This window comes from Streptomyces sp. NPDC041784, assembly GCF_055591025.1.
In genome coordinates this window covers 215292-268734 of the sequence record NZ_JBVJAB010000010.1, presented here as the reverse complement: position 1 = coordinate 268734, position 53443 = coordinate 215292, and the positions used below count along the sequence as shown (strand labels likewise).

Genomic DNA, 53443 nt, shown 5'->3' with positions numbered 1-53443 from the left:
GGCCGTGCGCGCGACCGCCGCCGAGGCCGGCCTGGAGCGCACCGTCGTGGAGCTGGTCAATCTGCGCGTCTCGCAGCTCAACGACTGCGCGTTCTGCCTCGACGTGCACACCAAGGCCGCCCTGCGCGCGGGCGAGACCACCCGGCGGCTCGGAGTGCTGGCGGCCTGGCGGGACACCGACCTCTTCACCCCGCTGGAGCGCGCGGCCCTGGCGCTGGCGGAGGCCACCACCGCCCCCTCCGACGCGGCCGCGCAGGAAGCCGCCTACGCCACCGCCCGGGAGGCCGCTCTCACCGACGACCAGATCTCGGCCGTGATCTGGGTGGCGATCACCATCAACGCCTTCAACCGCGTCTCCGTACTGAGCAAGCACCCCGTGCACTAGGGCGGCGGGGTCCGCGGTCGGGCCCTCAGCCCAGCGCCCCCAGCGCCGGTTCCATCGCCCGGTGGAACGTGGGGTACGTGTAGATCATGTGCCGCAGCCGCTCCACCGGGACCTCCGCGTGGACGGCCACGTTCAGCCCGTACAGCAGCTCCCCGCCGGCCGGGCCCGCCGAGGTCGCGCCGACCAGGACGCCCCGGTCGGCGTCCTCGACCAGTTTGAGGAAGCCCTCGCCGCCCGGCCCGTGGATCCAGCCCCGGGTCGAGGCGGACAACGGCAGCACCGCCGTACGGATGCGCAGGCCCTGTTCGCGGGCCTGGCGCTCGGTGAGGCCCACGGCCGCGATCTCGGGGTCGGTGAAGGTCACGCGGGGCAGCGCACGGTAGTCGGCCTCAGGACCCGGCTCCCCGAGGATGTCGCGGACGGCGATCTGCGCCTGGTACATGGAGACGTGCGTGAACGCCCCCCGCCCGGTGATGTCACCCACCGCCCACAGTCCGTCCGCCGCCCGCTGGTGGCCGTCCGTCGGCACCGAGCGGCCCGCGGGGTCCAGGCCGACCGTGTCCAGGCCGAGGCCGCCGAGATCGGCGTACCGGCCGGTGGCGACCAGCAGCCGCTCCGCCCGCAGCACCTCGCCGCTGTCGACGGCGACGGTGAACTCCACACCGTCGTGGGTGACATGACGGGCGCGGACGCCCGTCAGGACCGCCACCCCGTCCGCGAGCAGCGCGCGTTCCGCCAGTTCGCCCGCCTCCGGCTCCTCCTGCGCCAGCAGCCGTTCCCCGCCCTCCACCAGGGTGACCCGGGAGGTGAACCGGGCGAAGACCTGGGCCACTTCGACGCCCACCGCGCCCCCGCCGAGGACGATCAGCGACGCCGGCGGCTCCTTGGCGGCCATCGCGTCCCGGTTCGTCCAGTACGGCGTCCCGGCGAGGCCCTCCACCGGCGGGATCCGGGGTCGGCCACCGGTGGCGAGGACGACACCCCGGCGCGCCTCGAGGACCCGGTCGCCGACCGCCACCCGGCGCGGTCCGGCGAGCCGTCCACGGCCTCGGACCAGCCGGCCGCCCTTGCCCTCCAGGCGCTCCACGGCCACCTGGTCGTTCCAGTCGTCGGTGGCCTCGCGGCGGATGCGGTCGGCAACCCTGGTCCAGTCCGGCGTCACGGCCGTACCGCCCGCGAGAGCGGGCGCCCGCCGCGCCTCGGCCAGCAGGTTCGCGGCCCGGATCATCATCTTGCTGGGCACACAGCCCCAGTACGGGCACTCCCCGCCGACGAGTTCCGCCTCCACGCCCACCACGTCCAGACCGGCCTCGGCCAGTGTGCCCGCGACATGCTCGCCCCCCGGTCCCAGGCCGACGACGACCACGTCCACCTGTTCGTCCATGCCCGTGCCTCTCTCGTACCGCGTTCGCGCGCCCGGCCGTCCGACCGGCCGCCGGACACCGACGCTAGGTCCGCGAGCGGCTCCGCCCGTGTCCGTGAGCGCACGGACCCCGGCCCCACAGCGCACGACACGCCGCCGGACCACTCGCCCGTCCCCCACGATTGCCCGCCCCCGGCCCCGGTAAGAATCGCCCAGCCCGCCCCGCGACACCCCGGAGGTCCGCCCATGCCCCACCCCCTCGCCGCCGAGAACCCCGAGAACCCCGAGGACTTCGAGAACCCCGACAGCCCGGACTGCCCCGACGCGCCCGAGTCCGTCAACGCCACCGCCTGGCAGGCCTACGCGGCCCATCACCTGCGACGCGGCACGGTCCTGGCGGAGGCGGAGCGGATCGACTGGGGGTTCCCGGGCGCGGGGCCGGACGAGGCGTTCCTCGGGGAGCTGAAAGGGCGGCGCGTCCTGGACCTCGGCTGCGGTACGGCCCGGCACGCCGCCCGCCTCGTGCGGACGCACGGCGCCACCGTGGACGCCGTCGACTCCGCGCCGGCCCAGATCGAGCGCGCCCGCGCCCGGTACGGCACGCTGCCCGGGCTGCGGCTCGTCCACGCTGACGCCGTCGAACACCTGCGCGCCTCCGAGCCGTACGACGTGATCTGTGCCGTGAACGCGGTTCCGTACGTCGATCCCCGCCGGCTGCTGCCCGCCCTGGCGACCGGCCTGGTCCCGGGCGGGATGCTGTGCTTCTCCGTGCTGCACACCAACTCCCGCGGGGACGGGCCCACGTCCGACACGCGCGCCCGCCCCGAGACCCTCCGGTTCGCGGGCGGCGGCGGGACGACGGTCCGGATGTGGGTGCTCACCCCCGAGAGGTGGACGGAACTCCTCACCGACCACGGCCTGCGCGTCGAGCACATCGAGACGGTGACCGCACCCGACCCCGCCAACCGGGCGTCCTACCGCGTCTTCCGGGTCCGGCGCCCGGCGCGCGTCTCCGCCCGCCCGCGCACCGCGCTCCCGCCCGTCGCCCACGCCGCGCTCGGTGTCGGCGCGATCCTGCACGGCCCGCGGGGGTTGCTCCTGGGCCGGCACCGCCGGGGAACCTGGGAACTGCCCGGCGGCACGGTGGAGCCCGGCGAGTCGCTGGAGGAGACGGTCGTACGGGAACTGCGCGAGGAGACCGGGCTGTACGCCGATCTCTCGGACGTACGGCTGCTGGGCACGCTCCTCGACCGGGCCGAGGGGGTGGTCCGGGTGACCGTCGGCGCCGTGGTCAGCCGGTGGCGGGGCGAACCGGCCGAGCAGCCGGGCGAGAGCGTCGGCGACTGGCGCTGGTACGCCCTGGACCGGCTGCCGCCGTCGCTGTTCGTGTGCAGCGCCCAGTCCCTGACGGCCTGGCGCCCGGACCTGCCGATCGACCATGCCCCGGCCCACTTCACGCCGTACGCGACCGCCGAGCCGTCGCCCGGTCCCGGCGCCCGCCGGTGAGCGAGGGGCACACGTGTCCGGACGGCGGACGAAGACACCCGTGTTCGTGATGTTCCGTCACTCGTCCGCGTGGAGTTCCCGGCCGGACCGGTGGCGGACGTTCCCTCGGGCCATGAGAAAGTTGCGGCCGAAATTGATCAGGGGGGTCCGTGACACTGCATCAGAACCGGTCCGGGGCGCGCAGAACGTCGCTGACGCTGCTGACGGCGCTCGGGACGCTCGCCGCCGGAGCCCTCGCGGGAGCCACGCCGGCGGGCGCCGCGGGCTGGACCACCGTGGCGGCGGGGGTGACGTACCGGCAGTACGACCTGCCGGCGGCCGGCGGGGTGGCGCACGCGCACGTGCTGAGCGTCGACCTCGCCAACACGCGGGTGCGGCTCGGGCTGTTGTACCCGGGGGCGGTCGCGGCCGACGCCACCGTCTCCTCGCTGGCCGACGGTCAGAAGGCCGTCGCCGGCATCAACGCCGACTTCTTCAACATCTCGGAGGCCCAGCACCCCGGCGTCGCGGCGACCGGGGCGAGCGTGGGTCCGGCGATCGCGAACGGGAAGGTGCTCAAGGGCGCCGTCCCGGACAGCCAGCGGTTCGGGCCCGCGCTGCCGCCGGGCACGAACACCAGGGCCGTGGTCGGCGTGGACACCGCCGGGCGGGCCCGGGTGGACAGTCTGTCGCTCAGCGGCACGGTGAACGTTTTCGGGCGGCGGCTGACGCTGGGCGGGCTCAACCAGTACGCGCTGCCGGAGAACTCCATCGGCGCGTTCACCTCGGACTGGGGCCGCGTCTCGCGCAAGCGGGCCACCTGCGGCTCGGACACCAGCCGGGCCGCCCCGTGCAGCACCAGCACCTACGAGGTGACGCTCACGAGGGGCCGGGTCGTGTCGACGTCGGCCACGCCCGGCAGCGGCGCCATCGCCGCGGGCACCACGGTCCTCGTCGGCCGGGAGGCGGGCGCGGCGCGCCTGAAGCAGCTCAAGGTGGGTGAGCGGGTGTCGGTGCGGTACGGGCTGTACTCCGCGTCGACGGCGGCGTACCGCTTCGCGGTCGGCGGCTACCCGGTCCTGGTGGGCGGCAAGGCGCTGTCCGGGCTGGACACGCGGATCTCGGCGGTGCGGACGGCCGTGGGCATCGGCAGCGGCGGCAAGCGCGTGTTCCTGTTCGCGCTGGACGGCGCGGCCGCGTACCGCAAGGGCCTGACGGTCGCCGAGGTGGCCGCCGCGCTCAGGAGTCTCGGCGCCACCGAGGGCTTCAACCTGGACGGCGGCGGCTCGACGACCCTGGTGGCCCGTCCGTCGGGCGCCACCCGGGTGACGGTCCGCAACCACCCGTCCGGCGGCATCGAGCGTGCCGTGCCGAACGGCATCGGGGTCTTCACGCAGTGACCGCCCCCCGGGGTCACCGGCCCGTGCCGGTGACAGCGCGGCCTCACGGTCGCAGGCTGCCGACGATGTCGGCGGTCGCCGTGAGACCACTGTGGATGGTGGGGGCCATGCTGGTGCCGGCCAGGAAGAAGCCGAGCAGCAGACAGACCAGTGCGTGCGAGATCTTCAGTCCGCCGTTGCGCAGGAAGATCACCGCCAGGATCAGCAGCAACAGCACCACGGAAATGGAAACGGCCATCGTCAACCTCCTCCGCCACGTCCGCTTTCGCGGCGTTCGGCCGCAAGTGTGGCGTAACAGAGGGTTCGTCCGTGCGGCTGACCTGTCCGCCGAACGAGTGGTGTCTACGCCGACCTGTGAGCGTCGAGGAAGGCCTCCAGGCCGGCCAGGTCGTCGGTGTTGAGGTGGTCGACGCCGGCCGCCAGGAGTTCCGCCCAGAGGGCGTCGCGGGCGGGACCGGGGAGATCCGGGGTGGCCCAGAACCGCACCTTCTGCCCGCGCTCATGGGCCGTGGTGACGATCGTGCGCAGCTTCTGCCGCTCCGCGTCGGGGAAGGCACCCACGCCGAGCCAGGTGAAGTTGAGTGTCCAGTTGTCGCTGATCAGCGAGGCGAAGGAGGCCTCGGAGGTGCCGAGGTCGGCGAGCCGCCCGTCGTAGAAGGCCCGGCGGACGGTCTGCGCCTGCATGGGCGTACGGGCCGCGCGGTCGCCGGAGATGACGGCGGTGACCGCTCCGGGGTGCACCCGGCCGTGCGCGTACGTCGTGAACAGGCCCTTGTGGCGGCGCAGTTGACGGTCGAGTTCGAGGTAGGTGGAGGAGCCCTCGGTCTTGATGTCGATGAGCAGTTGCAGGGGCTGCCGGTACCGCCGGTACACCGAGCCGCGGTTCGCCTTCACGCGGGCGGCGAGCGGGGCGAGGTAGAGGGACTCCAGGGTGCGGGTGGGGTCGAGCTGATCCACCGAGTGGGCGACGAGGAGTTCGCCGTCGACGAGGAAGATGTCGGCCTCGACACTGCCGAAGCGGTGGTCGAGGGCGTCGAAGAGGGGGCGGGGGTGCTCGTAGTCGTTGTGGGCGTGGGCGCGCCACAACGGGCGGGGGCTGCGCTTCTGTCCGTCGGCGAACGCGCTGCCGGCGGGCGGTGCGAGCACGGCGGCGAGCGTGGCGCCGAAGGCGGTGAGGGCTCTGCGACGGGTGATGAGGGCCATGTTCTGCCTCCCTGTGGGGCGGGTCGGACCACAGGGAGTATGAGGCTGTCCACCCTCCAAAGAACCTGTACATGCCAGGAGTTGGCCGGACCGCCGTCGCTTGTTCACTCCTTCCGCGCGGGCGCACGAAAAGGCCCGCCCCAGGTGGGGCGGGCTTCACCGGATGACGGTCAGGGGGCTCGCAGGTCGACCAGTTCGGCCAGTGCCTCGCGGTGGGCGCCGGCCGTGCCGTAGGCGATCGAGTCGGCCTTGGCCCGCTTGAGACAGAGGTGCACCGGGTGCTCCCAGGTCATGCCGAGGCCGCCGTGCAGTTGCAGGGCCTCCTCGGCGGCCCGGACGGCGACGGACGCCGCGTAGGCCTGGGCGACGGCGACCGCCACCTCGACGTCGTCGTCGGTGGCGAGCGCGTCGGCCGCGGCTCGGGCGGCGGCCCGGAGGCTGACGACCTCCAGCCACAGCTGGGCCAGCCGGTGCTTGAGCGCCTGGAAGCCGCCGACCGGACGGTTGAACTGCTTGCGGTCCTTCAGATAGCGGACCGTCTCCGTCAACGCCCAGTCCGCGAGCCCGAGTTGCTCGGAGGCGAGCAGTCCGGCACCGGAGCGCAGGGCGCGGCGCACGGCGGGTTCGGCGTCGCCGAGCCGGCGGCCGGGGGCGCCGGTGAGCGTGACGGTCGCGAGGGGGCGGGTCAGGTCGAGGGACACCTGCGGGGTGACCGTCACCGTGTCGGCGGCCACCGCGTACAGGCCGCCGTCGTCCGCGGGCACCAGCAGCAGGTCGGCGACGGCCGCGTCCGCGATGCCGGTCAACTCCCCGTGCAGGGTTCCGTTGTCGAGTCGTACGGCATCAAAGGCGGCGCCTGGGGCAGTGTGCAGCCCGACGGCGAGCGCGCCGACCGTCGTCGCCGAGGCCAGCTGGGAGAGCAGGTCGTCGGCCCCGCACTCCAGCAGCGCCTCGGTGGCCACGACCGCGCTCGTCAGATACGGCACGGGCGCCACCGCCCGCCCCAGTTCCTCCAGGACGACGGCGGCCTCCCGGTGCGAGGCGCCCTGTCCGCCCAGTTCCTCGGGCACCAGCAGCCCCGCGAGGCCCATGCCGTCGGTGAGCGCCTTCCAGGCCGCGATGTCGTGCGGGGCGTCCGACTCGGTGCGCGCGATGACACTGGGCGCGTCACAGTGGTCGGCCAGCAGATCCCGTACGGCGGACCGGAGCGCCTCTTCCTCCTCCGAGTACAGCAGGTCGGTCATCGGGCGAGGTCCTTCCAGGCGACGTCCTTGTCGGTGCGCGGCTCGGCGGGCAGGCCCAGGACGCGCTCGGCGACGATGTTCAGCAGGACCTCGCTGGTCCCGCCCTCGATGCTGTTGCCCTTGGAGCGGAGGTAGCGGTAGCCGGCGTCACGGCCGGTGAAGTCCACCAGGTCCGGGCGGCGCATGGTCCAGTCGTCGTACAACAGGCCCTCCTCGCCGCGGAGTTCGACCTCCAGGCCGCTGATCTCCTGGTTGAGGCGGGCGAAGGAGAGCTTCATGCCGGAGCCCTCGTAGCCGGGCTGGCCGGCGACGAGCTGCTGGCGCAGGCGCTCGGCGGTGAGGCGGGCGACCTCGGCCTCGACCCACAGCTTCAGCAGCCGCTGGTGCAGATCGTGGGTGCGCAGTTCGGGGCGCTCGCGCCAGGTCCGGGAGACCGGGCCGATCATGCCGCCCTCGCGGGGCAGCCGCATGCCGCCGATGGAGACGCGCTCGTTCATGAGGGTGGTCTGCGCGACCCGCCAGCCGTCGCCGACCGCGCCGAGGCGGCGGGAGTCGGGGATGCGGACGTCGGTGAGGAAGACCTCGTTGAACTCGGCCTCGCCGGTGATCTGGCGCAGCGGCCGCACCTCGACGCCCGGGTCGGTCATGTCGCAGATGAAGTAGGTGATGCCGGCGTGCTTGGGCACGTCCGGGTCGGTGCGGGCGATGAGGATGGCCCAGCGGGCGACATGGGCGCTGGACGTCCACACCTTCTGCCCGTTGATCACCCAGTCTCCGTCGCCCTCCCGGACGGCCCGGGTGCCGAGTGCGGCGAGGTCGGAGCCGGCGCCCGGCTCGCTGAACAGCTGGCACCAGACCTCCTCCCCCACCCACAGGGGCCGCAGATAGCGCTGCTTCTGCTCCTCGGTGCCGTACTTCAGGATCGTCGGCGCGGCCATGCCGAGGCCGATGCCGATCCGGCGCGGGTCGTTGTCGGGGGCGCCTGCGGCCTCCAGCTCGGCGTCCACGACGACCTGGAGGGAGCGCGGCGCGCCGAGTCCGCCGAGGCCCTCCGGGTAGTGCACCCAGGCCAGGCCGGCGTCGTAGCGGGCCTTCAGGAAGTCGAGGCGGTCGGTGGTGGCGGGCGGGTGGGCGGCCAGCAACTCCGCTGTGCGGCGCCCGAGTTCGGCGGCGTCGATCGTCATACGGCGGCTCCGTTCTCCTGCGACGGGTTCTCCGGCGACGGGTTGTCCAGTGCCGGCAGGACGGCGATCCGGCCGGTGGTGACGCCGTCGGCGACCCGCTGCACGGCCGCGGCCGCCCCGGCGAGCGGCACGCGCTCGCTGACCACCGGCCGGATCGCGCCGCGTGCGGCCAGTTCGGTGAGCTGCTCGTGGCAGTGCAGGACCAGCTTCGGGTTCTTGGTGTTGTACAGGCCCCAGTGGAGGCCGAGGATCGAGTAGTTCTTCACCAGGGCGTGGTTCAGCCCGGGGCTGGGGATGGTCCCGCTGGCGAAGCCGACGACCACGATCCGGCCCTCGAAGGCGACGACCTTCGTGGACTGGGTGTAGGCGTCGCCGCCCACAGGGTCGTAGATCACGTCCGCGCCCCGGCCGCCGGTGGCCTCCTTCACGGCGCCGACGACGTCCTCGGCCCGGCGGTCGATCACCACGTCACAGCCCGCCTCCCGGGCCACGGCGGCCTTGTCGGCGCCGCCCACGACACCGATGACCCGGGCCCCGGCGGCCTTGCCGAGCTGCACGGCCGCGGTGCCGACCCCTCCCGCGGCGGCGTGGACGAGCAGCGTCTCGCCGGCTTCGAGCCCGGCCCGCCGGTGCAGTCCGAACCAGCCCGTCTGGTAGCCGATGTGCAGGGCGGCGGCCTCGGCGTCGTCCAGCGCCTCGGGCGCGGGCAGCAGTGCGGCGGCGTCCGCGACGGCGTACTCGGCGAAACCGCCGTACGGCAGGACCGGGTTGGCGATCACCCGGCGGCCGTCCTCGGTCTCACCGCAGATCTCCACGCCCGGGGTGAACGGCAGCGGCGGCCGGACCTGGTAGTGGCCCCGGCACATCAGCGCGTCCGGGAAGTTGACGTTCGCGGCGCGCACTCTGAGCAGGACCTGGCCGTCGCCGGGCGTGGGCCGCTCCACCTCCTCGAGCCGCATCACCTCGCTCGGCTCGCCGTTCTCGTGCACCTGCCATGCCTGCATGCGGAGCCTCCACGGGACTGCGTCGTCCGCCCGGCGTTCCTGCCGGGTCGATCGCATACTAAGCGGTCGCTTGCCGATCAGGGAACAACCGAGGGAACTGTCGGGTGCGTCACGGCCGAGACGGACGCGCGCGAACGTGCATCCGCTCGCCCTGCGGTCCGAAGAGACTCAGGAACTCCGCCGGCCCCTCCCCCGTCGACCCGAACCAGTGCGGCACACGCGTGTCGAACTCGGCCGCCTCCCCCGCCGTCATCACCACGTCGTGCTCACCGAGCACCACCCGCAGCCGCCCGGACATCACATACAGCCACTCGTAGCCCTCGTGGGTGCGCGGCTCCGGCTCCTCCTCGCGCTGCGGCACCAGCACCTTGAACGCCTGGAGCCCGCCCGGCTGCCGGGTCAGCGGCCAGAAGGTGCGCCCGTGGCGCACGAGCGGCTTGGAGCGCACCCGCGGATCCCCCACCGGCGGGGCCCCGACCAGCTCGTCCAACGGCACCTGGTGGGCCTGCGCGATCGGCAGCAGCAGCTCCAGGCTGGGCTTGCGCAGGCCTGACTCCAGCCGGGACAGCGTGCTGACGGAGATGCCGGTCGTCTCGGACAGCGCCGCCAGGGTCACCTCCCGCTCCTTCCGGATCCGGCGCAGCCGGGGACCCACTTCCGCGAGAACGTCGTCGGCACTCATACCCCTTATTGCAGGATCGGCAAAGATGTTTGTCAATCCCGCGGCATCCGGGCCACCTTCTGGGTGGAGGTGGTCACCATGACCGAGAAGCACACCGAGCGTTACGAAGTGATCGTGATCGGCGGCGGGGCGGCGGGCCTGTCGGCGGCCCTGGTCCTGGGCCGGGCCCGGCGCCGCACCCTGGTGGTCGACGCGGGCGAGCCGCGCAACGCGCCCGCCGCCCATATGCACGGCTATCTGACCCGGGACGGCATGCCCCCCGCCGAGTTCCTGGCCACCGGCCGCGAGGAGATCGCCCGGTACGGAGTGGAGCTGGTCCGGGACCGGGCGGTCGAGGTCGGCAAGGACGGGGACTTCGCCGTCGTCCTCGCCGGGGGCACCCCCTCTGGGGGAGGGCGGACCGTGTACGCCCGGCAGCTGGTCGTCGCCACCGGGCTGAGGGACGAGCTGCCCCCGGTCCCGGGCCTCGCCGAGCGCTTCGGCCGGGACGTGCTGCACTGCCCGTACTGCCATGGCTGGGAGGTCCGTGACCAGGCCTTCGGGGTGCTCGCGACCAGTCCGCTGAGCGTGCACCAGGCGCTGATCGTGACCCAGTGGTCGAAGGACGTGACCCTGTTCCTGCACACGGTCGCCGAGGAGGAGCTGGCCGACGAGGACCTGCGCCGGCTGGCAGCGGCGGGCGTGCGGGTGGTCCCCGGTGAGGTGGCCGGACTGACCGTCGAGGACGACCGGCTGACCGGGGTCCGGCTGGGCGACCGGTCGGAGCACAGGTGTGAGGCGCTGTTCGTCGCGCCGCGCGCGGTGCCGCGGACCGATCTGGTGGCGCGGCTGGGCGCGGAGATGACCGAGACCCCCTTCGGCACCTATCCCGTGGTCGACGGCCGGGGCCAGACCACGGTCCCCGGCCTCTGGGCGGCCGGCAACGCCTCCGGCTTCGCCGAGCAGGTCGTCAACGCGGCCAGCCGGGGCTACCGGGCCGGGGCCGCGATCAACGGGGAGCTGCTGATGGCGGACCTCGACGCGGCGGTGGCGGCCGTACAGGAGTAGCCGCCGCACGGAGGCAGGCACCGTGCGGGTGTAGACGCGGCCCCGTCGTTGCACCATGGCTGCATGCTGCTGTCCCGGCTCGCCGATGTGTCCCGGGAGGTCGCGGCCACCTCGGCGCGCTCCCGCAAGATCGCCCTGCTCGCCGAGTTGTTCGGGGAGGCGGAGGCGGACGAGGCGCCGATCGTCATCCCGTACCTGGCCGGGCGGCTCCCCCAGGGCCGGCTCGGCGTCGGCTGGAAGACGCTGAGCCGCCCGGTCGAGCCGGCCGCCGCGCCGACGCTGACCGTGCGCGCGGTGGACGCCCTGCTCACCGAGCTGGGCCGGGTCTCCGGCCCAGGCTCCCAGGCCGAACGCGCCCGTCTGGTCGGGGAGTTGATGGGCGCGGCGACCGCCGAGGAGCAACGCTTCCTGCTCGGTCTGCTCACCGGCGAGGTCCGCCAGGGCGCCTTGGACGCGGTGGCCGTCGAGGGTCTCGCCCAGGCCACCGGGGCGCCCCCGGCGGACGTACGGCGGGCGGTGATGCTCGCGGGCTCGCTGCGCACGGTGGCGCGGGCCCTGCTCGCGGACGGACCGCCGGCCCTGAAGGCGTTCCGGCTCACCGTCGGCCGCCCGGTCCTGCCGATGCTCGCGCACACCGCGTCCTCCGTCACCGAGGCCGTCGGCAAGCTCGGCGCCTGCGCGGTGGAGGAGAAGCTGGACGGCATCCGGGTGCAGGTGCACCGCGACGGCGACGACGTCCGCCTCTACACCCGCACGCTCGACGACATCACCGACCGGCTGCCCGAAGTGACGTCGGCGGCACATCAGTTGACGGTCCGTCGGTTCGTCCTGGACGGCGAGGTCATCGCCCTCGACGAGGACGGCCGCCCCCGTTCGTTCCAGGAGACGGCCGGCCGGGTCGGCTCCCGGGTGGACGTGGCGGCGGCCGCCGAGGCGGTCCCGGTCTCCCCCGTCTTCTTCGACGTGCTGTCGGTGGACGACCGCGACCTGCTCGACCTCCCGTTCGCCGAGCGCCACGCGGAACTGGCCCGGCTGGTACCGGAGCCGATGCGGGTGCGCCGGACGGTCGTCACCGGACCGCAGGACGCGCCGGCGGCGGAGGAGTTCCTGAAGGAGACCCTGCTGCGGGGCCACGAAGGGGTCGTGGTCAAGTCCCTGGACGCCCCGTACAGCGCGGGCCGGCGCGGCGCGTCCTGGCTGAAGGTCAAGCCCGTGCACACCCTCGACCTGGTGGTCCTGGCCGCCGAGTGGGGCCACGGCCGGCGCACCGGCAAGCTCTCCAATCTGCATCTGGGCGCCCGCACGGCCGACGGCGGCTTCGCCATGCTCGGCAAGACCTTCAAGGGCATGACCGACGCCCTGCTCACCTGGCAGACCGAGCGCCTCCAGGGCCTCGCCGAACGCGACGACGGCTGGGTCGTCACCGTCCGCCCCGAACTCGTCGTCGAGATCGCCTACGACGGCCTCCAGCGCTCCACCCGCTACCCGGCCGGCGTCACCCTCCGCTTCGCCCGCGTGGTCCGCTACCGCGAGGACAAGCGGCCGGAGGAGGCCGACACCGTGGAGACCCTGCTGGCCGCCCACCCGGAGGTGCGCCCGTGACCCAGAGGAGGAGCGCGGGCCTGCTGCTGTTCCGGCGCACCGCCGCCGGCACGGAGGTGCTGCTGGGCCACATGGGCGGCCCCTACTTCGCGAAGAAGGACGCCGGCGCCTGGTCCGTCCCCAAGGGCGAGTACGAACCGGACGAGCCCGCCTGGGTGGCCGCGCGCCGCGAGTTCCGGGAGGAGCTGGGGCTGACCCCGCCCGACGGCGAGGCGATCGCGCTGGGCGAGGTCCGGCAGACGAACGGCAAGATCGTCACCGTATGGGCGATCGAGGCGGATCTCGATCCGGCGGCTGTCGTACCCGGCACGTTCACCATGGAGTGGCCGCCCCGGTCCGGGCGGCGGCAGGAGTTCCCGGAGCTGGATCGGGTCGCCTGGTTCGGTACGGACCGGGCCCGTGAGGTGATCGTCACGGCCCAGGCCACGTTCCTCGACCGCCTGGCGGAGCACTCGCCCTGACGCGCACGCGTTGCGGTGTCCGGTGTGGCGCGGGAAGGTCGAAGCACAGCCAGCTCTGCGGGAGGTCGGTCATGCCCATCGCGACGGTGAACCCGGCGAACGGCGAGACGCTTCGGACGTACGAGGCCATGGGCGACGAGGAGCTGGAGCGCCGGCTCCAGCTCGCGGAGGCCACGTTCCGGACGTACCGGGCGATGCGCTTCGTCGACCGGGGGCGCCTCATGCTCCAGGCCGCGAACCTCCTGGACGAGGACCAGCAGGACATCGCCCGGATCATGACCACCGAGATGGGCAAGCCGGTGAAGCAGGCGCGCGCGGAGGCCGCGAAATGCGCCAAGGCGATGCGCTGGTACGCCGAACACGCGGAGGAACTGCTCGCCGACGAGGAACCGGCCGCCGCCGATGTGAAGGACTCCGGCGCCTCGCGCGTCCTGGTCCGCTACCGGCCGCTCGGTCCGGTCCTCGCGGTGATGCCGTGGAACTTCCCGCTGTGGCAGGTGATCCGGTTCGCCGCGCCGGCGCTGATGGCGGGCAACGTGGGCCTGCTCAAGCACGCCTCGAACGTCCCGCAGACCGCCCTGTACCTGGAGGACCTGTTCCACCGGGCCGGGTTCACCGAGGGCTGCTTCCAGACCCTGCTCATCGGGTCGGGTGCGGTGGACGCCATCCTGCGCGACGACCGCGTCAAGGCGGCGACCCTGACCGGCAGCGAGCCGGCCGGGCGGGCGGTCGCCTCCACCTCCGGGGAGATGGTCAAGAAGACGGTGCTGGAACTGGGCGGCAGCGACCCGTACGTCGTCATGCCGTCGGCGGACCTCGACCGGGCCGCGCAGGTCGCGGTGACCGCCCGTGTGCAGAACAACGGGCAGTCCTGCATCGCCGCCAAACGGTTCATCGTTCACACGGACGTGTACGACGCGTTCACCGAACGGTTCGTGGCGGGCATGACGGCGCTGAAGGTCGGCGACCCGCTGGAGGAGGACACGGACATCGGGCCGCTGGCGAGCGAGCAGGGGCGGACGGACCTGGAGGAGCTGGTGGACGACGCGCGGCGCAGTGGGGCGGCGGTGCTGTGCGGCGGCCATCGGCTCCGCCGGCCCGAGCTGCCCGGCTGGTACTACCCGCCGACTGTCATCTCCGGCATCACCCGCGAGATGCGCATCCACCGGGAGGAGGCCTTCGGGCCCGTGGCCACGCTGTATCGGGCGGCCGATCTCGATGAGGCCGTGCTCATCGCCAACGACTCCCCGTTCGGCCTGAGTTCGAACGTATGGACGCGCGACGAGGCGGAGGTGGACCGTTTCGTCCGGGATCTCGAGGCCGGTGGCGTGTACGTCAACGGGATGACCGCGTCGCATCCGGCGTTCCCGTTCGGCGGGGTGAAGCGGTCCGGATACGGGCGTGAGCTGTCCGGGCACGGAATCCGCGAGTTCTGCAACATCACCACGGTTTGGCACGGTGCGTGAGCGCCGCGCGGCTACGATCCCGGGTGTGAACCGCGAAGTGACTCTGCCTCTGATCGTCGATGACCGCGGGACCTTGCAGGTGTCTGCCGCCGATGTGAGCAAGCTGCTCCGCACGCTGGGCGGTCGGTGGCTGCATCTCGTCGAGGCGGGCGCGGACGGACTCGACGAGGACACGGTGGCCGCGCTGACCATCGAACTGGCCAAGCTGGCCGACCGCATCGACGTGGCGTGCATCGCCCACAGCAGCGGGGGCACGTCGTAGCTCGTGCCCCCACCGCCGTACGGCGCTACCGGATCGGCATCCCCGACAGCGTGCGCGCGATCACCAGCCGCTGGATCTCGCTCGTCCCCTCGAAGATCGTGTAGATCGCCGCGTCCCGGTGCATCCGCTCCACCGGGTACTCCCGCGTGTACCCGTTCCCGCCGAGGATCTGGATCGCCTGCGCGGTGACCGTCTTCGCCGTCTCGCTGGCGTAGAGCTTGGACATCGAGCCCTCGGCCGCGGTGAACGGCTTGCCGTTGACCGCCATCCAGGACGCCCGCCAGACCAGCAGCCGCGCCGCGTCGATCTGCGTCCGCATGTCCGCGAGCTGGAAGGCGACACCCTGGTTGTCGATGATCGGCCGCCCGAACTGCTCACGCGTCTTGGCGTAGTCGAGGGCGACCTCGTAGGCGGCGCGGGCCGTACCGACGGCCATCGCGCCCACCGCCGGCCGGGACGCCTCGAACGTGGCCATCGCCGCGTTCTTCACCCTCCCCCACTCTCGGCTTCGCTCGAGCGGGGGGACCCCCATGCCGCCCGTCCTCGCCCGCTCCCGGGCCCGGGCGAGGCGCTCGTCCAGCTTCTCCTTGCCGCCGAGCAGGCAGGAACCGGGCACGCGCACCTGGTCGAGGATGACCTCGGCGGTGTGCGAGGCGCGGATGCCGTGCTTCTTGAACTTCTGTCCCTGGGAGAGGCCCGGGGTGCCCGGCGGGACGATGAAGGAGGCGTGGCCCTTGGAGCCCAGCTCCGCGTCGACGACGGCCACGACGACATGGACGTTGGCGATGCCGCCGTTGGTCGCCCAGGTCTTCGTACCGTTGATCACCCACTCGTCCTTGGCCTCGTCGTACACGGCACGCGTGCGCAGGGAGGCCACGTCGGAGCCGGCGTCCGGCTCGGAGGAGCAGAACGCGGCGACCTTGACCTCGTTGGCGTCGCCGTACATCTGGGGGATCCAGGTGCCGATCTGTTCCTCGGTTCCGTTGGCGAGGACGCCCACGGCGGCGAGGCCCGTGCCCACGATCGACAGGGCGATGCCCGCGTCGCCCCAGAACAGCTCCTCCATGGCCATCGGAATACCGAGGCCGGTGGGGTCGAAGTACTGCTGGGCGTAGAAATCGAGGGAGTAGATGCCGACTTTCGCGGCCTCCTGGATGACCGGCCAGGGAGTCTCCTCACGCTCGTCCCATTCGGCGGCCGCAGGACGGATGACATCGGCGGCGAATCCGTGCAGCCAGTCCCGGACCTCCTTCTGTTCGTCGTTGAGCTCCATGGTGAACTCGGCCATGTTCCCTCCAGCGGCGGGCGTGCGTGTTACTAGCGGTAACATCAGTCTGTTACTCGCGGGTAAGAAATGTCAACTCCTGACGACAGCTCGGCAGCCCGTTCGATGTCAGGCTGCTGTCAGGTGTTAGTTTGCGCAGGCGTCACCGAATCACCACGGGTGGGGAGAGCACATGGACACCACACAGCGGACCGAACAGCAGAGGTCGGCCGACCGCCGACGGCGCGAGCTGCTGGAGGCCGCGGACCGGGTGGTGCTGCGCGACGGCCCACAGGCCTCCATGAACGCGATCGCGGCCGAGGCCGGCATCACGAAGCCGATCCTCTACCGCCACTTCGGTGACAAGGGCGGACTGTACGCCGCCCTCGCCAAGCGGCACACGGACGCGCTCCTGGACTCGCTGCGGGCCGCGCTGGACGCTCCCGCCGAGCGTCGGGAGCGGGTCGAGGCGACCCTCGACACCTACCTCGCGGCGATCGAGGCCCGGCCGCAGGTGTACCGGTTCCTGATGCACCCGTCCGAGGGCGGGCAGGGGACGGACCAGGGGTTCGACGTCGGCAAGCACTCGGCGCCGCTGCTCCGCAGGATGGGTGAGGAGCTGGCCCAGGTCATCGAGGACCGGCTGGACCTCGGGCCCGGGAGCCAGCAGCTGGCCCGGGTGTGGGGGCACGGGATCGTCGGCATGATGCACGCGGCCGGGGACTGGTGGCTGGGTGAGCGGCCCTGCTCCCGGGCCGAGCTGGTCCGCAGTCTCGCGGACCTGCTGTGGGGACGGCTCGCGGCGGCGGGGGACAAGGTCGGGGGACCGGGGTTCTGAGGGTCGCCCCCTAGGAACCCGCGCTCTCCCGGCTCCAGGAGGCCCGCGTCACCTGGCGCAGCAGCCGGCGTCTGCGCCAGCCCTCCACCCGGTCCGCGTACACCGTCCCCTCCAGATGGTCGCACTCGTGTTGCAAGCATCTGGCAAAGAATCCCGTGCCGTGGATCCTCACCCGGTCGCCCGTCATCGTGCGGCCCTCGACCACCGCGTGGTCGTAGCGCTCCGTCCCCGCCTCCAGGCCCGGCAGGGACAGGCAGCCCTCCGGGCCGCGCAGGACGATGCCGTCCGCCTCCACCAGGCGGGGGTTCACGACATGGCCGACATGGCGGACGTCCTCGTCGTCGGGGCAGTCGTAGACGAAGACCCGCAGCGGCTCGCCGACCTGGTTGGCGGCGAGGCCGACGCCCTGGGCGGCGTACATCGTGGCGAACATGTCCTCGACGAGCCGGGCGAGTCCGGGGCCGAAGTCGGTGACCTCGCGGCAGGGTTCCCGAAGGACGGGGTCACCGAGCAGAGTGAGGGGCCGGACGTGCCCGTGGGCGCCCGGGATGGAGCCTTGTCGCATGGCGGCAAGGGTACGGTCCTTTCTGACACGCGCATGCCGGACGGGCGTGAGGTGGTGGGCGCGATTCGGGAGTGCGAATGGATCTCGATAGGCTGACCACCAACCACGGTGCCGTACGGCAGAGGCGCGGCGCGTACGCAAGGAGGATCGAGAACTGATGGCAGGCAACTCGGACCCGCTCACGCCGCGGGCCAAGATCGCCGTGACCGCGGGCAAGGCGGTCGCTGCGGCATCCCGCGCGGCCGGACGCGGCAGCGGCTCGGTGATCGGTGGCCGGGTGGCACTCAAACTCGACCCCGACCTCCTCGCCCGGCTCGCCCAGAACCTGGACGTGATCCTGGTCTCGGCGACCAACGGCAAGACCACGACGACCCGGCTCATCGCCGAGGCGCTGCGGGCCGCCGGTCCGGTCGTGTCGAACGCCCTCGGCGCCAACATGCCGGCCGGCATCACCTCGGCGCTCGCGGGCGGCTCGGAGGCCAAGTACGGCGTCATCGAGGTCGACGAGAAGTACCTCGCGGGCGTGGCCCGGGACACCGACCCCAAGTGCATCGCCCTGCTCAACCTCTCCCGCGACCAGCTGGACCGCGCCGCCGAGACCCGGATGCTCGCGGAGAACTGGCGTGAGGGGCTGGCCGGGTCCAAGGCGGTCGTCGTCGCCAACGCCGACGACCCGCTGGTGGTGTGGGCCGCGTCCTCCTCCGCCAACGTGGTGTGGGTCGCCGCCGGTCAGATGTGGAAGGACGACGCCTGGTCGTGCCCGTCCTGCGGCGGTGTCATGCAGCGGCCCGGCGACGACTGGTTCTGTGGCGAGTGCGGGTTCCGCCGGCCGCAGCCCAGCTGGGCGCTGTCCGGGGACCACGTGCTCGACCCGCACGGGTCCGCCTGGCCCATCCACCTCCAGCTGCCCGGGCGGGCCAACAAGGCCAACGCCGCCTCCTCCGCCGCCGTCGCCGCCGTGTTCGGCGTGCCGCCGCAGGTCGCGCTGGAGCGCATGTACCAGGTGCAGGCCGTCGCAGGGCGCTACGACGTCGTCCAGTTCCAGGGCCGTGACCTCCGGCTGCTGCTCGCCAAGAACCCCGCGGGCTGGCTCGAGACGTTCAGCCTGATCGATCCTGCGCCGGCCCCGGTGATCCTCTCGGTGAACGCGCGCGGCGCCGACGGCACCGACACCTCCTGGCTGTGGGACGTCGACTACACCCGGCTGTCCGGCCACCCGATCTTCGTCATCGGTGACCGCAAGCTGGACCTCGCGGTCCGCCTCGAGGTGGCGAACCAGCACTTCCAGGTGTGCGAGAGCGTCGACCAGGCCGTGCAGCTGTGCCCGCCGGGCCGGATCGAGGTCATCGCGAACTACACCGCGTTCCAGGACCTGCGCCGCCGCGTCGGCAACTGACCACGAAGGACGACCACTTCATGAGCGACAACCAGCTTCGGATCGTCTGGATCTACCCGGACCTGCTCAGCACCTACGGCGACCAGGGCAACGTCCTGGTCGTGGAGCGCCGGGCGCGGCAGCGCGGCCTCGACGTGGCCCGCCTCGACGTGCGCAGCGACCAGCCGATCCCGACCTCCGGTGACATCTACCTCATCGGTGGCGGCGAGGACCGGCCGCAGCGGCTCGCGGCGGAGCGGCTGCGCCGTGACGCGCACCTGTACCAGGCGGTGCAGAACGGGGCGATCGTGTTCGCGGTCTGCGCCGGCTACCAGATCCTGGGCCACGAGTTCGTCAACGACCTCGGCCAGCGCGAGCCCGGCCTCGGCCTGCTCGACGTCACCACGACGCGCGGCGAGGGCGAGCGGTGCGTCGGTGACGTCCTCGCGGACATCGACCCCCGGCTCGGTCTGCCGCAGCTGACCGGCTTCGAGAACCACCAGGGCATCACCCACCTCGGCCCGACCGCCCGCCCGCTCGCCCGGGTCCAGATCGGCAAGGGCAACGGCACCGGCGACGGGACCGAGGGGGCGTACAACGACACCGTGTTCGGCACGTACATGCACGGCCCGGTGCTCGCCCGCAACCCGCTCATCGCGGACCTGCTGCTGAAGCTGGCGCTCGATGTGAACGCGCTCCCGCCGACCGACGACCGCTGGTACGAGGCGCTGCGGGGCGAGCGGATCGCCGCCGCGCAGCAGCCCGCGTAGGCAGCCGGGCGAAAGCTGGGCGAGCCCGCCCGACCGTGTGTTCACCTGATTTTCGGGGTGCCGTCAGCAGCCCGTCTGACAGTACGTCCGCACAGGTGAGCGGGCACGTCCAGCAGGCGGACGCGTGCTTCGGCCCCGCCCCCTGATGCCGCTAGGGTGGCGGGGACTCGAGCCGGACGATGTGGTCCGGATCCGGCCCACGTGGAGAAGGTTGTTCGGGCTATGCGCATTGGTGTCCTCACGTCCGGCGGCGACTGCCCCGGCCTGAACGCCGTCATCCGGTCCGTCGTGCACCGTGCCGTCGCCGACCACGGCGACGAGGTCATCGGCTTCCGGGACGGCTGGAAGGGCCTCCTGGAGTGCGACTACCTCAAGCTCGACCTCGACGCCGTGGGCGGCATCCTCGCCCGCGGCGGCACGATCCTCGGCTCCTCCCGGGTCCAGCCCTCGCATCTGCGGGACGGCGTGGAGCGGGCGAAGGGCCACGTCCAGGAACTCGGCCTCGACGCGATCATCCCGATCGGCGGTGAGGGCACCCTCAAGGCGGCCCGGCTGATGTCCGACAGCGGACTGCCGATCGTCGGTGTGCCCAAGACCATCGACAACGACATCGCCGGCACCGACGTCACCTTCGGCTTCGACACCGCGGTGGGGGTGGCGACCGAGGCCCTCGACCGGCTGAAGACCACCGCCGAGTCCCACCAGCGGGTGCTGGTCGTCGAGGTCATGGGGCGGCACACCGGCTGGATAGCGCTCCAGTCCGGCATGGCGGCGGGCGCCCACGCCATCGTCGTACCCGAACGTCCCTTCGACATCGAGGAGCTGGCCCGGCGGGTCGGCGAGCGGTTCGAGGCGGGCAAGCGGTTCGCGATCGTCGTCGCGGCGGAGGGGGCCAAGCCTCTGGCCGGCACCATGGCGTTCGACGAGGGCGCCAAGGACATCTACGGACACGAGCGGTTCGCCGGTATCGCCCGGCAGCTGTCCGTCGAGCTGGAGTCCCGGCTGGGCAAGGAGGCCCGTCCGGTGATCCTCGGGCATGTGCAGCGCGGCGGCACCCCGACGGCCTACGACCGGGTGCTCGCCACCCGGTTCGGCTGGCACGCGGTGGAGGCGGCGCATCGCGGCGAGTTCGGGAAGATGACGGCCCTGCGGGGGACGGACATCGTGATGCTGCCGCTGGCCGAGGCCGTGGAGACGCTGAAGACGGTTCCCGCGGACCGGTACGCCGAGGCCGAGACCGTGCTGTAGGCAGGCCGCGCACTCCGACCGCCCCCGGTGACATCGGTCGCCGGGGGCGGTTCTAGTCTTGGGGCCGCAAGAAACGTACAACCCCCCACGAATCAGGAGCCGACGGAATGGATCACGGCGGGCACGGCATGACCATGGATCTGCCGCCGTTCACGCTGGGGCGGGGTCTTCAGTGGTCACCGGACCCCTTCTTCCTCGTCGCCTGCCTGGTGGGGCTCGCGCTGTACGCGTGGGGGGTCGTGCGGCTGCGGCGCCGGGGCGACGCCTGGCCGGTCGGGCGGACGGTGTCGTACGTCGTCGGCGTGCTGACCATCGCGCTCGTGATGTGCACCGCGCTGAACGACTACGGGATGGTCATGTTCAGCGTGCACATGGTGCAGCACATGGTGATCAGCATGCTCTCGCCGATCCTCATCCTGCTCGGCGCGCCCGTCACGCTCGCGCTGCGCGCGCTGCCGGCGGCGGGCCGGGGCCGCAAGGGGCCGCGCGAGCTGCTGCTGATGCTGCTGCACAGCCGGTACATGCGGATCATCACGCACCCCGTGTTCACCATTCCGCTGTTCATCGCCTCGCTCTACGCGCTGTACTTCACGCCGATCTTCGACTTCCTGATGGGCTCCCAGGTGGGCCACATCGCGATGATGGTGCACTTCCTCGCGGTCGGTGTGGTGTTCTTCTGGCCGATCATCGGCGTGGACCCGGGGCCGCACCGGCCGGGGCACCTGATGCGGATGCTGGAGCTGTTCGCGGGCATGCCGTTCCACGCGTTCTTCGGCATCGCGCTGATGATGGCCTCCCAGCCGATGGTGCGGACGTTCGAGAACCCGCCCGCCTCGCTGGGCATCGACGCGCTGGCCGACCAGACCTCGGCGGGCGGCATCGCCTGGGCGTTCAGCGAGGTCCCGTCGGTGCTGGTGCTGATCGCGCTGCTCTTCCAGTGGTACGGCTCCGAGCAGCGGCAGGCCAAGCGCCAGGACCGGGCCGCGGACCGGGACGGGGACAAGGAGCTGGAGGCGTACAACGCCTATCTTGCGTCGCTCGAGGCACGCGGACGCTGATCCCGGGGCACCATGGAGGTGGACTCGCCCTGCGGAGGGCGGGCCTTCAGGAGGGTGTCACGATGGCCGGTTCCACGGACAGCTCCACGAAGACCATGGGGGCGCTCACGCTCGGCGGACTCGTCGTGGTGACCGCCTACACGGTGGCGCTCGGCAGCAACGGCTGGCTGTGGTTCGGCTGGGTCGTGCTCGGGCTGATCACGCTCGCGCTGATCGTGATGAAGACCAGCTGATCAGCGGCCGATCACCGGCCGATGACCCGGTGATCACTCGGGCAGGACCCGGGCCGCCGAGTGCACGCCCGGCTGGTACTTCGGGACCCGGGCGGTGATCTTCATGCCCGCGCCGACGGCCGTCTCGATGACCAGGCCGTAGTCGTCGCCGTACACCTGGCGCAGACGGTCGTCGACGTTGGACAGGCCGATGCCGCCGGAGTGGCTGACCTCGCCGGCCAGGATGCGGCGCAGCAGGACGGGGTCCATGCCGGCGCCGTCGTCCTCGATGACGACCAGGGCCTCGGCGCCGGCGTCCTGCGCGGTGATCTGGATGTGGCACTGGTCCGCCTTGCCCTCCAGGCCGTGTTTGACGGCGTTCTCCACCAGGGGCTGGAGGCAGAGGAAGGGCAGGGCGACCGGGAGGACCTCCGGGGCGATCTGGAGGGTGACGGCGAGGCGGTCGCCGAAGCGGGCGCGGACCAGCGCCAGGTAGTGGTCGATGGCGTGCAGTTCGTCGGCGAGGGTGGTGAAGTCGCCGTGCCGGCGGAACGAGTAGCGGGTGAAGTCGGCGAATTCCAGCAGCAGCTCGCGGGCACGTTCGGGGTCGGTGCGGACGAAGGACGCGATCACCGCGAGCGAGTTGAAGATGAAGTGCGGGGAGATCTGGGCGCGCAGGGCCTTGATCTCCGCCTCGATCAGCCGGGTCCGGGACTGGTCGAGATCGGCCAGTTCCAACTGGACGCTCACCCAGCGGGCCACCTCGCCGGCCGCGCGGACCAGAACGGCGGACTCGCGGGGCGCGCAGGCGACGAGGGCGCCGTGCACCCGGTCGTCGACGGTGAGCGGGGCGACGACCGCCCAGCGGACCGGGCAGTCGGCGTGGTCGCAGGTCAGCGGGAAGGCCTCGCCCCGGCCGCTGTCCAGGGGGCCGGCCAGCCGCTCCATGATCTCGGCGCGGTGATGGGCTCCCACGCCGTCCCAGGTCAGCACGCCCTTCCGGTCGGTCAGGCAGAGGGCGTCGGTGCCGAGCAGGGTGCGCAGGCGGCGGGCCGATCTGCGGGCCGTCTCCTCCGTCAGGCCCGCGCGCAGCGGGGGTGCGGCGAGCGAGGCGGTGTGCAGGGTCTGGAAGGTGGCGTGCTCGACGGGGGTGCCGAGGCCGCCGAGGCTCTCGGGGCGGGCGGTACGGCGGCCCAGCCAGAAGCCGAGGGCGAGGAAGGGGAGGATCGCGATGCACAGGCCCGCCAGGAAGCCGCTCATGCCGGTGCCTCCGTGGGCCCGAGGTCCCCTGCGGGCCTGCGCTCCTCCGTGGCCCCCAGGCTCCCCACTGTCCCGCGCTCCTCCGTAGCCCCGAGATCCCCCGCCGACCTGCGTTGCTCCGTATGCCCCAGATCCCCCGCCGTCCTGCGCTCCTCCGTGCGCAGTTCCTCGGGGAGGTGGAAGCGGGCCAGGATCGCCGCCGTGCCGGGCGGGACCCGACCGGGGGTGGCCAGGGAGACCAGGATCATGGTGAGGAAGCCCAGCGGTACGGACCACAGCGCGGGCCAGGCGAGCAGCGCGTGCAATCCGCCCGTGACCGGCAGGCCCGCCATGGTCGCGGCGACGGCCAGGAACGCCGAGCCGCCCCCCACCAGCATCCCGGCGGCCGCGCCCGGCGGGGTCAGCCGGCGCCACCAGATGCCGAGCACCAGCAGCGGGCAGAAGGAGGACGCCGACACCGCGAAGGCCAGCCCCACCGCGTCGGCCACCGGCAGCCCGCCCACCAGCAGGCTCGCCGCGAGCGGGACGGCCATCGCGAGGCCCGTGCCCAGCCGGAAGTGCCGGACGCCACGGGCCGGCAGCACGTCCTGGGCGAGGACGCCGGCCACGGCCATCGTCAGCCCGGACGCCGTGGACAGGAACGCGGCGAACGCTCCCCCGGCGACCAGCGCGCCCAGCAGGTCGCCGCCGAGGCCGCCGATCACCCGGTCCGGCAGCAGCAGGACGGCCGCGTCGGCGTCGCCGGCGAGGGCCAGTTCGGGGGCGTACAGGCGGCCGAGGGCGCCGTAGACGGGCGGCAGGAGGTAGAAGCCGCCGATCAGGGCGAGGACGGCGACGGTGGTACGGCGGGCGGCGACACCGTGCGGGCTGGTGTAGAAGCGGACGACGACGTGCGGCAGGCCCATCGTGCCGAGGAAGGTGGCGAGGATCAGCCCGTACGTGGCGTACAGCGGGCGCTCCTCGCGGCCCGCGGCGAGCGAGGTGGACATCCCGCCGTTGCTGCCGCGCTCGGCGGCGGGGACCGTCGTGCCTTCCGGGAAGGTGAGCCGGGTGCCCCGGTCGATGCGGTGGGTGCCGGCGGGCAGGCGCAGGACCGTGCCGTCGTGCGGGCGGCCGTCGACCGTGCCGTCCACGGTCACGGTGAGGGGGCGCTCCAGTCGCAGGTCGAGGGTGTCGTCGACGCGTACGGTCCGCTGCTCGCGGAAGGCGGGCGGTTCGTCGAAGGCGCGCCGGGACGCACCGTCGCCCTGCCAGGCGAGGACCAGGAAGAGGGCGGGGACGAGGAGGGCGGTGAGCTTGAGCCAGTACTGGAAGGCCTGCACGAAGGTGATGCTGCGCATGCCGCCCGCGGCGACGGTCGCGGTGACCACGACGGCGACGATCAGGCCGCCGAGGGAGTCGGGCGCCCCGGTGAGCACGGTCAGGGTCAGCCCGGCGCCCTGGAGCTGGGGCAGCAGATAGAGCCAGCCGACGCCGACGACGAAGGTGCCGGCGAGCCGCCGTACCGCCTGGGAGGCGAGGCGGGCCTCGGCGAAGTCGGGGAGGGTGTAGGCGCCGGAGCGGCGCAGGGGGGCGGCGACGAACAGGAGCAGGACCAGGTATCCGGCGGTGTAGCCGACCGGGTACCAGAGCATGTCCGCGCCCTGGACGAGGACCAGGCCCGCGATGCCGAGGAAGGAGGCGGCGGAGAGGTACTCGCCGCTGATGGCGGCCGCGTTGAGCCGGGGGCCGACGGTGCGGGAGGCGACGTAGAAGTCGGAGGTGGTGCGGGAGATGCGCAGGCCGAAGGCGCCGACGAGGACGGTCGCGACCACGACGAGGGCGACGGCGGGGACGGCGTACGTCGAGTTCATCGGTGCGCGGCCCTCACTTGTCCTCGACCAGCCGCACGAAGTCCCGTTCGTTGCGTTCGGCGCGGCGGACGTACCAGCGGGCGAGCAGGACCAGCGGGGCGTAGAGGCCGAAGCCGAGGACGGCCCATTCCAGGCGGTGGGCGTCGGGCATCGCGGCGAAGAGCAGCGGCAGCGGGCCGACGAGCAGGGCGAGCACGGCGAACACCGTGAGGGCGGCGCGGAGTTGGGAGCGCATGAGGGAGCGGACGTAGGTGTGGCCGAGGGTGGTCTGCTCGTCGATCTCGGTACGGGGGCGGTAGTAGCCGGAAGCGTGTCGGGTACGGCGCGGCGGGCCGGTGACGACGACGCGGCGCTCGGCGGGGTCCTGGCCGGGCACCCTCACGGCCTCCGCATCAGCAGGTCCCGCAGTTCGCGGGCGTGGCGGCGGCTGACCTGGAGTTCCTCGCCGCCGACCAGGACGCTGACCGTGCCGGCGTCCAGGCGGAGTTCTCCTATGTGGCGCAGGGCGACGAGGTGGCGGCGGTGGATGCGGACGAACCCGCGGGCGCGCCAGCGCTCCTCCAGGGTGGAGAGGGGTATGCGGACGAGGTGGCTGCCGCGGTCGGTGTGCAGCCGGGCGTAGTCGCCCTGGGCCTCGACATGGGTGATGTCGTCGACGCCGACGAACCGGGTCACCCCGCCGAGTTCGACGGGTATGTGGTCCGGGTCGGGTTCGTGGACGGGGATGCGGGGGGCGGCGCCGCGCAGTTCGGCGGCGCGGCGGACGGCCTCGGCGAGGCGTTCCTTGCGGACGGGTTTGAGGACGTAGTCGACGGCCTTGAGGTCGAAGGCCTGGACCGCGAAGTCCTCGTGGGCGGTGACGAACACGACCAGCGGGGGCCTGGCGAAGCCGGTGAGCAGCCGGGCCAGGTCGAGGCCGTCGAGGCCGGGCATCTGGATGTCGAGGAAGACCACGTCGATGGCCTCGGGACCGTCGGGTCCGGAGGCCAGGGCGCGGTTGATGCGGCGCAGCGCCTCGGTCGCGTCGCCGGCGCCCTCCACGCTGCCGATGCGGGGATCGGCGTTCAGGAGGTACAGCAACTCCTCCAGCGAGGGGCGTTCGTCGTCGACGGCGAGGGCGCGCAGCATGAACGTGGAGTGTAGGGGCGATCGGCACGGCTGGACATGTGCCGGGGTGTGGACGTATCCGCTGGATACAGTGCCCCCATGAACAGCGGTACTGCCCCTTTCGACGATCTGGACCGGAAGATCATCACCGCTCTGATGGCGAACGCCAGGACGAGCTTCGCCGAGATCGGCACGGCGATCGGCCTGTCGCCGACGGCGGTCAAGCGCCGGGTGGACCGGCTGCGGGAGACCGGGGTGATCACGGGGTTCACGGCCACGGTGCGGCCGTCGGCGCTGGGGTGGCGCACGGAGGCGTACGTGGAGGTGTACTGCGAGGGGGCCGCGCCCCCCAGGCGGCTCGCGGAGGTGGTGCGCAACCATCCGGAGATCACCGCGGCGATGACCGTGACGGGCGGGGCGGACGCGCTGCTGCACGTGCGGGCACGGGATGTGGAGCACTTCGAGGAGGTGCTGGAGCGGATCCGGGTGGAACCGTTCATCCGCAAGACGATCAGCGTCATGGTGCTGTCCCACCTGTTGCCGGAGAGTCCGGAGGCGGGCGCGACGCAGCACGCACCGGACGTGCGCTGAGTGAGCCCAAGACGCAGCATTCCTGCGTGAACACGCAGCTCTCGTTTCTTGTCGAGCCTATCCGCCGCTTCTTACCGTGGTGTCAACCCTCAGTCGACACCGTTGGAAGCGGAGGAACCCCTCTGTGCCCGAAAGCCGTGAACTGCGCACGCGGCGTTTTCTCGTCTGCGAACCCAGACACTTCGCCGTGCGCTACGCGATCAACCCCTGGATGCATCCCGACACCCCCGTCGACGTCGACCTCGCCCAGGAGCAGTGGCAGACGCTGATCCGCGCCTACCGGGCCCACGGCCACACCGTGGACACCGTGGAACCGGCTCCGGACCTGCCCGACATGGTGTTCGCCGCGAACTCGGCGGTGGTCGTCGGCGGCCGGGTCTTCGGCTCCCTCTTCCACGCGCCCGAGCGGCGCCCCGAGTCCGTGCACTACGACACCTGGTTCAAGGCCGCCGGGTACGAGGTGTACCGGCCCGAGTCCGTCTGCGAGGGCGAGGGCGACCTCGTCTGGACGGGCCGGTACCTGCTGGCCGGCACCGGGTTCCGCACCACCCGGGAGGCGCACCGCGAGGTGCAGGAGTTCTTCGGCCACCCGGTGATCAGCCTGACCCTGGTGGACCCGCACTTCTACCACCTGGACACCGCCCTGTTCGTGCTCGACGACGAGAACGTCGCGTACTACCCGGAGGCGTTCTCGCCCGGCAGCCGCGAGGTCCTCGCGCGGCTGTTCCCGGACGCGGTGGCGGCGACCCGTGAGGACGCGCTGGCGTTCGGGCTGAACTCCGTCTCCGACGGCCGCCATGTCTTCATCGCGCCGCAGGCCGAGGCGCTCGCCGCCCGGCTCGGCGAGCACGGCTACCTTCCCGTCCCCGTCGACCTGTCCGAGCTGCACAAGGCCGGCGGTGGCATCAAGTGCTGCACCCAGGAGATCCGCTCATGACCGCGCCCGCACGCACCCGTACCTCCGGCGACCTCATCCGCGCCGAGGAGCCGGTCCTCGCGCACAACTACCACCCGCTGCCCGTGGTCGTCGCGCGCGCCGAGGGCGCGTGGGTGGAGGACGTCGAGGGGCGCCGCTACCTCGACATGCTGGCGGGCTACTCGGCCCTCAACTTCGGCCACCGCCACCCGGTGCTGATCGAGGCGGCGCACCGCCAGCTGGACCGTCTCACGCTCACCTCCCGCGCCTTCCACAACGACCGCCTCGCCGAGTTCGCCGAGCGGCTCGCGGAGTTGACGGGCCTGGACATGGTGCTGCCGATGAACACCGGCGCGGAGGCGGTGGAGAGCGGCATCAAGGTGGCCCGCAAGTGGGCGTACGAGGTGAAGGGCGTCCCCGCCGACCGGGCGACGATCGTGGTGGCGGCGGAGAACTTCCACGGCCGTACGACGACGATCGTGAGCTTCTCCACGGACGAGACGGCCCGCGCGGGCTTCGGTCCGTTCACCCCGGGCTTCACGATCGTGCCGTACAACGACCTGGCCGCGCTGGAGGCGGCGGTCGACGAGACGACCGCGGCGGTGCTGATCGAGCCGATCCAGGGCGAGGCCGGGGTCGTGATCCCGGACGACGGCTATCTGGCCGGGGTGCGGGAGCTGACCCGCCGCAAGAACTGTCTGTTCATCGCGGACGAGATCCAGTCCGGGCTCGGACGGACCGGGCGGACGCTGGCCGTGGAGCACGAGGCGGTCGTCCCGGACGTGGTGCTGCTCGGCAAGGCGCTGGGCGGCGGGATCGTCCCGGTGTCGGCGGTGGTGGCACGGCGCGAGGTGCTGTCGGTGCTGCGGCCGGGCGAGCACGGGTCGACCTTCGGCGGCAACCCGCTGGCGGCGGCGGTCGGCACGGCGGTGGTGGAGCTGCTGGAGACGGGCGAGTTCCAGCGGTGGGCGGGCGAGTTGGGCGGCGTGCTGCGGGAGGGTCTCACCGGGCTGGTCGGCCGGGGGATCGTGGGCTTCCGGGCGCGCGGGCTGTGGGCGGGCGTCGACATCGATCCGGCGCTCGGCACTGGCCGTGAGGTCAGCGAGCGCCTGATGCGGGAGGGCGTCCTGGTGAAGGACACCCACGGCTCGACGATCCGGCTGGCGCCGCCGCTGACCGTCACCGAGGACGAACTGCGCTCGGCGCTGGGCTCGTTGGAGAAGGTCCTGACGCAGGGATCCTGAGCGGGCGGCCCCCGGCCGGTACGCGGTCGGGGGCTCCCGGGTGGCTCGGCCGCTGTCGTGCGGGCAGGGTGAAGATTGAGTCAGGAGGTGGTAGACCACTCTCAGCGACAGAGAGGTCGGCCGTGGGGACACACGACGAGGACGAGGTTGCCCGTCGGCGGTTCGACGTGGCGGACGCCGCGCCCCTGCTGCTCAACGCCCGGGGCGTGGTGACGAGCTGGACCAGGGGCGCCGAGCGGCTGCTGGGATATCCGGCCGCCGAGGCGGTGGGCCGGAACCTGGCCGGGCTGCTGACCCAGGGGGACGCCGGGCGGGTACCGGACGTCCTGGAACGGGCCCGCCGGGAGGGCGGCTGGGCGGGGCTGCTGTCGGCCGCTCGCGTGGACGGTCGGCCGGTGCCGGTCATGGCACGGATCACCTCGGCCGACGAGCCGGGCGGCCCGCCGCGCTGGCTGGTGCTGCTGAACGAGATCGGTGACGCCCCCGGCTGGAACATGAGCCGCTCGATGCTGGAGCAGATACTGGGCGGGTCCCCGATCGGCATGGCGATCGTCGACACCGACCTGCGCTGCGTCTGGTCGAACGCCGCGCTCGCCCGGTTCGGCGGCGGCCCGCCCGAGCGACGGCTGGGCCTGCGGGTCGCGGAGATCCAGCCCGGTCTGGACTCCGAGGCCATCGAGACGCAGATGCGGCGCGTGCTGGCGACCGGCGAGCCCGTCCTCGGGTACGAGCACGTGGGACGTCTGCGTACCGCGCCGCACCGCGAGACGGCGCACATGATGTCGTTCACCCGGCTCGACGACGACCAGGGGCACCCGATGGGCGTCTACTACACGGTGGTCGACATCACCGACCGGCACCGGGCCCGGCAGCGGCTCGCCCTGCTGGACCGGGCCGGTCGCCGGATCGGGCGCACCCTGGACATCACCCGCACGGCCCAGGAACTGGCCGACGTGACGGTCCCCGGCTTCGCGGACGCGGTCACGGTGGACCTGCTGGAGCCCGTGCTGCGGGGCGCGGAGCCGACGACGGGACAGCCACGGCCCGACGGGCCGGCGGCGGACGTGTCCCTGCGCAGGGCGGGCCGACGCACGGCGGAGGCCGCCCCGGGCGACCTCCCCGACTCACTGACAGCCGGCCCGGGCGGCCTACCGGGACCCCCGGTCCAAGGCCCGCGTGACCTCCCCAGCTCCCCCACAAACGCCCCGGGCGACCTCCCCGACTCCCCGACAGACGGCCCGGGTGGACTCCCGAGATCCCCCGCGGACGGCCCGGGCAGCCTCCCGGGCTCCTTGGCGGACGGCCCGCGTGGCCTCCCGGGATCCCCCGCGGACGGCCCGGGTGACCTCCCCGACTCACCAACACAGGGCCCCGGTGACCTTCCCGTCTCCCCGGCAGAAGTCCCGGGCGGGCTCCCGGGCTCCCCGGCGCAAGGCCCGCGTGACCTCCACGACTCCCCGGCAGACAGCCCGCCCGACCTCCCGGGATCCCCGGCAGACGGCCCGGGTGACCTCGCCGTCTCCCCGGCGCACGGCCAGGGCGGCCTCCCCGGACATCTCTCGGTTGTCTACCCCGCCGGTTCTCCCCCGGCGCGTTGTCTGGTGACCGGGCGGCCCTGGCGGGCCGAGCGGGTCGGGGCGGGGGGTGAGGTGTGGGCGCGGAGTCTGCCCGCGCCGGGTGGGGCGGCGGCCAGTGTGCTGATCGTGCCGGTGCGGGCGCGGGGGGCCACGCTGGGGGTCACGACGTTCCTGCGGCGGCACGGGCGGGAGCCGTTCGGCGAGGACGACGTGGCGCTGGCCGAGGACCTCGTCTCACGGGCGGCCGTCTGCGTGGACAACGCCCGCCGCTACACGCGCGAGCGCGACGCGGCCCTGGTGCTCCAGCGCAATCTGCTCCCCCACCGGCTGCCCGAGCAGGACGCGGTGGAGGCGGCCGCCCGCTACCGGCCGGCCGACGAGCTGACCGGCCTGGGCGGCGACTGGTACGACGTCATCCCGCTGGCGGCGGCGCGGGGGGCGCTCGTCGTGGGCGAGGTGCCGGGCCACGGCATCGACGCGGCGGCCGCCATGGGCCGGGTCCGGACCGCCGTACGCACACTGGCCGCCCTGGATCTGCCGCCGGAGGAGGTGCTGGCGCACCTCGACGACCTGGTGGCCCGGATGGCCGCCGAGGAGGGCACGGCGACCGAGGGCTCGGACGGCACGCAGGCCGTGGGCGCCGGATGCCTGTACGTCGTCTACGACCCCGTCGACGGGCGGTGCGCGATGGCCGCCGCCGGGCATCCCGCGCCGGCCGTCGTCCTGCCCGACGGGAGCGTCACGTTCGTCGACCTGCCGCAGGGGCCGCCGCTCGGCGCGGGCGGGCTGCCGTTCGAGTCGGCCGAGGTGACCCTGCCCGAGGGCAGCCTGCTCGCGCTGCACACCGACGGTCTGCTGGCCGGGGACGAGGAGTCCGCGCCGGCCACGGACCGGGAGCGGCTGCGGCGGGCCCTGGAGCACCGGGAGGACACCCTCGACCGGCGCTGCCGTACCGTGATCGACGCGCTGGTGCCGGACCGTCCGTACGACGACGTGGCGCTGCTGATGGCCCGTACCCGCCGACTGCCCGCGGACCGGGTGGCGGACTGGGAACTGCCGGCCGATCCGGCGGCGGTCGCCGAGGCCCGCAAGACCGTGAGCCGGAGGCTGGCGGAGTGGGGGCTCGCGGAGCTGTCGTTCACCACCGAGCTGGTCGTCAGTGAGCTGGTCACCAACGCCATCCGGTACGCGGCGGGTCCGATCCGGCTGCGGCTGATCCGCGAGCGCACCCTGGTGTGCGAGGTGTTCGACGGCGGGGCCACCGCGCCCCATCCGCGCCATCCACGCGCCACCGACGAGGGCGGCCGCGGTCTGCTGCTGGTCTCCCAGGTCAGCCAGCGCTGGGGTACCCGCTTTCTGCCCGGGGGAAAGGTGATCTGGGCCGAGCAGTCGCTCACGGAGCCCGGGGTGTGACACCCGGGCCGCCGCACGTCACATCCCGTGGGAAAATGACGCAATACCGGCGGATGGGGCGTGAGCCATGAGCGACTCTGCGATCGACTACGCGGCGGTGTTCCAGGCCCTGCCCGGCATGGTGGCGCTGCTGACGCCGGAGCTGGTGTACGCGGACGCCAACGAGGAGTTCCTGCGCGTGGCCGGCCGCCCGCGCGAGAAGGTGATCGGCCGGCATCTCTTCGACGTCTTCCCGGACAACCCCAACGACCCGGGCGCGAGCGGCGTGCGCAATCTGGAGGCCTCGCTGCGCCGGGTGCTGGCCTCCAGGGAGCGCGATGCCATGGCCCTCCAGCGCTACGACGTCGAGGACCCCGACCGGCCCGGGGAGTGGGAGGAGCGCTACTGGAGCCCGGTCAACGTACCGGTGTTCGGGCCCGACGGGTCGGTGGTGCTCCTGGCACACCGCGTCGAGGAGGTCACCGAGCTGATCCGGGCCCGCGGCCGGCACGGCAAGGGCGGCCCGGGCTCCCGGGTGCTGGAGGCCGAGCTGTACACGCGCGCCCGTGAACTCCAGGAGCTCAACGAACGGCTGCGGCTGGCGCACGCCCGTGAGCGCGAGGTGGCGCTGGCGCTCCAGGAGGCGATGCTGCCCGCCCGCCGGCAGGTCGGCCACCACCGGGCGGCCGTGCGCTACCGGCCCGCGGTCGGCGCGCTGAACGTGTGCGGGGACTGGTACGACCTGGTGGACCTGGTCGGCGGCCACCGCATCGGTGTGTCGGTCGGCGACGTCGTGGGACACGGGCTGGGCGCGGCCGGGGTGATGGGCCAGCTGCGCAGCGCGCTCAGCGCGGCCTCCCGGGTGGCCGCGGGCCCGGCCGAGGCCCTGAACGTCCTCGGGCGGTACGCCCATGTGGTGGACGGCGCCGAGTCGGCGACCGCGGTCACCACGTTCATCGACTTCGACCACCACACCATCACGTACAGCAGCGCCGGTCATCCGCCGCCGGTGCTCGTGCACCCCGACGGCCGGGTGGAGTTCCTCGACCGGGCCACCGACCCGCCGCTCGACGCCCGCCCCGACCCGGTCCCGCGGCCGCAGGCGTGCGTGTCCTTCGCCGACGGGGCCACCCTCGCGCTGTACACGGACGGTCTGGTGGAGCGCCGGCACGAGGACATCGACACCGGTGTGAACCGTCTCGCCGACGCCCTCGCCCGCCACCGCGACGCCGACCCCGAGCCTCTCGCCGACGCCGTCCTCCTGGAGCTGCTGCCGCCCGGCGGCGCGACGGACGACACGGCGCTGGTGGTCGTACGGCTGTGACGGCCGGGCGGGGGCCCGGCGGGGCCCTGCGGGGTCCGGCAGGGGTCCGGCGGGGGCCTTGCCGGGCCGCGTGCGGCCGTGTCCGACACTGTTCCGGCCCGCTCGGCCTGCCCCTACACTGGCAGCCCACACCATGCCAGTTGACCTGCTGGAACACGGCGGCGGCAGCGATCCGCCCGGCTGAGGAGCGATCCCCTTGTTCTACTACCTCCTGAAATACGTGGTGTTGGGGCCGCTGCTCAAACTGCTCTTCCGCCCCCGCATAGAAGGGCTGGAGAACGTCCCGGAGTCGGGGCCGGCCATCGTCGCGGGCAACCACCTGTCGTTCGCGGACCACTTCCTGATGCCCGCGGTCCTGAAGCGGCGCATCACCTTTCTGGCCAAGGCCGAGTACTTCACCGGTCCCGGTCTCAAGGGGCGGCTGACGGCGGCCTTCTTCCGCAGTGCCGGGCAGATCCCGGTCGACCGCTCCGGCAAGGAGGCGGGCCAGGCCGCGATCCGTGAGGGTCTGGGGGTGCTGAGCAAGGACGAGCTGCTCGGCATCTACCCGGAGGGCACCCGCTCGCACGACGGCCGTCTCTACAAGGGCAAGGTCGGCGTGGCGGTGATGGCCCTGAAGGCCGGGGTGCCGGTGATCCCCTGCGCGATGATCGGCACCTTCGAGGCGCAGCCGCCCGGCAAGGTCGTCCCCACCCTGCACCCGGTGGTCATCCGCTTCGGCAAGCCCCTCGACTTCTCCCGCTACGACGGCATGGAGAACGAGAAGGCGATCCTGCGCGCGATCACCGACGAGATCATGTACGCCATCCTGACGCTGTCCGAGCAGGAGTACGTCGACCGGTACGCGGCGGTGGTGAAGGCGGAGCAGGCCGCCGCGGCGAAGGCGGAGAAGCAGCGCAGGTTCCCGAAGCTGCCGTCGAGGTGACGGGACGTCGGCACAGCCGAGGGGCGGCCGGAGTGACTCCGGCCGCCCCTCGTCGTACTCGTACCGCTACGACTACCGCTTCTGCTTCTGCTTCAGCTTCTGCTTCCGCTACGGCTTCGGCGTGGCGTGCGGGGCGCAGGTCACGTCCTTGCCGTCCAGCTTGCCGGTGAGCAGGTAGGTGTCGACCCGGTCGTTGACGCAGGAGTTGACCAGGCTGGTCACCCCGTGCGAACCGGCGCTCTTCTCGGTGATCAGACGCGATCCCTTGAAGCGCTCGTGCAGTTCGACGGCGCCCTCGTACGGGGTGGCCGCGTCCCGCTCGGACTGCACGATCAGCACGCCGGGCAGGCCCTTGTGGGTCTTGACGTTCAGCGGGGTCTGCTGCTTGACCGGCCAGGTGGCGCACGGCAGGTTCATCCAGGCGTTGGCCCAGGTCATGAACGGATAGTCCTTGTGCAGCCGCGTGTTGTCGCGGTTCCACGTCCGCCAGCTGGTGGGCCACTTGGCGTCGGCGCACTCGACGGCCGTGTAGACGGCGTTGCCGTTCTCCGAAGCGGCGTTGCCCGCGGTGTCGGTCAGGTCCGGGGCGGCCGCGTCGACCAGCGCCTGGGTGTCACCGGCGACGTACTTGCTGAAGACCGTCGCCACCGGGATCCACGAGGAGTCGTAGTACGGGGCGCTCTGGAAGAAGGAGATCAGCTCGGCCGGACCGACGAGGCCACCGATGGGGCTCTTCTTGGCGGTGGCGCGCAGGTCGAGCCACTTGGCCTGGACGGCGGCGCGGGTGGTGCCGAGGTGGAAGGTCGCGTCGTTGGCGGCGATCCAGTCCTGCCAGTCCTTCCAGCGGCCCTCGAAGGCGACGTCCTGGTCGAGGTTGGCCTGGTACCAGATCTTCTCGCGGGACGGGTTGACCACGCTGTCCACGACCATCCGGCGGACGTGGCCCGGGAAGAGGGTGCCGTAGACCGCGCCGATGTAGGTGCCGTAGGAGACGCCCAGGAAGTTGAGCTTCTTCTCGCCGAGGGCGGCCCGGATGACGTCCAGGTCGCGCGCGGTGTTCGGGGTGGTCATGTACGGCAGCATCTCGCTGCTGCGCTCGTAGCAGCCGTCGGCGTACTCACGGGCCAGCTTGATCTGGGCGAGCTTGTCGGCCTCGCTGTCCGGGACCGGGTCGGCCTTGGGCGCCTTCACGAACTCCTGCGGGTCCACGCAGGAGATGGGCGCGGACTTGCCGACACCGCGCGGGTCGAAGCCCACGAAGTCGTACGCCTTGGCCGCCTTGGCCCAGACGGGGGCCTTGGTGGTGACGCGGCGCGGGAAGCGCAGACCGGAGCCGCCGGGCCCGCCGGGGTTGTAGACGAGGGCGCCCTGGCGCTCCTGCTTGGTGCCGGTGTTGCCGATACGGTCCACGGCGATCTTGATCTGCTTGCCGTTGGGCCTGGCGTAGTCGAGCGGCACGGTGACATAGCCGCACTGGATGGGCTTCTCGAGGCCCCAGTCGGCGGGACAGTCCTGCCAGTCGATGCCCGCCTCGGCGGCGCGCTCGGCGGCGATGGCGGCGCCGCGCATCTCCCGGTCCTGACCCGCACCGCCGCTGGTCGCGCTGGCGGTGGGTGCCACCACGGCACCGGTCATCAGGGTCGCGGCGACGAGCGCGCCGGCCGTGCCGAGCGCCGCGAACCGCGCGTTCGGTCGTGTGTCCCTCAAGTGGGCTCTCCCCCTAGCTAGTTATGACACGTAGGGGGATCCTCGCGGCTGTGAGGTACCTGAGAACAGGTGTCGTTGACCTTCTTTGCCAATCCGATAACCGGATAATGGTGTACCGCTCACCGGATGTGACGGTCAATCGAGGTGGGCGAGGGCCTCGTCCAGCACGCGCCGCAGCCGCAGACCGTCCGGTGCGACGGCGGTCACCAGGGCGGCGGGCCCGGCGAGCGGCACGAGGGCGGCCTGCTCGCCGACGATCCGCGCGGCCACCGGCTGCTCGGCGAACTCCGGCCGCACGACGACGAGTTGGCCGACGGCCCGGTGTCCGGCGAGCACGGCGGGACCGTCCCAGCCACCGGGCGAGCCGGGCCCGCAGGCCAGTTCCTGGTCGAGCACGGCCCGCCCGCCGACCCGGACCACCAGCCGGCTGGTGAGCCGCCCCGGCTCCTCCCCCACCCGCCCGAGCACCTGCTCCTCGCGCAGCACGAGCCGGGCGCCGGGGGCGAGGTCGGCGTGGGTGGTGACGTACAGGTCGCTGCCCTTCGCCGAGATCAACGGCTCGGGCAGCCAGCGCAGTTCGCCGCCGTCGGCGACGGTGAGGCGGACGGCGTAGCGCGCCTCGTCCTTGAGCTGGCCGGGCAGAGCGATGGTGGCGGCGGCCGAGCCGACGTGCAGCCGGGCGCCGCTCTCGACGTCCGCCTCGACGCCGAAGCGGTCTCCGCCGAGCGGGCCGCTCATCGCGCCGACCAGCAACACCCGCGCCTCGTCGCCGACGGCCCGGGTGCGCCGCAGCGCCAGCGGACCGTCGCTGTCGAGGACGGGCAGGGCGGTGCCGCCGCGCCCGTCCGCGCGCGCCCGGATCCGCGCGGTGGCGTGCACCCCGATCATGTCACGCCGTCCAGGCGGCGAGCCGCTCGCGCACCCACGCGGCGACGTCCCGCACGCCGTCCTCACCGCGCAACGACTGGAAGACGACCGGCAGTTCGGCGCGCTGGGCCTTGGCGTCGGCGGCCATCCGGGCGAGGTCGGACCCGACGTAGGGCGCGAGGTCGGTCTTGTTGACGACGAGCAGGTCGGCGGTGGTGACGCCGGGTCCGCCCTTGCGCGGGATGTCGTCCCCGCCGGCCACGTCGATCACGAAGATCTGCGCGTCGACGAGCCCCTTGGAGAAGGTGGCGGTGAGGTTGTCCCCGCCGGACTCCACGAGCACGAGGTGGAGCGGCCCGACGGCGTCCTCCAGGTCCTCCACCGCCTCGAGGTTGGCGGAGATGTCGTCCCGGATCGCGGTGTGCGGGCAGGCCCCGGTCTCCACGGCCGTGATCCGCTCGGGCGGCAGCACGGCCTCCCGCAGCAGGAACTCCGCGTCCTCCCGCGTGTAGATGTCGTTGGTCACGACGGCCAGCGACAGCTCGTCCCGCAACACCCGGCACAGCGCGGCCACGGTGGCCGTCTTGCCGGAGCCGACGGGCCCGCCGAGCCCGATGCGCAGGGCGCGCCGCGATCCGTCGGCACGGTGGGCGTCGGCGCCGACGGCGGCGGAGCCGTGGGGGGAGTGGTCGAGGTGCATGGGGCGGCTCCTGGTTCGGGGGTGGGTCGGCAGGGTCGTGGGGAGGGCGCTACGAGGCGAACAGGCGCACCGGCCAGGCCGCGTGCAGCTCCGCCCCGATCTCCAGCAGCGGTGCGGAGGCGGCCGGCAGGGTCGGCGGGACCGCGGTGCCCGCGGTCACCGCCCGGTCCGCGACCAGGTCCAGCTCGGGCGCCAGCCGGGCCAGGACGGCCGTCGCCTCGAACGGGTCCAGGCTCAGCAGCCGCACCACGGCCGTCGCCGGACCGCTCACGCTCTCGTACAGGGCACAGTGGGCCGCGTCCGAGGGCCCGAGCCCGGCCGCCCGGGCGGTCAGGCCGAGGACCACCGGCTGGTGGGCGCCCTTGGGGAACGCGCGGGCCAGGGCGTCCAGTTCGGGGCTCGGCCAGGTCGCGCGGGCCGCGCGCATCAGCTGCCGGCCGAGCTTGCGCGCGGCCTGCCGCAGCGCGGGGGACGGGGTGCGGGCGTCGGCCGCCGCGTCCAGTTCCGCCGGGTCGGCCCCGGCGGCCGCCGCCGCGGCCAGCGCGGCCGCCACCAGCCCCGCCGTGTGCAGCCGGCCCCGGCAGAACGCCTCCAGGTCCGCCGCACCGGTGATCCGGCCCGCCCTGACCGCCTCCTCCGCCCCGCCGGAGTGCGCGTGCCCTCCGGCGGGGAACCGGCCGTCGGCCAGGACCAGAAGCGCTGCCCTCGTCATACCGGTGTCCTCAGAACAGGAAGTAGCGCTGGGCCATGGGCAGCTCCGCGGCCGGTGTCGCCTCCACCAGCTCCCCGTCGATGTGCACGGCGAAGCTGTCGGGGTCGACCTCGACCCGCGGCCGGGCGTCGTTCTCCCGCATGTCCGCCTTGGTCACCCCGCGGGTGGACTCGATGGCGACGAACCGCTTGCCCAGCTGGAGCCGCTCGGGCAGCCCGTCCTCGATGGCGAGCGGCGCCACGAAGTTGAACGAGTTGGACGCGGGGGCCCGTCCGATCGCGCCGTACATCGGACGCGGCAGGATCGGCTGGGGGGTCGGGATGGAGGCGTTCGCATCACCCATCTGGGCGTACGCGATCTGGCCCCCCTTGATCACGAGGTGCGGTTTGACACCGAAGAAGGCCGGCTCCCACAGCACGAGGTCCGCGAGCTTGCCGCTCTCGACGGAACCGATCTCGCGGGCCAGGCCCTGGGCCAGCGCCGGGTTGATCGTGTACTTGGCGACATAGCGCCGGACCCGGTGGTTGTCCGCGCGGCCGTCCCCCGGGAGCGCGCCGCGCCGGCGCTTCATCACGTGCGCGGTCTGCCAGGTCCGCAGGATCACCTCGCCGACCCGGCCCATGGCCTGCGCGTCGGAGGAGATGATCGAGATGGCGCCGAGGTCGTGGAGTATGTCCTCCGCGCCGATGGTGGAGGGCCGGATCCGGGACTCGGCGAAGGCCAGGTCCTCGGGGACCGCCGGGTTGAGGTGGTGGCAGACCATCAGCATGTCGAGGTGTTCCTCGGCGGTGTTGACGGTGTACGGCCGGGTCGGGTTGGTCGAGCTGGGCAGTACATGGGGCTGCGAGACGACGGTCATGATGTCCGGCGCGTGCCCGCCGCCCGCACCCTCGGTGTGGTACGCGTGGATGCCGCGTCCGGCGATCGCGGCGAGCGTGTCGCCCACGAACCCGGCCTCGTTCAGGGTGTCCGTGTGGATGGCGACCTGGATGCCGGTGCGGTCGGCGACCGTGAGCGAGGCGTCGATGACGGCCGGCGTCGAACCCCAGTCCTCGTGCAGCTTCAGGCCCAGCGCGCCGCCCCGGATCTGGGACAGCATCGCCTCCTGGGAGACGGTGTTGCCCTTGCCGAGGAAGCCGATGTTCAGCGGGTAGTGCTCCATCGCCTCCAGCATCCGGGCGAGGTGCCAGCGGCCGGGCGTGACCGTCGTCGCCTTGGAGCCCTCGGCGGGTCCTGTGCCGCCGCCGACCAGGGTCGTGACGCCGGAGGCCAGCGCCTCGTCGGCGATCTGCGGACAGATGAAGTGCACGTGCGCGTCGACCGCGCCGGCCGTCAGGATCCGCCCGTTGCCCGCGACGACCTCGGTCTCCGGGCCGAGGACCAGGTCCGGGTGGACGCCGTCCATGGTGTCGGGGTTGCCCGCCTTGCCGATGCCGGTGATCCGCCCGTCGCGGATGCCGACGTCGGCCTTGACGATCCCCCAGTGGTCGACGATCACGGCCCCGGTGATCACGGTGTCCGGGGTGCCCTCCGCGCGCGTGGCGCGGGCCTGGCCCATGGACTCCCGGATGACTTTGCCGCCGCCGAAGACCGCCTCGTCACCGGCGAGCCCGGGACCGCCGCAGCGGTCCTCCTCGATCTCGATCAGCAGGTCGGTGTCGGCGAGGCGGATCCGGTCGCCGGTGGTCGGGCCGAACAGGTCGGCGTACGCGGCACGCGAGATTTCAGGCATCGAGGGCACCTCCGGTCTCCCCGCGCAGTCCCGGCACGACCCGGGCCCCGGCGAGCGGTACGAGTTCGACCTCGACGGGGATCCCGGGCTCGAAGCGCACGGCGGTGCCGGCGGCGACGTTCAGCCGTCGGCCGCGCGCGGCGGCGCGGTCGAACTCCAGGCCGGGGTTGGCCTCGGCGAAGTGGTAGTGGGAGCCGACCTGGACGGGCCGGTCGGCGGCGTTGAGGACGGTGAGCCGGGTGACCTCGCGGCCCTCGTTGAAGACGATCGGGTCCTCGGCGAAGAGGATCTCTCCGGGAATCATCGCGGCCTCCCCCGTCAGACGATCGGGTCGTGGACGGTGACGAGCTTGGTGCCGTCGGGGAAGGTGGCCTCGACCTGGACGTCGTGGATCATCTCGGGGATGCCCTCCATGACGTCGTCGCGGGTGAGCAGCTTGCGTCCGGAGGACATCAGCTCGGCGACCGTACGGCCGTCCCGGGCGCCCTCGAGGATGTGCGACGTGATGAGCGCGACGGCCTCGGGGTGGTTGAGCCGAAGACCGCGGGCCCGGCGCTTCTCGGCGACGTCGGCCGCCACGTGGATCAGCAGCCTCTCCTGCTCGTGCGGGGTCAGTTGCACGTCCCACCTCACATCCTCGCTCCGGACCGTGCGGGGTCCGGTGGCCGCGGCCACGAGGAAAACCCCTGGTGGCGTGGATGGGCAGGCTAGTTGGGCCGCATTTCAAGCAAGTTAACCAAGCTGTGATCAGCGCGGCTCACTCCGCCGGGGCCGTCACACTCATCAACGCGCGTAGCCCGTCACCCAGGACATCGACCGGGGCGGGCCCGAGCAGCGACTGCTGGGCGATGAAGCCGAGCACGGTGGCGACCATCGTGCGCGCCACATGGTCGGCGGGGATGTCGGAGCGCATGGTCCCGGCGTCTTGGTAGGCCCGGACGATGTTCCCCCAGGCCTCGCGCACGGCGCCGTAGCCCTCCTGGAGGACGGCGGAGAGTTCGGGGTTGCGCAGGGTCTCGGTCCACACCTGGATGACCAGGCGCGGGAAGGCGGGCCGGCCGTCGACGGTCAGGGCCTCGCGGGCGGCGAGCGTGGAGCTGAGCACCGAGGTCACCAGGACGTCCGGCGGCGGGGGCGGGCCGAGCCGGACGGCCTCCTCGAAGGCCGCGCGGACCTGGCCGAGCACCTCGCCGACGATCGCGGCGATCAGTTCGTCCTTGCCGCTGAAGTAGCGGTACACCGCCCCGGCCGACAGGTCGACCTCCTTCAGCACGTCCTGCATGGACGTGGCGTGGAAGCCGTTGCGGGCGAAGCAGACCGCGGCGCCGTCGAGGATCTGCCGGCGGCGGGCGTCGAGGTGGGCCTGGGATACGCGAGCCATGCGTCCCAACCTAAAACGAACATTCCTTCTTGACAAGGCGCGGCCTCGGCGGGACGGTGGTGGCACGCGCAAAACGAACGATCCTTCTTTTTGACGTGTGCCTTCGGGCGTCCACCCCGAACCTCGATCCACCCCCAGGGGGAAAGCATGTCCGCCACCCGGCGCTTGATCGCCGTCGTCCTGCTCGTCCCGACCCTCGCCGCCGTGGCCCTGTGGGCCTTCGCCTGGCCCTCCGCCCGCATCGCGCCCCGCGACCTCCCGCTCGGCGTGGCCGGACCGGCCGCCGCCACCGCCCAGGTCGAGAAGCGGCTGGCCGCGCACGAGGGCGCGTTCGAGATCCACCGGTACGCCGACGCGTCCGCCGCCCGCGAGGCCGTCGAGGACCGGACCGTATACGGCGCCGTGGTGGTCACCGCCCAGGGTCCCGAGCTGCTGACCGCCTCGGCGGCGAGCCCGCTCGTGGCCCAGCTGCTCCAGCAGGCGGTGGCCGGACAGGCGGCCGCCGAGGGCACGCAGGTGAAGACGGTGGACGTCGTGGCGGCCCCGGCGGCCGACCCGCGCGGCGCGGTGCTGAACGCGAGCGTGCTGCCGCTGGCGCTGGCCGGCATCGTGGCGGGCGCGGCGGTGACCGTGCTCGGACTGCGCGGCGTCCGCGCCGCCGGCGCGCTGGTCGGCGCCGCGGCCCTGGTCGGCCTGATCGCGGCGGCGCTGGCACACAGCTGGCTCGGTGCGCTCACCGGCGACTGGTGGACGGAGGCCACGGTGCTCGGACTGTCCACGCTGGCGGTGAGCGCGGCCGTGGCCGGCTGCGCGGCCCTCCTCGGCCAGGCGGGCATCGGCCTGGCGTCGTTCGTGGTGATGTTCCTCGGCAACCCCTTCTCCGGGGCGGCCTCGGCGCCGCGGATGCTGCCCGAGCCGGTCGGCGCGATCGGTCAGTGGCTGCCGCCGGGCGCGGGGACCACCCTGCTGCGCTCGGTGTCCTTCTTCGACGGCGCGGCGGCGACCGGTCCGGCGCTCACGCTGGTCTGGTGGGCCTCGCTGGGCCTGGGCGCGGTGCTACTGGGCGCCCAGCTCCGGGCCCGGACGACGGACACCGAACCGGCCGCCGAGAAGCGCGAGCCCGCACTCGCCTCCTGACCGCCCGCCGCCACCCCCGAGACCGCGCACCCCGAGGTGCGCGGTCTTCGCCATGTTCTGCGGCCGCCGCGGCCGGCACGGCTTCCCCGGCCGCTACGACGGATTCGGCCCCCGGTGCTCCGCCGCGATCCCGAACCGCTGTCGCTCGCGGGGCGCGGAGGCCACCTCGCGGACGGTGGAGACGGCGCTGACCACCTGGTCCTCGACGGGCTGGTCCAGCGCCTCGAGCCGTTCCAGGTCGGCGGCGGAGACCAGGGCGACCAGGGGCTTGCCGTGCCGGGTCACGACGACGCGCTCGCCGCCGTACACCACGCGGTTGATCAGGTCGGCGAGTTCAGCCCTGGCTTGCGTCACCGGAATCTCGTAGGCCATGACCCCATTCTAACGTCACGTACATCCTGTACATTTTTTACAGACGCACCGCCGCAGTGCACCGCCAGTGCACCGCCGCAGTGCACGGCCACATGAGGAGAGGTTTCCGATGACCCGACCGTCCGCCCGCCACGTCCTGCCCGAGTTCACCGAGCGCACGAGCTCCGGGCACCGGACGACGGATCCGTACTCGAAGCTCCTCGAGGAGCGGATCGTCTTCCTGGGGACCCCGGTCGACGACACCGCGGTGAACGACGTGATGGCCCAGTTCATGTACCTGGAGCACAAGGACCCGGACCGGGACATCGCGCTGTACATCAACTCCCCCGGCGGCTCGTTCAGCGCGATGACGGCGCTCTACGACACGCTCCGCTACATCACCTGCGACGTGGAGACGATCTGCCTGGGCCAGGCCGCCTCGTCGGCGGCGGTGCTGCTGGCGGCGGGCACCCCCGGCAAGAGGTTCGCGCTGCCGGGCGCCCGAATGGTGATCCGGCAGCCGGCGCTGCCCGAGCCCATCGAGGGGCAGGCCGGCGACCTGGCGATCCAGGCCGAGGAGCTGGCCCGCACCCGGTCCCAGCTGGAGGAGATGCTCGTACGGCACACCGGGCGCACCCCGGACCAGGTGACCGCGGACATCGAGCGGGACCGGATCCTGACCGCACCGCAGGCGGTGGAGTACGGCCTGGTGGACGCGATCGTGCCGGACCGCAGGGGCCAGACCGGCACGCCGGACGCGAGGTGAGCCGCCGATGGTTCCCGAGCTGCCGCCGCTGCCCGCGCTGACCCGGGCCGAGGCCGAGCTGATCGACCGTTACCTGGACGTGGTCGACCTGCTCGGCCGGATCAACCCCGCGCACCAGGGGGACACCTACCGCGGACTGCGCGCCGCCCAGGCGCTGGTGGCCAAAGCCGCCGAGCTGCGGGACGCGCTGACGCTGATGCACCAGCGCGGCGAGAGCGAGCTGCACGCGCCGACGCTCGCGCGGGCGCTGCGCGTCCTGGACGGGGAGCGCCGCACGGCGCGTGTCACGCTGCCGCCGCGCTCGGACAGTTGACGGGCGAACGGTCCGGCGGAGACCGTCCGCGCCCCGAACGGGACGCCCGGACCGGACATGAAACGCACCAGACGGGTTACCCCCGTTCAGCGTAGCGGCCGCTCCGATTGCGAGCCCGCCGAGCTTGCGCAAAACCCCCTCCCGCGGGGCGGAACAAGGGGTTCCAGCGCAGGTCCGGGGCCCTTTGGCGCCCTTGACACCTGATCCCCCATCAGGGTGTCCACCCGAACGGGTGAGTGGTGAGTAACCCCACAAATCCCCGGTTTCATTGGGATTTTTGGTCAACGGTGAGTCAAGATCCGTGTCTGACGACAAGCCCCCGCCACAGCGGTGGGGCGGTCCGGGCGGACGCCGAGTCCTGCCGCCGCTCGGATGACCGGTCGACAGAAGTGCATCGGCAGGAGTGGAGGACCCAGGCACGACGGGTCGCCGGTACGGTCACGCCATGACCGGGCCGAGCAGCCCTTGGGGTGAAGCCGCGTGAGCGGCCGGGCAACTTCGCCAGCCCGAATCCGACAGGTCATCCTTCACAGGCGGCTGACGAAGGGTTGCGCATGACTGCGCTGAATCGTGTCCCGTCGCTCATGGCCCGCGCCGGTACGGCCTCGGCTTTCGCCATCGCCGCCGTCGGCGGCTCGATCGTGGTTCCGGGTGTCGCATCGGACGCCGCGGCCGCCACGCCGGCGACCAAGGCGCTGCAGGTCGCCGCGTCGAAGAAGGGTGCACCGTACAAGTACGGCGCCACCGGTCCCAGGCGGTTCGACTGCTCCGGGCTGACGCAGTACTCGTACAAGAAGGCGGGCAAGACGCTGCCGCGTACGGCGGCCCAGCAGTACAACAAGACCCGCCACATCTCGGCGTCCGGCCGCAAGACCGGGGACCTCGTGTTCTTCCACTCGGGGTCCAGCGTCTACCACGTGGGCATCTACGCGGGTAACGGCAAGATCTGGCACTCGCCCAAGACCGGGGACGTGGTGAAGCTCCAGAAGATCTGGACCAAGAGCGTCTGGTACGGGCGGGTCCGCTGAGTCTCCCGGGGCGGTGGCGGCATCCCTGACACGCCGTCACCGCCCCGGGATCTCGCCCTCCAGGGGGGCGGCCATCGCGCCCGCGACCGGTTCCGTCCGGACGCTCCACGGGAGGTGGACGATGACCGTCTTGCCGCCCTCGCGCGTGGGGCGCACCCCGAGCCTTCCGCCGCACTCGGCGGTCAGCCAGCGAATGATCACCATGCCTCGGCCGTTGTCCTGCTGGACGGCGGCCGGCAGTCGTTTGGGGAAGCGCGGATGGCTGTCGGTGACGCCGATGCGCAACTGTTCGTCATGGTCCAGCGCGAGGTCCACCGTGAAGGTGGGTGACTGGCCGAAGGTGTGCTGTACGGCGTTGGTGGCGAGTTCGGAGACGATCAGCCGGATGGTGTCGGCCGCTTCCGTGTCCGCCGACAGCCCCCATTCCCCGAGCATGTCGGCCACGAAGCCGCGGGCCGTGGAGACCGAGGCGGGATCGCTCGGCAGAGTGACGGATGCTTCCAGGTGGTCTGCCATGGCAACGTCGTCCCTTTCCCACGGGACCGGGAGCCCGACACGGTGCGGATGGTTCGAGTACGGTCCCGGACTGGTGCTTCGCCGCCAGACTGCCATCACAGGGCCGGTCACGGGGAGCGATCCACCAAGATATGCATATATCTGTCGCCCGATGCGGTGAACTCTGCCAGGGCGGACCGTACGGGGACGTCCCGTGAGGAGTAGGAGGAGCCCATGCAGCACGGTCCCGCGGTGCGCCGCCGGAAACTGGGCGCCGAACTGCGCACGCTGCGCACCCAGGCGGGCCTCACAAGTGGTGAGGCGGCCCGGCTCGTGGGCTGGCACCAGTCGAAGGTGAGCCGCATCGAGACGGGCACCAGCGGTACGAAACCGGCCGATGTGCGGTTACTGCTCGATACCTACGGTGTGGCCGACGCACGTCTGCGGGAGCTGATGATGGCGCTGGCGGGCTCCGACGGCGGGGGCGGGGAGCGCGACCACTGGTGGCACGCCTACCGCGGGATCCTGCCGCCCGCCTACCGGGACTTCATCAGCCTGGAGTCCCAGGCCACCGCGATGCGCACGCTGGAGACGACGGTGGTGCCGGGGCTGCTCCAGACCCCCGCGTACGCGCGCGCCGTGACCCGGGCCTCGGTGGAGGGCGTCGACGAGGGACAGCTCGACCGTCTGGTGGAGGTCCGGCTGGCCAGGCAGGACGTACTGCGCGGCCGGCCGCCGCTGGAGCTGAGCGCGGTGCTGGACGAGGCGGTGCTGCGGCGGGAGGTGGGCGGACCCGAGGTGATGGCGGACCAGCTCCGCCGGTTGACGGAGGCGGCGCGACTGCCCCAAGTCCGGCTCCAGGTACTGCCGTTCGCCGCCGGGGCGCACATCGGAGTGACCGGTCCGTTCGTTATCTTGTCATTTTCGAGCACTTCTGATCTGGATGTGGTTGTACTCGACCACTTGACGAGTAGCCTCTATCTCGAACGGAAAGAAGACCTCCAGGCCTACACCGAGGCCTTCAACGCCCTTCGGGCGCAGGCCCTTTCGCCCGAGGACTCACTCGATCACCTCGCCGCGCTGGCCGACGGCGCGTAAGGAGGCACCATGACGGCACCGCCTCGGAACGTCCCCTCCAGCACCGATCCCGACGATCTCCCCGGCGTGTGCTGGCTGCGCAGCAGCTACAGCACGGGAGCGAACAACTGCGTCGAGACCGCCCGTCCGGCCGCCGGGCCATGGGCCGGACTGCTCGCCGTACGCGACTCCAAGGACCCGGCCGGGCCCGCCCTGCTCTTCTCCCCCGAGAGCTGGTCGGGATTCACCGCCGCGTTCCACTGAGCCCGCCCTGATCCGTCAGCGGCGACCCACGGCCGTGTCACGCCGACTCATGGTCGTGTCTCGTCGATCACCCGTACAGCGCGTTCCAGCTCGGCCCCGGAGAGGTCCGCGCGGGCGGTCAGCCTGAGGCGTGAGATGCCGTCGGGCACGGACGGCGGACGGAAACAGCCCACGGCCAGTCCGGCCGACCGGCAGTCCGCCGCCCACCGCACGGCCCCCTCCGGGGACGGGGCGCGCACGGAGACGACCGCGGCGTCCGGCCGTACGGCCGCCAGGCCCGCCGCCGTCAGCCGCGTGTGCAGCTCGTCCGCCACCTCACGCGCGCGCGCCGCCCGCCGGGGCTCGCGGCGCAGCAGCCTGAGGGCCGCGAGGGCCGCGCCGGCCGCCGCCGGGGCGAGGCCGGTGTCGAAGATGAACGTCCGGGCCGCGTTGACCAGATGGTCGATCACGCGCGCGGGGCCGAGCACGGCGCCGCCCTGGCTGCCCAGCGACTTGGACAGCGTGACCGTGACGACCACGTCGTCCGCGCCCGCGAGGCCCGCCGCGTACGGGGCGCCCCGGCCGCCGTCACCGAGCACGCCGAGCCCGTGCGCGTCGTCGACGACCAGCCCGGCGCCGTGCTCCCGGCAGGCGGCCGCGAGGGCGGCCAGCGGGGCGGCGTCGCCGTCGACCGAGAAGACCGTGTCGGAGACCGCCACGGCGGGCCCGTCGTGCGTGCCGAGCGCCTTGCGCACGGCGTCCGGGTCGGCGTGCGCGACGACCTGGGTGGTACCCCGGGCCAGCCGGCAGCCGTCGATGAGCGAGGCGTGGTTGCCCGCGTCGGAGACGATCAGCGAGCCGTGCGGGGCGAGCGCGGTGACCGCGGCGAGGTTGGCCGCGTACCCGGAGGAGAAGACCAGCGCGGCCTCGAAGCCGCAGAAGTCCGCCAGCTCCCGCTCCAGTTCGCCGTGCAGCTCGGTGGTGCCGGTGACCAGCCGGGAGCCGGTGGCGCCGCCGCCCCAGGTCCGGGCGGCCGCCGCGGCCCCCTCGGCGACCTCGGGATGGCGGGCCAGGCCGAGGTAGTCGTTGCTCGCGAGATCGAGCAGCGGCGAGTCGGCCGGCCGGGGCCGCAGCGTCCGTACGAGCCCCGTCCGGCGGCGCAGCTCCGCCTGCTCGTCGATCCAGCCGAACGCCATGGCTCCTCCGGGGGCTTTTGTAGGTAGCGGACAGACCCTAGCGGCAGCGACCGCTGCCCACGGTGTGGCAATACCCACACGTCGAACCGGGTGTGTTGTGTGATCCCTACCTTGGCCCGAGGCGGGTCGGTAGGACAGGATCGGCTCTCATGGACCTGCTGAACACGCTGGTGGACAAGGGGCTTCGGCGCGAGCCGCCGACCCGCGAGGAAGCCCTGGCCGTCCTCGCCACTTCCGACGACGACGTGCTGGACGTGGTGGCCGCGGCCGGGAAGGTGCGCCGCCACTGGTTCGGGCGACGGGTGAAACTGAACTACCTCATCAACATGAAGTCGGGGCTGTGCCCCGAGGACTGCTCGTACTGCTCCCAGCGGCTCGGCTCGACCGCCGGGATCCTGAAGTACACCTGGCTGAAGCCGGACGAGGCGTCCCAGGCCGCCGCGGCGGGGCTCGCCGGGGGCGCCAAGCGGGTCTGTCTGGTGGCGTCCGGGCGCGGCCCGACGGACCGGGACGTGGACCGGGTCTCCGACACCATCAAGGCCATCAAGGACCAGAACGAGGGCGTCGAGGTGTGCGCCTGTCTGGGCCTGCTCTCCGACGGCCAGGCCGAGCGGCTGCGCGAGGCGGGCGCGGACGCCTACAACCACAACCTGAACACGTCCGAGGCGACGTACGGGGACATCACGACCACCCACACGTACGCCGACCGGGTGGACACGGTGCAAAAGGCGCACGCGGCGGGGCTCTCGGCCTGCTCCGGTCTGATCGCCGGCATGGGCGAGTCGGACGAGGACCTGGTGGACGTGGTCTTCTCGCTGCGCGCGCTGGACCCGGACTCGGTGCCGGTGAACTTCCTCATCCCGTTCGAGGGCACCCCACTGGGCAAGGAGTGGAACCTCACCCCGCAGCGCTGTCTGCGCATCCTGGCGATGGTCCGGTTCGTCTGCCCGGACGTCGAGGTCCGTATCGCGGGCGGCCGCGAGGTCCATCTGCGCACGCTCCAGCCGCTGGCCCTGCACCTGGCCAACTCGATCTTCCTCGGTGACTACCTCACCAGCGAGGGCCAGGCCGGCAAGGCCGACCTGGAGATGATCGCGGACGCCGGCTTCGAGGTGGAGGGCGCGGGCGAGGTGACGCTGCCGGAGCACCGGGTGGCGGCGGGCGGGGGCGGCGGCTGCGGTTCGCACGCCGAGGCCGGCTGCGGGTCCGGGTGCGGGTCCCACGAGGGTGCGGGCTGCGGGTCGCACGAGGGCGGCGGCGGTGTGTGCGGTTCCGTGCCGGCCGCGGCGCCCGCGGAGTCCGCTCCGGTGGCCGCGACGGCGGCCGGTGAGGCGCGTACCGACCTGGTCGCCGTACGCCGCCGCGGTACCGGTACCGATCTCGCGCCCAATGCCTGAGCTGCCCGTCGCGGAGCTGCTGGAACTGGACCGGCGGCATGTGTGGCATCCGTACGGTCCGATGCCCGGCCGGGCCGAACCGCTCGTCGTGGAGTCGGCGAGCGGGGTCCGGCTGCGGCGGGCGGACGGCTCGGGCGAGCTGGTCGACGGCATGTCGTCCTGGTGGTCGGCGATCCACGGCTACAACCACCCGGTGCTCAACGAGGCCGCGCGGGAGCAGCTCGGCCGGATGAGCCATGTGATGTTCGGCGGGCTCACGCACGAGCCGGCCGTGCGGCTGGCGAAGCATCTTGTCGACCTGTCACCCGAGGGCCTGGAGCATGTCTTCCTCGCCGACTCGGGGTCCGTGTCGGTCGAGGTCGCGGTGAAGATGTGCCTGCAGTACTGGCGCTCGCTGGGCCGCCCGGACAAGCGGCGGCTGCTGACCTGGCGCGGCGGCTACCACGGCGACACCTGGCAGCCGATGTCCGTGTGCGACCCCGACGGCGGGATGCACGACCTGTGGACCGGGGTGCTGCCCCGCCAGCTCTTCGTGGGCCCGCCTCCGGTGGAGTACGAGGAGGCCTACGCCGACGAGCTGCGCGCGACGATCGAACGGCACGCCGGTGAGCTGGCCGCGGTGATCGTGGAGCCGGTGGTGCAGGGCGCGGGCGGGATGCGGTTCCACTCCCCCGGGTATCTGCGGGTGCTGCGCGAGGCGTGCGACGCGCACGACGTGCTGCTGGTGTTCGACGAGATCGCGACCGGGTTCGGCCGTACGGGCGCGCTGTTCGCGGCGGAGCACGCGGCGGTGTCGCCGGACGTGATGTGCGTGGGCAAGGCGCTGACCGGCGGTTACCTCACGATGGCGGCGACCCTGTGCAGCGCCCGGGTGGCCGACGGGATCTCGCGGGGCGAGGTGCCGGTGCTGGCGCACGGCCCGACGTTCATGGGCAACCCGCTCGCCGCGGCCGTGGCCTGTGCCTCGATCGAGCTGCTGCTGGGCCAGGACTGGCTCGCGGAGGTCAAGCGGATCGAGGCGGGCCTGCGGGAGGGTCTGGCGCCGGCCGCCGCGCTCCCCGGCGTGAAGGACGTCCGGGTCCTCGGAGCCATCGGGGTCGTGCAGCTCGACCACGAGGTGGACATGCGGGCCGCCACCGAGGCCGCCGTGCGGGAGGGGGTGTGGCTGCGGCCGTTCCGCGACCTGGTCTACACGATGCCCCCGTACGTCACCGGCGACGCCGACGTGGCACGGATCGCGCGCGCGGTGTGCGCGGCGGCACGGGAGGGGTGAACATGCCGATCCTGGTGATCACGGGGACCGGCACGGAGGTCGGCAAGACCGTCACGACGGCGGCCGTCGCCGCGTCCGCGCTCGCGGCGGGCCGTTCGGTGGCCGTCCTGAAGGCCGCGCAGACCGGCGTACGGCCGGACGAGCGCGGGGACGCGGACGAGGTCGCGCGGCTCGCGGGCGCGGTGACGACGGCCGAACTGGCCCGCTATCCGGAGCCGTTGGCCCCGGCGACGGCCGCCCGGCGGGCGGGGCTGGCGCCGGTGCGGCCGTACGACGTGGTGGTGGCGGCGCAGAAGCTCGCCACGGAGCACGACCTGGTGCTGGTCGAGGGGGCGGGCGGGCTGCTCGTACGCTTCGACGAGGCGGGCGGGACGCTGGCCGACGCGGCTCAGGCACTGCGGGCGCCGGTGCTGGTGGTGGCCACCGCCGGCCTGGGCACGCTGAACACCACCGAGCTGACGGCCCGTGAACTGCGCGCCCGGGGCGTGGAGTTGCTGGGGGTGGTGATCGGCGGCTGGCCCGACTCCCCCGATCTGGCGATGCGGTGCAATGTGACCGACCTGCCGGAGGTCGCGGGCGCCCCGCTGCTGGGGGCGCTGCCGATGGGGGTGGGCGCGCTGTCGCCCGCCGGCTTCCGTACGGCGGCGCCCGGTTGGCTGGCGCCGCGGCTGGACGGGACGTGGGAGGCGGACGCGTTCCGGGTGCGGGCGGCGGTTCAGGAGCCGTCCGCCTGACCGTCCGTCGTCGCGAGGAGGCGGACGAGTTCGATCCGGGAGCGGATGCCCAGGCGGGTGAAGACGCCCCGCAGATGGTGGTCGATGGTGCGGGGGCTGAGGGCGAGGCGGGCGGCGATCTCGCGGTTCGTGGCGCCCTCGGCGGCCATCCGGGCGACCAACATCTGCTGCGCGGTCAGGCGGACGGCCGGGCTCTCGCTCGCGCGCGCCGGTCCGGCCGGGGCGCCGAGGGCACGGAGTTCGGCGCGGGCTCCCTCGGCGCAGTGCGGGGCACCGAAGGACTCGAACGCCTCCAGGGCGCTGTGCAGCCGGTCGCGGGCCTCCGCGCGGTGCCGCAGCCGGCGCAGAGCGCTGCCGAACAGCAGTTCCGTGCGTGCGCGTTCGAAGGCGCGGGTGCCGTCGGCGTGCAGGTCGAGGGCGGTGCGGTAGTGCTCGACGGCGTCGGCGCCCGGGGTGAGCAGGGCCCGGCAGCGGGCGCTGAGCGCGAGGTCGTCGGGGCTGGCGACGGCGCGGGCCCAGCGGTCGTAGTCGGCGTGCGCGGCCCGGGCGATCCGGGTGTCGCCGGTGCGGACGGCGGCCTCGACGTAGTGCGGGGTGGCCAGGTGGCGGATGGCCCGGTGACCGTGTCCGGGACCGGAGGCGGCGAGGGCGCGCAGCCGGGCCGCGGCGGCGTCGAACCGGCAGGCCCCGAGGTCCAGGAAGGCGAGCGCCCACTGGGCGAGCGCGGCGGGCAGCCCGAGCCCGTGCGTCAGGGCGTACGCCCGGGCGGCCGCCGCGCGCTCCCGGCACAGGTCGCCGTCGCCGGTGAGCGCGGCGAACATCGCGAGGGCGGCCTGGAGATGGCAGGCGCCGTTGTCCTGCCCGGTGGTGTACGCCTGCCGCAGCGCGTCCAGGGCGGTGGCCTCGGCGGCGCGCGGGCGGCCGGTCCAGAAGTCGGCGTAGGCGCGGAACTCCATCGCCTGTGAGACGGCGTCCGTGACGCCCCGGGCGCGGGCGGCCGCCGCCGACCGGACGGTGGCGGTGGCGGCGCGGGTGTGGTCCCCGAGCATCAGCGCGGCGATCCCCGCGTGCAGGAGGTCGGTGGGGTCGCCCCCCGGCCCGCACCGCCCGGCGGTCGCCTCCAGCAGATTGCGGGCGTCCTCGTAGCGCCCGTCGACGGCGGCGACCATCCCGCCCAGCACGCCCGGCGGCACGATGCCCAGCCCGCGCGCGACCCTCACCGCCTCCCGGCACCGCCGCAGATCCCCGGTGTAGACGGCGGCTTCGGCGGCTCGGGCCAGCAGGTGGGTGGCCGTCGGGACGGGAGCGGCGCAGGAGGTGACTTCGGCGTCGGTGCCGGCCGGGTCGGGCTCCGCGGTCGCCGCGTCCGGTCCCGTCCCCTGGGCCGCGCCCGCCAGCAGGGCGTCGAAGGCCTCCGCGGCGGGGCCGGTCCGCAGGGTGAGGAGGGCGGTCAGGGGTTCGGTGTGGGTGTGGGCGGCCAGGGTGCGGGCCCGGTCGGGGGCGCCGGCGTGCCAGGCGTCGGAGGCGGCGTGGGCGAGGAGGCGGGACTTCTCGCGCGGGTCCGGGGAGAGCGCGGCGGCGCGTTCGGTGAGGGCGGCGGCCAGGGGCGGGTCGCCGGCCCGGCGGGCCCGGGCGGCCGCCGCCGTCAGTTCGGCCGCGAGCCGCCCGCTGGGGCCGAGCGCGCCCGCGCCCCGGTGCCAGGACCGGCGGGGCAGCTCGGCCTCGTCGTGCAGGACGCGGGCGAGCAGCCGGTGGACGTCACGCCGGTCGGCCGGGGCGGCCGTCTCGTACGCGGCGATCCGGGTCCAGGGGTCACGGAAGCCGACCCCGCCCGCGGTGGCGCAGGCGATGCCGGCGCTCTCGGCGGCGTCCAGCGGCCGGGTGTCGAGCCGGGCGGCGGCGACGGCCCGCAGGAAGGCGTGGGTGGCCACCGGGTACTGGTCGGCGGCGGCGAGCAGGAGCAGCAGCCGGGTGTCGTCCGGCAGCGAGCGGATCTCCCGGCGGTGGGCGCGCAGCACCTCGGGCGC

The 53443-nt window shown here is 73.1% G+C and carries 54 protein-coding genes and 1 riboswitch (2 of these 55 only partly in view); of the genes, 29 read left to right on the top strand and 25 right to left on the bottom strand.

From position 1 onward, the window contains the following. Window positions 1–385 carry the 3' portion of a carboxymuconolactone decarboxylase family protein gene (locus ACZ6D7_RS23560; RefSeq protein ID WP_469493901.1) on the top strand. It extends 68 nt beyond the left edge of the window, so 385 of the gene's 453 nt are visible here — the last part of the coding sequence; its start codon lies beyond the left edge, outside the window; it ends in the stop codon at window positions 383–385. 25 nt (window positions 386–410) lie between these two features. Here ACZ6D7_RS23560 and ACZ6D7_RS23555 read toward each other — a convergent pair whose 3' ends face one another. Next, window positions 411–1769 carry a dihydrolipoyl dehydrogenase family protein gene (locus ACZ6D7_RS23555; protein ID WP_469493898.1) on the bottom strand — a complete coding sequence of 453 codons (1359 nt, stop codon included), beginning with the start codon at window positions 1767–1769 and terminating at the stop codon, window positions 411–413. A 225-nt stretch (window positions 1770–1994) separates the two neighbouring features. Between ACZ6D7_RS23555 and ACZ6D7_RS23550 the strand changes: the two genes are divergently transcribed. Both ACZ6D7_RS23550 and ACZ6D7_RS23545 read left to right on the top strand, forming a co-directional pair. After that, window positions 1995–3254 (top strand): bifunctional class I SAM-dependent methyltransferase/NUDIX hydrolase, encoded by a 1260-nt coding sequence (locus tag ACZ6D7_RS23550; protein WP_469493892.1) that lies wholly within the window; start codon window positions 1995–1997, stop codon window positions 3252–3254. Between the two features lie 149 nt (window positions 3255–3403). After that, the gene (locus ACZ6D7_RS23545) at window positions 3404–4633 is read left to right on the top strand and encodes a phosphodiester glycosidase family protein (RefSeq protein ID WP_469493890.1); all 1230 of its coding nucleotides are present in this window, start codon (window positions 3404–3406) and stop codon (window positions 4631–4633) included. Window positions 4634–4676: 43 nt separating this feature from the next. Here the strand turns inward: ACZ6D7_RS23545 and ACZ6D7_RS23540 are convergent, their stop codons facing one another. The 6 genes from ACZ6D7_RS23540 to ACZ6D7_RS23515 all read right to left on the bottom strand — a co-directional run bounded on the left by ACZ6D7_RS23540 (window position 4677) and on the right by ACZ6D7_RS23515 (window position 9950). Further along, window positions 4677–4871: a hypothetical protein gene (locus ACZ6D7_RS23540; RefSeq protein WP_189940055.1), complete on the bottom strand. Its 195-nt coding sequence runs from the start codon at window positions 4869–4871 to the stop codon at window positions 4677–4679. A 104-nt stretch (window positions 4872–4975) separates the two neighbouring features. Beyond that, entirely contained in the window at window positions 4976–5836 is an 861-nt protein-coding gene (locus ACZ6D7_RS23535) for a phosphatidylinositol-specific phospholipase C/glycerophosphodiester phosphodiesterase family protein (RefSeq protein ID WP_469493887.1), read from the bottom strand. A 170-nt stretch (window positions 5837–6006) separates the two neighbouring features. After that, window positions 6007–7080 carry an acyl-CoA dehydrogenase family protein gene (locus tag ACZ6D7_RS23530; RefSeq protein ID WP_469493884.1) on the bottom strand — a complete coding sequence of 358 codons (1074 nt, stop codon included), beginning with the start codon at window positions 7078–7080 and terminating at the stop codon, window positions 6007–6009. Beyond that, the gene (locus ACZ6D7_RS23525) at window positions 7077–8264 is read right to left on the bottom strand and encodes an acyl-CoA dehydrogenase family protein (protein ID WP_469493881.1); all 1188 of its coding nucleotides are present in this window, start codon (window positions 8262–8264) and stop codon (window positions 7077–7079) included. The genes ACZ6D7_RS23530 and ACZ6D7_RS23525 overlap by 4 nt, the downstream gene beginning before the upstream one ends. Further along, complete coding sequence (locus ACZ6D7_RS23520; protein ID WP_469493879.1) at window positions 8261–9268, bottom strand: NADPH:quinone oxidoreductase family protein; 1008 nt, start codon at window positions 9266–9268, stop codon at window positions 8261–8263. The genes ACZ6D7_RS23525 and ACZ6D7_RS23520 overlap by 4 nt, the downstream gene beginning before the upstream one ends. Window positions 9269–9377: 109 nt before the next feature. Then, on the bottom strand, window positions 9378–9950 hold the full coding sequence (locus tag ACZ6D7_RS23515; RefSeq protein WP_469493877.1) for a helix-turn-helix domain-containing protein: 573 nt from the start codon (window positions 9948–9950) through the stop codon (window positions 9378–9380). Between the two features lie 78 nt (window positions 9951–10028). On the opposite strand from ACZ6D7_RS23515, the gene ACZ6D7_RS23510 reads away from it, so the two are divergent. The 5 genes from ACZ6D7_RS23510 (at window position 10029) to ACZ6D7_RS23490 (ending at window position 14788) form a co-directional block, all read left to right on the top strand. Further along, window positions 10029–10997 carry an NAD(P)/FAD-dependent oxidoreductase gene (locus tag ACZ6D7_RS23510; protein WP_469493874.1) on the top strand — a complete coding sequence of 323 codons (969 nt, stop codon included), beginning with the start codon at window positions 10029–10031 and terminating at the stop codon, window positions 10995–10997. A 63-nt stretch (window positions 10998–11060) separates the two neighbouring features. Then, window positions 11061–12599 carry an ATP-dependent DNA ligase gene (locus ACZ6D7_RS23505; protein ID WP_469493871.1) on the top strand — a complete coding sequence of 513 codons (1539 nt, stop codon included), beginning with the start codon at window positions 11061–11063 and terminating at the stop codon, window positions 12597–12599. Next, window positions 12596–13060 (top strand): NUDIX hydrolase, encoded by a 465-nt coding sequence (locus tag ACZ6D7_RS23500; RefSeq protein WP_469493870.1) that lies wholly within the window; start codon window positions 12596–12598, stop codon window positions 13058–13060. Before ACZ6D7_RS23505 ends, ACZ6D7_RS23500 begins: the two co-directional genes overlap by 4 nt. Window positions 13061–13131: 71 nt before the next feature. Further along, window positions 13132–14526: an NADP-dependent succinic semialdehyde dehydrogenase gene (locus ACZ6D7_RS23495; protein ID WP_469493868.1), complete on the top strand. Its 1395-nt coding sequence runs from the start codon at window positions 13132–13134 to the stop codon at window positions 14524–14526. A 25-nt stretch (window positions 14527–14551) separates the two neighbouring features. Beyond that, complete coding sequence (locus tag ACZ6D7_RS23490; protein WP_200725174.1) at window positions 14552–14788, top strand: DUF6213 family protein; 237 nt, start codon at window positions 14552–14554, stop codon at window positions 14786–14788. A gap of 25 nt (window positions 14789–14813) precedes the next feature. Here ACZ6D7_RS23490 and ACZ6D7_RS23485 read toward each other — a convergent pair whose 3' ends face one another. Further along, a complete protein-coding gene (locus ACZ6D7_RS23485) occupies window positions 14814–16076 on the bottom strand; it encodes an acyl-CoA dehydrogenase family protein (protein ID WP_469493864.1) in 1263 nt (420 codons plus the stop codon). A 169-nt stretch (window positions 16077–16245) separates the two neighbouring features. On the opposite strand from ACZ6D7_RS23485, the gene ACZ6D7_RS23480 reads away from it, so the two are divergent. Next, window positions 16246–16890 (top strand): TetR/AcrR family transcriptional regulator, encoded by a 645-nt coding sequence (locus ACZ6D7_RS23480; RefSeq protein WP_469493862.1) that lies wholly within the window; start codon window positions 16246–16248, stop codon window positions 16888–16890. A gap of 10 nt (window positions 16891–16900) precedes the next feature. Here the strand turns inward: ACZ6D7_RS23480 and def are convergent, their stop codons facing one another. Then, window positions 16901–17455, bottom strand: coding sequence for a peptide deformylase (gene def / locus ACZ6D7_RS23475; protein WP_469493859.1), 555 nt, complete (start codon window positions 17453–17455; stop codon window positions 16901–16903). Between the two features lie 157 nt (window positions 17456–17612). Between def and ACZ6D7_RS23470 the strand changes: the two genes are divergently transcribed. The 5 genes from ACZ6D7_RS23470 (at window position 17613) to ACZ6D7_RS23450 (ending at window position 22139) form a co-directional block, all read left to right on the top strand. Further along, window positions 17613–18851: a DUF1727 domain-containing protein gene (locus ACZ6D7_RS23470; protein WP_469493858.1), complete on the top strand. Its 1239-nt coding sequence runs from the start codon at window positions 17613–17615 to the stop codon at window positions 18849–18851. Window positions 18852–18871: 20 nt separating this feature from the next. Continuing rightward, complete coding sequence (locus tag ACZ6D7_RS23465) at window positions 18872–19600, top strand: type 1 glutamine amidotransferase (protein WP_469493855.1); 729 nt, start codon at window positions 18872–18874, stop codon at window positions 19598–19600. A gap of 222 nt (window positions 19601–19822) precedes the next feature. Beyond that, window positions 19823–20848: a 6-phosphofructokinase gene (locus ACZ6D7_RS23460; protein WP_469493852.1), complete on the top strand. Its 1026-nt coding sequence runs from the start codon at window positions 19823–19825 to the stop codon at window positions 20846–20848. 107 nt (window positions 20849–20955) lie between these two features. Then, on the top strand, window positions 20956–21906 hold the full coding sequence (locus ACZ6D7_RS23455) for a cytochrome c oxidase assembly protein (protein ID WP_469493850.1): 951 nt from the start codon (window positions 20956–20958) through the stop codon (window positions 21904–21906). 62 nt (window positions 21907–21968) lie between these two features. Then, on the top strand, window positions 21969–22139 hold the full coding sequence (locus ACZ6D7_RS23450; protein ID WP_469493847.1) for a hypothetical protein: 171 nt from the start codon (window positions 21969–21971) through the stop codon (window positions 22137–22139). A gap of 33 nt (window positions 22140–22172) precedes the next feature. Here the strand turns inward: ACZ6D7_RS23450 and ACZ6D7_RS23445 are convergent, their stop codons facing one another. Genes ACZ6D7_RS23445 through ACZ6D7_RS23430 form a run of 4 tightly spaced genes read right to left on the bottom strand, consistent with a single transcriptional unit; the run spans window position 22173 to window position 26359 of the window. After that, a complete protein-coding gene (locus ACZ6D7_RS23445) occupies window positions 22173–23378 on the bottom strand; it encodes a sensor histidine kinase (protein ID WP_469493844.1) in 1206 nt (401 codons plus the stop codon). After that, window positions 23375–25231: a sodium/solute symporter gene (locus ACZ6D7_RS23440; RefSeq protein ID WP_469493842.1), complete on the bottom strand. Its 1857-nt coding sequence runs from the start codon at window positions 25229–25231 to the stop codon at window positions 23375–23377. Before ACZ6D7_RS23440 ends, ACZ6D7_RS23445 begins: the two co-directional genes overlap by 4 nt. Before the next feature lie 13 nt (window positions 25232–25244). Further along, the gene (locus tag ACZ6D7_RS23435; RefSeq protein WP_469493841.1) at window positions 25245–25607 is read right to left on the bottom strand and encodes a hypothetical protein; all 363 of its coding nucleotides are present in this window, start codon (window positions 25605–25607) and stop codon (window positions 25245–25247) included. Between the two features lie 2 nt (window positions 25608–25609). Then, the gene (locus ACZ6D7_RS23430; RefSeq protein ID WP_469493838.1) at window positions 25610–26359 is read right to left on the bottom strand and encodes a LytR/AlgR family response regulator transcription factor; all 750 of its coding nucleotides are present in this window, start codon (window positions 26357–26359) and stop codon (window positions 25610–25612) included. Between the two features lie 78 nt (window positions 26360–26437). Here ACZ6D7_RS23430 and ACZ6D7_RS23425 point away from each other — a divergent pair, with 78 nt between their 5' ends. The 6 genes from ACZ6D7_RS23425 to ACZ6D7_RS23400 all read left to right on the top strand — a co-directional run bounded on the left by ACZ6D7_RS23425 (window position 26438) and on the right by ACZ6D7_RS23400 (window position 34307). Beyond that, the gene (locus ACZ6D7_RS23425) at window positions 26438–26929 is read left to right on the top strand and encodes an Lrp/AsnC family transcriptional regulator (RefSeq protein WP_469493836.1); all 492 of its coding nucleotides are present in this window, start codon (window positions 26438–26440) and stop codon (window positions 26927–26929) included. A gap of 124 nt (window positions 26930–27053) precedes the next feature. Continuing rightward, the gene (gene ddaH, locus ACZ6D7_RS23420) at window positions 27054–27866 is read left to right on the top strand and encodes a dimethylargininase (protein ID WP_469493832.1); all 813 of its coding nucleotides are present in this window, start codon (window positions 27054–27056) and stop codon (window positions 27864–27866) included. Then, window positions 27863–29089 carry an ornithine--oxo-acid transaminase gene (gene rocD, locus ACZ6D7_RS23415; protein ID WP_469493829.1) on the top strand — a complete coding sequence of 409 codons (1227 nt, stop codon included), beginning with the start codon at window positions 27863–27865 and terminating at the stop codon, window positions 29087–29089. Before ddaH ends, rocD begins: the two co-directional genes overlap by 4 nt. 122 nt (window positions 29090–29211) lie before the next feature. After that, window positions 29212–32079 (top strand): SpoIIE family protein phosphatase, encoded by a 2868-nt coding sequence (locus tag ACZ6D7_RS23410; RefSeq protein WP_469493826.1) that lies wholly within the window; start codon window positions 29212–29214, stop codon window positions 32077–32079. A 67-nt stretch (window positions 32080–32146) separates the two neighbouring features. Next, window positions 32147–33382 (top strand): PP2C family protein-serine/threonine phosphatase, encoded by a 1236-nt coding sequence (locus tag ACZ6D7_RS23405; protein WP_469493823.1) that lies wholly within the window; start codon window positions 32147–32149, stop codon window positions 33380–33382. A 196-nt stretch (window positions 33383–33578) separates the two neighbouring features. Beyond that, window positions 33579–34307 (top strand): lysophospholipid acyltransferase family protein, encoded by a 729-nt coding sequence (locus ACZ6D7_RS23400; RefSeq protein ID WP_469493820.1) that lies wholly within the window; start codon window positions 33579–33581, stop codon window positions 34305–34307. A gap of 108 nt (window positions 34308–34415) precedes the next feature. Here the strand turns inward: ACZ6D7_RS23400 and ACZ6D7_RS23395 are convergent, their stop codons facing one another. The 8 genes from ACZ6D7_RS23395 to ACZ6D7_RS23360 form a co-directional block, all read right to left on the bottom strand. After that, a complete protein-coding gene (locus ACZ6D7_RS23395; protein ID WP_469493817.1) occupies window positions 34416–36014 on the bottom strand; it encodes an alpha/beta hydrolase in 1599 nt (532 codons plus the stop codon). A 135-nt stretch (window positions 36015–36149) separates the two neighbouring features. Beyond that, entirely contained in the window at window positions 36150–36902 is a 753-nt protein-coding gene (locus ACZ6D7_RS23390; protein WP_469493814.1) for an urease accessory protein UreD, read from the bottom strand. Between the two features lies 1 nt (window position 36903). Then, complete coding sequence (gene ureG, locus ACZ6D7_RS23385) at window positions 36904–37581, bottom strand: urease accessory protein UreG (RefSeq protein ID WP_469493812.1); 678 nt, start codon at window positions 37579–37581, stop codon at window positions 36904–36906. Window positions 37582–37630: 49 nt separating this feature from the next. Beyond that, window positions 37631–38293 (bottom strand): urease accessory protein UreF, encoded by a 663-nt coding sequence (locus tag ACZ6D7_RS23380; RefSeq protein WP_469493809.1) that lies wholly within the window; start codon window positions 38291–38293, stop codon window positions 37631–37633. 10 nt (window positions 38294–38303) lie between these two features. Next, window positions 38304–40025, bottom strand: a complete 1722-nt coding sequence (locus ACZ6D7_RS23375) for an urease subunit alpha (protein WP_469493807.1) — start codon at window positions 40023–40025, stop codon at window positions 38304–38306. Then, window positions 40018–40329: an urease subunit beta gene (locus ACZ6D7_RS23370; RefSeq protein WP_469493804.1), complete on the bottom strand. Its 312-nt coding sequence runs from the start codon at window positions 40327–40329 to the stop codon at window positions 40018–40020. The genes ACZ6D7_RS23375 and ACZ6D7_RS23370 overlap by 8 nt, the downstream gene beginning before the upstream one ends. A gap of 14 nt (window positions 40330–40343) precedes the next feature. After that, entirely contained in the window at window positions 40344–40646 is a 303-nt protein-coding gene (locus tag ACZ6D7_RS23365) for an urease subunit gamma (RefSeq protein WP_028808600.1), read from the bottom strand. A 136-nt stretch (window positions 40647–40782) separates the two neighbouring features. After that, window positions 40783–41406: a TetR/AcrR family transcriptional regulator gene (locus ACZ6D7_RS23360; protein ID WP_469493801.1), complete on the bottom strand. Its 624-nt coding sequence runs from the start codon at window positions 41404–41406 to the stop codon at window positions 40783–40785. 147 nt (window positions 41407–41553) lie between these two features. Between ACZ6D7_RS23360 and ACZ6D7_RS23355 the strand changes: the two genes are divergently transcribed. Next, on the top strand, window positions 41554–42543 hold the full coding sequence (locus tag ACZ6D7_RS23355; protein ID WP_469493799.1) for an ABC transporter permease: 990 nt from the start codon (window positions 41554–41556) through the stop codon (window positions 42541–42543). 93 nt (window positions 42544–42636) lie between these two features. On the opposite strand, the gene ACZ6D7_RS23350 is transcribed toward ACZ6D7_RS23355, so the two are convergent. Further along, a complete protein-coding gene (locus ACZ6D7_RS23350) occupies window positions 42637–42915 on the bottom strand; it encodes a type II toxin-antitoxin system Phd/YefM family antitoxin (protein ID WP_469493796.1) in 279 nt (92 codons plus the stop codon). Window positions 42916–43024: 109 nt separating this feature from the next. Here ACZ6D7_RS23350 and ACZ6D7_RS23345 point away from each other — a divergent pair, with 109 nt between their 5' ends. From ACZ6D7_RS23345 to ACZ6D7_RS23335, 3 genes are all read left to right on the top strand, one after another. Further along, window positions 43025–43660, top strand: a complete 636-nt coding sequence (locus tag ACZ6D7_RS23345; protein WP_469493793.1) for an ATP-dependent Clp protease proteolytic subunit — start codon at window positions 43025–43027, stop codon at window positions 43658–43660. A gap of 7 nt (window positions 43661–43667) precedes the next feature. Continuing rightward, window positions 43668–43973, top strand: coding sequence for a hypothetical protein (locus ACZ6D7_RS23340; protein ID WP_469493792.1), 306 nt, complete (start codon window positions 43668–43670; stop codon window positions 43971–43973). A 380-nt stretch (window positions 43974–44353) separates the two neighbouring features. Then, window positions 44354–44524: riboswitch (cyclic di-AMP (ydaO/yuaA leader) on the top strand. Window positions 44525–44527: 3 nt separating this feature from the next. After that, window positions 44528–45001 (top strand): C40 family peptidase, encoded by a 474-nt coding sequence (locus tag ACZ6D7_RS23335; protein ID WP_469493789.1) that lies wholly within the window; start codon window positions 44528–44530, stop codon window positions 44999–45001. 36 nt (window positions 45002–45037) lie between these two features. On the opposite strand, the gene ACZ6D7_RS23330 is transcribed toward ACZ6D7_RS23335, so the two are convergent. Continuing rightward, window positions 45038–45517 carry an ATP-binding protein gene (locus ACZ6D7_RS23330; RefSeq protein ID WP_469493786.1) on the bottom strand — a complete coding sequence of 160 codons (480 nt, stop codon included), beginning with the start codon at window positions 45515–45517 and terminating at the stop codon, window positions 45038–45040. Window positions 45518–45730: 213 nt separating this feature from the next. Here ACZ6D7_RS23330 and ACZ6D7_RS23325 point away from each other — a divergent pair, with 213 nt between their 5' ends. Beyond that, window positions 45731–46594 carry a helix-turn-helix domain-containing protein gene (locus ACZ6D7_RS23325; protein ID WP_469493783.1) on the top strand — a complete coding sequence of 288 codons (864 nt, stop codon included), beginning with the start codon at window positions 45731–45733 and terminating at the stop codon, window positions 46592–46594. Between the two features lie 9 nt (window positions 46595–46603). After that, window positions 46604–46837, top strand: coding sequence for a DUF397 domain-containing protein (locus ACZ6D7_RS23320; RefSeq protein ID WP_469493780.1), 234 nt, complete (start codon window positions 46604–46606; stop codon window positions 46835–46837). Window positions 46838–46884: 47 nt separating this feature from the next. Here the strand turns inward: ACZ6D7_RS23320 and ACZ6D7_RS23315 are convergent, their stop codons facing one another. Then, window positions 46885–48012, bottom strand: coding sequence for an 8-amino-7-oxononanoate synthase (locus ACZ6D7_RS23315; protein WP_469493777.1), 1128 nt, complete (start codon window positions 48010–48012; stop codon window positions 46885–46887). 149 nt (window positions 48013–48161) lie between these two features. On the opposite strand from ACZ6D7_RS23315, the gene bioB reads away from it, so the two are divergent. From bioB to bioD, 3 genes are read left to right on the top strand one after another with little or no spacing between them, the layout of a single operon-like run. Then, window positions 48162–49409, top strand: coding sequence for a biotin synthase BioB (bioB, locus tag ACZ6D7_RS23310; RefSeq protein ID WP_469493774.1), 1248 nt, complete (start codon window positions 48162–48164; stop codon window positions 49407–49409). Continuing rightward, window positions 49402–50682, top strand: coding sequence for an adenosylmethionine--8-amino-7-oxononanoate transaminase (locus ACZ6D7_RS23305; RefSeq protein WP_469493773.1), 1281 nt, complete (start codon window positions 49402–49404; stop codon window positions 50680–50682). Before bioB ends, ACZ6D7_RS23305 begins: the two co-directional genes overlap by 8 nt. A 2-nt stretch (window positions 50683–50684) precedes the next feature. Beyond that, window positions 50685–51416: a dethiobiotin synthase gene (gene bioD / locus ACZ6D7_RS23300; RefSeq protein WP_469493770.1), complete on the top strand. Its 732-nt coding sequence runs from the start codon at window positions 50685–50687 to the stop codon at window positions 51414–51416. On the opposite strand, the gene ACZ6D7_RS23295 is transcribed toward bioD, so the two are convergent. Continuing rightward, on the bottom strand, window positions 51398–53443 hold the 3' portion of the coding sequence (locus ACZ6D7_RS23295) for a helix-turn-helix transcriptional regulator (RefSeq protein ID WP_469493768.1). Its footprint extends 219 nt past the window's final position; only the last 2046 of its 2265 coding nucleotides appear in the window; its start codon lies off the right edge, out of view; the stop codon is at window positions 51398–51400. The genes bioD and ACZ6D7_RS23295 overlap by 19 nt on opposite strands.

Excerpts from the sequence above, each read along its gene's own strand:
- ACZ6D7_RS23555 (WP_469493898.1), bottom strand. The coding sequence starts at position 1,769 with ATGGACGAACAGGTGGACGTGGTCGTCGTCGGCCTGGGACCGGGGGGC.
- ACZ6D7_RS23550 (WP_469493892.1), top strand. The coding sequence starts at position 1,995 with ATGCCCCACCCCCTCGCCGCCGAGAACCCCGAGAACCCCGAGGACTTC.
- ACZ6D7_RS23540 (WP_189940055.1), bottom strand. The coding sequence starts at position 4,871 with ATGGCCGTTTCCATTTCCGTGGTGCTGTTGCTGCTGATCCTGGCGGTG.
- ACZ6D7_RS23535 (WP_469493887.1), bottom strand. The coding sequence starts at position 5,836 with ATGGCCCTCATCACCCGTCGCAGAGCCCTCACCGCCTTCGGCGCCACG.
- ACZ6D7_RS23530 (WP_469493884.1), bottom strand. The coding sequence starts at position 7,080 with ATGACCGACCTGCTGTACTCGGAGGAGGAAGAGGCGCTCCGGTCCGCC.
- ACZ6D7_RS23525 (WP_469493881.1), bottom strand. The coding sequence starts at position 8,264 with ATGACGATCGACGCCGCCGAACTCGGGCGCCGCACAGCGGAGTTGCTG.
- ACZ6D7_RS23520 (WP_469493879.1), bottom strand. The coding sequence starts at position 9,268 with ATGCAGGCATGGCAGGTGCACGAGAACGGCGAGCCGAGCGAGGTGATG.
- ACZ6D7_RS23515 (WP_469493877.1), bottom strand. The coding sequence starts at position 9,950 with ATGAGTGCCGACGACGTTCTCGCGGAAGTGGGTCCCCGGCTGCGCCGG.
- ACZ6D7_RS23510 (WP_469493874.1), top strand. The coding sequence starts at position 10,029 with ATGACCGAGAAGCACACCGAGCGTTACGAAGTGATCGTGATCGGCGGC.
- ACZ6D7_RS23505 (WP_469493871.1), top strand. The coding sequence starts at position 11,061 with ATGCTGCTGTCCCGGCTCGCCGATGTGTCCCGGGAGGTCGCGGCCACC.
- ACZ6D7_RS23495 (WP_469493868.1), top strand. The coding sequence starts at position 13,132 with ATGCCCATCGCGACGGTGAACCCGGCGAACGGCGAGACGCTTCGGACG.
- ACZ6D7_RS23485 (WP_469493864.1), bottom strand. The coding sequence starts at position 16,076 with ATGGCCGAGTTCACCATGGAGCTCAACGACGAACAGAAGGAGGTCCGG.
- ACZ6D7_RS23480 (WP_469493862.1), top strand. The coding sequence starts at position 16,246 with ATGGACACCACACAGCGGACCGAACAGCAGAGGTCGGCCGACCGCCGA.
- def (WP_469493859.1), bottom strand. The coding sequence starts at position 17,455 with ATGCGACAAGGCTCCATCCCGGGCGCCCACGGGCACGTCCGGCCCCTC.
- ACZ6D7_RS23470 (WP_469493858.1), top strand. The coding sequence starts at position 17,613 with ATGGCAGGCAACTCGGACCCGCTCACGCCGCGGGCCAAGATCGCCGTG.
- ACZ6D7_RS23465 (WP_469493855.1), top strand. The coding sequence starts at position 18,872 with ATGAGCGACAACCAGCTTCGGATCGTCTGGATCTACCCGGACCTGCTC.
- ACZ6D7_RS23460 (WP_469493852.1), top strand. The coding sequence starts at position 19,823 with ATGCGCATTGGTGTCCTCACGTCCGGCGGCGACTGCCCCGGCCTGAAC.
- ACZ6D7_RS23455 (WP_469493850.1), top strand. The coding sequence starts at position 20,956 with ATGGATCACGGCGGGCACGGCATGACCATGGATCTGCCGCCGTTCACG.
- ACZ6D7_RS23450 (WP_469493847.1), top strand. The coding sequence starts at position 21,969 with ATGGCCGGTTCCACGGACAGCTCCACGAAGACCATGGGGGCGCTCACG.
- ACZ6D7_RS23445 (WP_469493844.1), bottom strand. The coding sequence starts at position 23,378 with ATGAGCGGCTTCCTGGCGGGCCTGTGCATCGCGATCCTCCCCTTCCTC.
- ACZ6D7_RS23440 (WP_469493842.1), bottom strand. The coding sequence starts at position 25,231 with ATGAACTCGACGTACGCCGTCCCCGCCGTCGCCCTCGTCGTGGTCGCG.
- ACZ6D7_RS23430 (WP_469493838.1), bottom strand. The coding sequence starts at position 26,359 with ATGCTGCGCGCCCTCGCCGTCGACGACGAACGCCCCTCGCTGGAGGAG.
- ACZ6D7_RS23425 (WP_469493836.1), top strand. The coding sequence starts at position 26,438 with ATGAACAGCGGTACTGCCCCTTTCGACGATCTGGACCGGAAGATCATC.
- rocD (WP_469493829.1), top strand. The coding sequence starts at position 27,863 with ATGACCGCGCCCGCACGCACCCGTACCTCCGGCGACCTCATCCGCGCC.
- ACZ6D7_RS23405 (WP_469493823.1), top strand. The coding sequence starts at position 32,147 with ATGAGCGACTCTGCGATCGACTACGCGGCGGTGTTCCAGGCCCTGCCC.
- ACZ6D7_RS23390 (WP_469493814.1), bottom strand. The coding sequence starts at position 36,902 with ATGATCGGGGTGCACGCCACCGCGCGGATCCGGGCGCGCGCGGACGGG.
- ureG (WP_469493812.1), bottom strand. The coding sequence starts at position 37,581 with ATGCACCTCGACCACTCCCCCCACGGCTCCGCCGCCGTCGGCGCCGAC.
- ACZ6D7_RS23380 (WP_469493809.1), bottom strand. The coding sequence starts at position 38,293 with ATGACGAGGGCAGCGCTTCTGGTCCTGGCCGACGGCCGGTTCCCCGCC.
- ACZ6D7_RS23375 (WP_469493807.1), bottom strand. The coding sequence starts at position 40,025 with ATGCCTGAAATCTCGCGTGCCGCGTACGCCGACCTGTTCGGCCCGACC.
- ACZ6D7_RS23370 (WP_469493804.1), bottom strand. The coding sequence starts at position 40,329 with ATGATTCCCGGAGAGATCCTCTTCGCCGAGGACCCGATCGTCTTCAAC.
- ACZ6D7_RS23360 (WP_469493801.1), bottom strand. The coding sequence starts at position 41,406 with ATGGCTCGCGTATCCCAGGCCCACCTCGACGCCCGCCGCCGGCAGATC.
- ACZ6D7_RS23355 (WP_469493799.1), top strand. The coding sequence starts at position 41,554 with ATGTCCGCCACCCGGCGCTTGATCGCCGTCGTCCTGCTCGTCCCGACC.
- ACZ6D7_RS23350 (WP_469493796.1), bottom strand. The coding sequence starts at position 42,915 with ATGGCCTACGAGATTCCGGTGACGCAAGCCAGGGCTGAACTCGCCGAC.
- ACZ6D7_RS23345 (WP_469493793.1), top strand. The coding sequence starts at position 43,025 with ATGACCCGACCGTCCGCCCGCCACGTCCTGCCCGAGTTCACCGAGCGC.
- ACZ6D7_RS23340 (WP_469493792.1), top strand. The coding sequence starts at position 43,668 with ATGGTTCCCGAGCTGCCGCCGCTGCCCGCGCTGACCCGGGCCGAGGCC.
- ACZ6D7_RS23335 (WP_469493789.1), top strand. The coding sequence starts at position 44,528 with ATGACTGCGCTGAATCGTGTCCCGTCGCTCATGGCCCGCGCCGGTACG.
- ACZ6D7_RS23330 (WP_469493786.1), bottom strand. The coding sequence starts at position 45,517 with ATGGCAGACCACCTGGAAGCATCCGTCACTCTGCCGAGCGATCCCGCC.
- ACZ6D7_RS23325 (WP_469493783.1), top strand. The coding sequence starts at position 45,731 with ATGCAGCACGGTCCCGCGGTGCGCCGCCGGAAACTGGGCGCCGAACTG.
- ACZ6D7_RS23320 (WP_469493780.1), top strand. The coding sequence starts at position 46,604 with ATGACGGCACCGCCTCGGAACGTCCCCTCCAGCACCGATCCCGACGAT.
- ACZ6D7_RS23315 (WP_469493777.1), bottom strand. The coding sequence starts at position 48,012 with ATGGCGTTCGGCTGGATCGACGAGCAGGCGGAGCTGCGCCGCCGGACG.
- bioB (WP_469493774.1), top strand. The coding sequence starts at position 48,162 with ATGGACCTGCTGAACACGCTGGTGGACAAGGGGCTTCGGCGCGAGCCG.
- ACZ6D7_RS23305 (WP_469493773.1), top strand. The coding sequence starts at position 49,402 with ATGCCTGAGCTGCCCGTCGCGGAGCTGCTGGAACTGGACCGGCGGCAT.
- bioD (WP_469493770.1), top strand. The coding sequence starts at position 50,685 with ATGCCGATCCTGGTGATCACGGGGACCGGCACGGAGGTCGGCAAGACC.